General features: G+C 46.8%; 44 protein-coding genes, 1 pseudogene and 1 riboswitch (1 of these 46 running past the window's edge). Of the genes and pseudogenes, 34 read left to right on the top strand and 11 right to left on the bottom strand.

The window, feature by feature from the left end:
- From HMPREF9448_RS12665 to queG, 3 genes are all read left to right on the top strand, one after another.
- Nucleotides 1-2,659 carry the 3' portion of a protein O-mannosyl-transferase family gene (locus HMPREF9448_RS12665; RefSeq protein ID WP_008862973.1) on the top strand. It extends 596 nt beyond the left edge of the window, so only the last 2,659 of its 3,255 coding nucleotides appear in the window; its start codon lies beyond the left edge, outside the window; the stop codon is at nt 2,657-2,659.
- Between the two features lie 79 nt (nt 2,660-2,738).
- Nucleotides 2,739-3,347 carry a polysaccharide deacetylase family protein gene (locus HMPREF9448_RS12660; RefSeq protein ID WP_008862972.1) on the top strand — a complete coding sequence of 203 codons (609 nt, stop codon included), beginning with the start codon at nt 2,739-2,741 and terminating at the stop codon, nt 3,345-3,347.
- Nucleotides 3,322-4,275, top strand: a complete 954-nt coding sequence (queG, locus tag HMPREF9448_RS12655; protein ID WP_008862971.1) for a tRNA epoxyqueuosine(34) reductase QueG — start codon at nt 3,322-3,324, stop codon at nt 4,273-4,275. Before HMPREF9448_RS12660 ends, queG begins: the two co-directional genes overlap by 26 nt.
- Nucleotides 4,276-4,343: 68 nt before the next feature.
- On the opposite strand, the gene nagB is transcribed toward queG, so the two are convergent.
- Nucleotides 4,344-5,153, bottom strand: coding sequence for a glucosamine-6-phosphate deaminase (gene nagB, locus HMPREF9448_RS12650; protein WP_008862970.1), 810 nt, complete (start codon nt 5,151-5,153; stop codon nt 4,344-4,346).
- 179 nt (nt 5,154-5,332) lie between these two features.
- Here nagB and HMPREF9448_RS12645 point away from each other — a divergent pair, with 179 nt between their 5' ends.
- Nucleotides 5,333-7,315, top strand: coding sequence for a glucosamine-6-phosphate deaminase (locus HMPREF9448_RS12645; protein ID WP_008862969.1), 1,983 nt, complete (start codon nt 5,333-5,335; stop codon nt 7,313-7,315).
- 1,128 nt (nt 7,316-8,443) lie between these two features.
- On the opposite strand, the gene HMPREF9448_RS12640 is transcribed toward HMPREF9448_RS12645, so the two are convergent.
- Entirely contained in the window at nt 8,444-9,934 is a 1,491-nt protein-coding gene (locus HMPREF9448_RS12640; protein WP_008862968.1) for an acetyl-CoA hydrolase/transferase family protein, read from the bottom strand.
- Between the two features lie 57 nt (nt 9,935-9,991).
- The gene (locus HMPREF9448_RS12635; protein WP_008862967.1) at nt 9,992-10,477 is read right to left on the bottom strand and encodes a hypothetical protein; all 486 of its coding nucleotides are present in this window, start codon (nt 10,475-10,477) and stop codon (nt 9,992-9,994) included.
- A 259-nt stretch (nt 10,478-10,736) separates the two neighbouring features.
- Between HMPREF9448_RS12635 and miaB the strand changes: the two genes are divergently transcribed.
- The 10 genes from miaB to HMPREF9448_RS12585 all read left to right on the top strand — a co-directional run bounded on the left by miaB (nt 10,737) and on the right by HMPREF9448_RS12585 (nt 22,793).
- Nucleotides 10,737-12,101 carry a tRNA (N6-isopentenyl adenosine(37)-C2)-methylthiotransferase MiaB gene (gene miaB / locus HMPREF9448_RS12630; RefSeq protein ID WP_008862966.1) on the top strand — a complete coding sequence of 455 codons (1,365 nt, stop codon included), beginning with the start codon at nt 10,737-10,739 and terminating at the stop codon, nt 12,099-12,101.
- A gap of 14 nt (nt 12,102-12,115) precedes the next feature.
- Complete coding sequence (locus HMPREF9448_RS12625; protein ID WP_008862965.1) at nt 12,116-13,306, top strand: MFS transporter; 1,191 nt, start codon at nt 12,116-12,118, stop codon at nt 13,304-13,306.
- A gap of 192 nt (nt 13,307-13,498) precedes the next feature.
- On the top strand, nt 13,499-14,380 hold the full coding sequence (locus HMPREF9448_RS12620) for a cell division protein FtsX (protein WP_021891771.1): 882 nt from the start codon (nt 13,499-13,501) through the stop codon (nt 14,378-14,380).
- Between the two features lie 14 nt (nt 14,381-14,394).
- Complete coding sequence (locus tag HMPREF9448_RS12615; protein WP_008862963.1) at nt 14,395-14,661, top strand: DUF3098 domain-containing protein; 267 nt, start codon at nt 14,395-14,397, stop codon at nt 14,659-14,661.
- 26 nt (nt 14,662-14,687) lie between these two features.
- Nucleotides 14,688-15,485, top strand: a complete 798-nt coding sequence (locus HMPREF9448_RS12610; RefSeq protein ID WP_008862962.1) for an undecaprenyl-diphosphate phosphatase — start codon at nt 14,688-14,690, stop codon at nt 15,483-15,485.
- Between the two features lie 10 nt (nt 15,486-15,495).
- Nucleotides 15,496-16,215: a tRNA pseudouridine(55) synthase TruB gene (gene truB, locus HMPREF9448_RS12605; protein WP_008862961.1), complete on the top strand. Its 720-nt coding sequence runs from the start codon at nt 15,496-15,498 to the stop codon at nt 16,213-16,215.
- A gap of 11 nt (nt 16,216-16,226) precedes the next feature.
- A complete protein-coding gene (gene queA / locus HMPREF9448_RS12600) occupies nt 16,227-17,276 on the top strand; it encodes a tRNA preQ1(34) S-adenosylmethionine ribosyltransferase-isomerase QueA (protein ID WP_008862960.1) in 1,050 nt (349 codons plus the stop codon).
- 817 nt (nt 17,277-18,093) lie between these two features.
- A riboswitch (cobalamin riboswitch) is annotated at nt 18,094-18,301 on the top strand.
- A gap of 51 nt (nt 18,302-18,352) precedes the next feature.
- Nucleotides 18,353-20,734: an anaerobic ribonucleoside triphosphate reductase gene (locus HMPREF9448_RS12595; protein ID WP_008862959.1), complete on the top strand. Its 2,382-nt coding sequence runs from the start codon at nt 18,353-18,355 to the stop codon at nt 20,732-20,734.
- Nucleotides 20,734-21,210 (top strand): anaerobic ribonucleoside-triphosphate reductase activating protein, encoded by a 477-nt coding sequence (nrdG, locus tag HMPREF9448_RS12590; RefSeq protein WP_008862958.1) that lies wholly within the window; start codon nt 20,734-20,736, stop codon nt 21,208-21,210. The genes HMPREF9448_RS12595 and nrdG overlap by 1 nt, the downstream gene beginning before the upstream one ends.
- Before the next feature lie 77 nt (nt 21,211-21,287).
- Nucleotides 21,288-22,793 carry an arylsulfatase gene (locus HMPREF9448_RS12585; protein WP_008862957.1) on the top strand — a complete coding sequence of 502 codons (1,506 nt, stop codon included), beginning with the start codon at nt 21,288-21,290 and terminating at the stop codon, nt 22,791-22,793.
- 546 nt (nt 22,794-23,339) lie between these two features.
- Here the strand turns inward: HMPREF9448_RS12585 and HMPREF9448_RS12580 are convergent.
- On the bottom strand, nt 23,340-24,503 hold the full coding sequence (locus tag HMPREF9448_RS12580; protein WP_008862956.1) for an acyltransferase family protein: 1,164 nt from the start codon (nt 24,501-24,503) through the stop codon (nt 23,340-23,342).
- Between the two features lie 112 nt (nt 24,504-24,615).
- On the opposite strand from HMPREF9448_RS12580, the gene HMPREF9448_RS12575 reads away from it, so the two are divergent.
- Nucleotides 24,616-25,485 carry an AraC family transcriptional regulator gene (locus tag HMPREF9448_RS12575; protein WP_008862955.1) on the top strand — a complete coding sequence of 290 codons (870 nt, stop codon included), beginning with the start codon at nt 24,616-24,618 and terminating at the stop codon, nt 25,483-25,485.
- Nucleotides 25,486-25,569: 84 nt separating this feature from the next.
- Here the strand turns inward: HMPREF9448_RS12575 and HMPREF9448_RS12570 are convergent, their stop codons facing one another.
- Nucleotides 25,570-25,860, bottom strand: coding sequence for a hypothetical protein (locus HMPREF9448_RS12570; RefSeq protein WP_008862954.1), 291 nt, complete (start codon nt 25,858-25,860; stop codon nt 25,570-25,572).
- A 397-nt stretch (nt 25,861-26,257) separates the two neighbouring features.
- Here HMPREF9448_RS12570 and HMPREF9448_RS12560 point away from each other — a divergent pair, with 397 nt between their 5' ends.
- The 11 genes from HMPREF9448_RS12560 to cysS all read left to right on the top strand — a co-directional run bounded on the left by HMPREF9448_RS12560 (nt 26,258) and on the right by cysS (nt 37,204).
- Nucleotides 26,258-26,977 (top strand): tRNA threonylcarbamoyladenosine dehydratase, encoded by a 720-nt coding sequence (locus HMPREF9448_RS12560; RefSeq protein WP_008862952.1) that lies wholly within the window; start codon nt 26,258-26,260, stop codon nt 26,975-26,977.
- Nucleotides 26,974-27,645 (top strand): ABC transporter ATP-binding protein, encoded by a 672-nt coding sequence (locus tag HMPREF9448_RS12555; RefSeq protein WP_008862951.1) that lies wholly within the window; start codon nt 26,974-26,976, stop codon nt 27,643-27,645. The genes HMPREF9448_RS12560 and HMPREF9448_RS12555 overlap by 4 nt, the downstream gene beginning before the upstream one ends.
- A 14-nt stretch (nt 27,646-27,659) precedes the next feature.
- Complete coding sequence (locus HMPREF9448_RS12550) at nt 27,660-28,322, top strand: NigD1/NigD2 family lipoprotein (protein WP_008862950.1); 663 nt, start codon at nt 27,660-27,662, stop codon at nt 28,320-28,322.
- A 2-nt stretch (nt 28,323-28,324) separates the two neighbouring features.
- Nucleotides 28,325-28,630 (top strand): DUF3467 domain-containing protein, encoded by a 306-nt coding sequence (locus HMPREF9448_RS12545; protein WP_008862949.1) that lies wholly within the window; start codon nt 28,325-28,327, stop codon nt 28,628-28,630.
- An 85-nt stretch (nt 28,631-28,715) separates the two neighbouring features.
- On the top strand, nt 28,716-29,915 hold the full coding sequence (locus tag HMPREF9448_RS12540) for a DUF3843 family protein (RefSeq protein WP_008862948.1): 1,200 nt from the start codon (nt 28,716-28,718) through the stop codon (nt 29,913-29,915).
- An 818-nt stretch (nt 29,916-30,733) separates the two neighbouring features.
- Nucleotides 30,734-31,012 (top strand): LysO family transporter, encoded by a 279-nt coding sequence (locus HMPREF9448_RS12535; RefSeq protein ID WP_008862947.1) that lies wholly within the window; start codon nt 30,734-30,736, stop codon nt 31,010-31,012.
- Entirely contained in the window at nt 31,009-31,635 is a 627-nt protein-coding gene (locus HMPREF9448_RS12530) for a LysO family transporter (protein ID WP_008862946.1), read from the top strand. Before HMPREF9448_RS12535 ends, HMPREF9448_RS12530 begins: the two co-directional genes overlap by 4 nt.
- A gap of 76 nt (nt 31,636-31,711) precedes the next feature.
- Entirely contained in the window at nt 31,712-32,326 is a 615-nt protein-coding gene (locus tag HMPREF9448_RS12525; protein ID WP_008862945.1) for a hypothetical protein, read from the top strand.
- 847 nt (nt 32,327-33,173) lie between these two features.
- Nucleotides 33,174-34,967: an arginine--tRNA ligase gene (gene argS, locus HMPREF9448_RS12520; RefSeq protein ID WP_008862944.1), complete on the top strand. Its 1,794-nt coding sequence runs from the start codon at nt 33,174-33,176 to the stop codon at nt 34,965-34,967.
- 25 nt (nt 34,968-34,992) lie between these two features.
- Entirely contained in the window at nt 34,993-35,697 is a 705-nt protein-coding gene (locus HMPREF9448_RS12515) for a Bax inhibitor-1/YccA family protein (protein ID WP_008862943.1), read from the top strand.
- Between the two features lie 34 nt (nt 35,698-35,731).
- Nucleotides 35,732-37,204: a cysteine--tRNA ligase gene (gene cysS / locus HMPREF9448_RS12510; protein WP_008862942.1), complete on the top strand. Its 1,473-nt coding sequence runs from the start codon at nt 35,732-35,734 to the stop codon at nt 37,202-37,204.
- Between the two features lie 87 nt (nt 37,205-37,291).
- On the opposite strand, the gene HMPREF9448_RS12505 is transcribed toward cysS, so the two are convergent.
- From HMPREF9448_RS12505 to upp, 4 genes are all read right to left on the bottom strand, one after another.
- Entirely contained in the window at nt 37,292-38,977 is a 1,686-nt protein-coding gene (locus tag HMPREF9448_RS12505; RefSeq protein WP_008862941.1) for a SulP family inorganic anion transporter, read from the bottom strand.
- Nucleotides 38,978-39,214: 237 nt separating this feature from the next.
- On the bottom strand, nt 39,215-41,587 hold the full coding sequence (locus tag HMPREF9448_RS14290) for a GDSL-type esterase/lipase family protein (protein ID WP_008862940.1): 2,373 nt from the start codon (nt 41,585-41,587) through the stop codon (nt 39,215-39,217).
- A gap of 296 nt (nt 41,588-41,883) precedes the next feature.
- Complete coding sequence (locus HMPREF9448_RS12495) at nt 41,884-43,014, bottom strand: hypothetical protein (protein WP_008862938.1); 1,131 nt, start codon at nt 43,012-43,014, stop codon at nt 41,884-41,886.
- 34 nt (nt 43,015-43,048) lie between these two features.
- Entirely contained in the window at nt 43,049-43,699 is a 651-nt protein-coding gene (gene upp / locus HMPREF9448_RS12490) for a uracil phosphoribosyltransferase (RefSeq protein WP_008862937.1), read from the bottom strand.
- 281 nt (nt 43,700-43,980) lie between these two features.
- Between upp and pckA the strand changes: the two genes are divergently transcribed.
- Nucleotides 43,981-45,588, top strand: coding sequence for a phosphoenolpyruvate carboxykinase (ATP) (gene pckA / locus HMPREF9448_RS12485; protein WP_008862936.1), 1,608 nt, complete (start codon nt 43,981-43,983; stop codon nt 45,586-45,588).
- A gap of 933 nt (nt 45,589-46,521) precedes the next feature.
- On the opposite strand, the gene HMPREF9448_RS12480 is transcribed toward pckA, so the two are convergent.
- Entirely contained in the window at nt 46,522-48,018 is a 1,497-nt protein-coding gene (locus HMPREF9448_RS12480) for a glycoside hydrolase family 10 protein (protein ID WP_008862935.1), read from the bottom strand.
- Between the two features lie 348 nt (nt 48,019-48,366).
- On the opposite strand from HMPREF9448_RS12480, the gene HMPREF9448_RS12475 reads away from it, so the two are divergent.
- From HMPREF9448_RS12475 to HMPREF9448_RS12460, 4 genes are all read left to right on the top strand, one after another.
- Entirely contained in the window at nt 48,367-48,843 is a 477-nt protein-coding gene (locus HMPREF9448_RS12475; protein WP_008862934.1) for a DUF456 domain-containing protein, read from the top strand.
- A gap of 428 nt (nt 48,844-49,271) precedes the next feature.
- Nucleotides 49,272-49,751, top strand: a complete 480-nt coding sequence (gene folK / locus HMPREF9448_RS12470) for a 2-amino-4-hydroxy-6-hydroxymethyldihydropteridine diphosphokinase (protein WP_008862933.1) — start codon at nt 49,272-49,274, stop codon at nt 49,749-49,751.
- A gap of 328 nt (nt 49,752-50,079) precedes the next feature.
- Nucleotides 50,080-51,402 (top strand): methionine adenosyltransferase, encoded by a 1,323-nt coding sequence (gene metK / locus HMPREF9448_RS12465; RefSeq protein ID WP_008862932.1) that lies wholly within the window; start codon nt 50,080-50,082, stop codon nt 51,400-51,402.
- Between the two features lie 88 nt (nt 51,403-51,490).
- Entirely contained in the window at nt 51,491-52,018 is a 528-nt protein-coding gene (locus HMPREF9448_RS12460; protein WP_008862931.1) for a GNAT family N-acetyltransferase, read from the top strand.
- Nucleotides 52,019-52,466: 448 nt separating this feature from the next.
- Here the strand turns inward: HMPREF9448_RS12460 and HMPREF9448_RS12455 are convergent, their stop codons facing one another.
- A complete protein-coding gene (locus tag HMPREF9448_RS12455; RefSeq protein WP_040296304.1) occupies nt 52,467-53,297 on the bottom strand; it encodes a phospholipase A in 831 nt (276 codons plus the stop codon).
- Between the two features lie 262 nt (nt 53,298-53,559).
- On the opposite strand from HMPREF9448_RS12455, the gene HMPREF9448_RS12450 reads away from it, so the two are divergent.
- The 3 genes and pseudogenes from HMPREF9448_RS12450 to HMPREF9448_RS12440 form a co-directional block, all read left to right on the top strand.
- Nucleotides 53,560-54,630, top strand: coding sequence for a DUF4369 domain-containing protein (locus HMPREF9448_RS12450; RefSeq protein WP_040296283.1), 1,071 nt, complete (start codon nt 53,560-53,562; stop codon nt 54,628-54,630).
- Nucleotides 54,631-54,654: 24 nt separating this feature from the next.
- Nucleotides 54,655-56,196, top strand: a complete 1,542-nt coding sequence (locus tag HMPREF9448_RS12445; protein WP_008862928.1) for a YifB family Mg chelatase-like AAA ATPase — start codon at nt 54,655-54,657, stop codon at nt 56,194-56,196.
- 56 nt (nt 56,197-56,252) lie between these two features.
- A pseudogene (locus tag HMPREF9448_RS12440) lies at nt 56,253-57,671 on the top strand (hypothetical protein); the annotation flags it as partial.

The following is a 57,671-nucleotide window of genomic DNA, read 5'->3' as shown; positions in this document are numbered from 1 at the left end:
GTGTATCCCGGCCATCGTATTGGTTTATTATTACCGTAAGTATAAAAATACCGATTTAAAGGGTTCTTTAATTGCCCTGTTGGTATCGTTCGTGTTGATCGTGCTTCTGCTTTACGGTCTGGTTCCGGGTTTTGTCGAGGTTGCCAGTTGGGTCGAATTGTTGTTCGTCAATGTTTTCCATTTACCGTTCAACAGCGGAGTGGTTTTTTATTTCTTCCTCATTGTCGGGGTTATCGCTTGGGCCATTTATGAGACGTATGCTCAACGCAGCGATAAGCTCATCAAGATTTCGTTTTTGATAAGTATCGTATTGGTGGGTATTCCTTTTATCGGCGACGGGTATATTATCGGTATTGTCCTTACGGCTGCGTTGGCTTATTATTTGTTTACTCGTAAAAAGCTGGCGGTAGTCGCCATGAATACGATATTGTTGTCGTTGTTCGTTATTTTTATCGGTTATTCTTCGTATGCGCTGATTGTGATTCGTTCGACGGCCAATACCCCGATGGATCAAAATTCGCCCGAAGATATATTTAGTTTGGGCGGTTATCTCAACCGCGAACAGTATGGCGACAGGCCTTTGTTCTATGGACAGACTTTCCCGGCCGAAATCGCTCGTGATGCCAACGGGACTGCCATATCGACAAAGGGCAAAGCCATTTGGAAGAAAAAACTGAAAACATCGGAGGACGAGGCAGACCGTTATATAGTCACCGGATATAACGAACATTACGAGTATCAACCCGAGTTGAACATGCTGTTCCCGCGTATGTATAGCGATAAATCGGAACATATATCGGCATATAAAGAGTGGACTAATTTTAAAGGTCGTCCGGTACAGGTGAGAACTTCCGAAGGAACTAAAACGGTCATGAAACCCACTTTTGCCGAGAATCTCGCTTTCTTCCTCGATTATCAGTTGAACTACATGTATTGGCGTTATTTCATGTGGAACTTCGCCGGACGACAAAACGATATACAGGGACATGGAGAGGTGCAAAACGGAAATTGGATCAGTGGCTTCAATTTTATCGACAAGCATATTGCGGGAGACCAGACCAATCTGCCCGACGATTTGAAGAATAATGCAGGGCGTAACGTCTTTTATATGCTGCCCCTTTTGTTGGGTCTGATCGGGTTGTTCTATCAGGCATTTTCCGGTAAGAAAGGTATCGAAAGTTTTTGGGTGACATTCTTCCTGTTCTTCATGACCGGTATAGCGATTGTGATTTATTTGAATCAAACCCCCTATCAGCCTCGTGAACGGGATTATGCCTACGCCGGTTCGTTCTACGCATTCGCTATCTGGATAGGATTGGGTGTTGCGGCCGTGTGGAGAGGATTGAATTATCTGTTGAAAACGACCGACGAAAAACCCGTGAGTACGATTACCGCTGCTGTGGCTGCGCTGCTATGTTTGTGTGTGCCCTTGCAGATGGTAAGCCAGACGTGGGACGACCACGACCGTTCGGGACGATATGTTTGTCGCGATTTCGGTATGAACTATCTGTCGAGTGTCGATGAAAACGGTATCATCTTTACCAATGGCGATAACGATACTTTCCCCTTGTGGTACGTGCAGGAGGTGGAAGGGTATCGCACCGATGTAAGGGTTTGCAATTTGTCTTATTTACAGACCGACTGGTATATCGACCAGATGAAACGTCCGGCCTACGAATCGGCGCCGCTGCCCATTTCGGCCGATGAGTCGAAATACGCCTATGACGTTCGTTCCTATAATTATGTAATCAATCGGTTGGCCGATTCTATTACGGTAAGCGATGGATTGGACTATTTGTATAGCGATGAGGATTGGACGAAAGATGTTCCCGGATACGGAAAGTTGAACCATTTACCCACGAACAAGCTCTATATCCCGGTAAACGCCGATGCGGCCGTCGCTTCGGGTACGGTAGCGCCTGAGTTGAAAGATAGTATCGTTTCTCGCATTGTTCCCGATTTTGCCGATAAGCGAGGTTTTACGATGAGTGAAATAGCTTCGTTGGACATTATCAACACCAATGCCATGCAAGGTTGGAAACGTCCGGTTTATTTTGCCGTGACGGTGGGTAGTAGTTACTATCTGGGCTTGGAAGATTATTTCTCCCGTACCGGACTGGCTTATCAGGTCGTTCCTTTGAAAGGTGTTTCCAACAACATCGATACGGATAAGATGTATGACAATATGGTCAATAAATTCCGTTGGGGAGGAATCGATAAAGCAACTCCCGAGCACCCGTTATATCTCGACGAAAATGTACGTCGCATGTGCAACACGCATCGCATGATGTTCGGCGATTTGGTCGTTCAACTCATTGCCGAAGGGAAAAACGATAAGGCATTGACCGCACTGGATTTGATTATGGAGAAGATTCCGGGTTGGCAAGTGACTCACGACCTTACCTCCATTTCGCTGGCGCAGTCCTATCTCGATTTGGGAGAGAAAACGAAAGGCGAGGCTTTGTTGACCGAGATACTCGACAATTCGGCCGGATACCTGAATTGGTATAAAGACTTGACTTCCGGTCAGCTTCGTTCCGTAGGAAGCGATTATCAGAAACATCTGTATATCATTCAGGCGATACATGAAATGAGTACATCTTATGAGCTTCCCGAATTACAGAAAAGAATAGAAGAAAAATTTGCTATTCGAGAATAAATAAAAGACATTCTTTTCGGGAGAGGTGTCGGAAAAATACTTTTCCGGATCTCTCCCGTTTTTCAGTTATATACTTGTTATGTTTATAGAGCAACCCCCGTTTTTTTATCGCATGTTGTTTCCCGAAACGATTTGGCGTATACCGGGAGATAAAAAGACCGTATATCTCACTTTCGATGACGGTCCCATTCCGCAAGTTACTCCGTGGGTTCTCGATGTACTCGATTACTACGAAGTGAAAGCTACGTTTTTTTGTGTCGGTGACAATGTCGCGCGTAATCCCAATCTGTTTCAGGTGATCAGGGACAGAGGGCATCAAGTGGGGAATCATACGATGAATCACGTGAAGGGAATGTCGATGTCTCCCGAAAAATACGTGCGGAATGTCATGAATGCTCACGACCTTATTCAAAGTCGGTTGTTTCGCCCCCCTCATGGTCACATGTTACCCGGACAAGCCAAATTGTTGAAGAAAGATTTCAGCATTATCATGTGGGACGTCGTGACGCGCGATTATAGTAATAAATTGTCGGGTGAGCAGGTGTTCGGCAATGTGAAACGTTATGCCCGCAACGGTTCCATCATCGTGTTTCACGATTCGATTAAGGCAGAGCGAAACTTGCACTATGCGTTGCCGAGGACGATAAATTGGCTTAGAGAGAATGGCTTCTTGTTCAAAACCCTCTGAATGGCGTGAGATCATACGAAACGAAGCTTTGCGTATCGGTTTCGATGCCTGTGGCTTCGCAAGGGTGGAAGAGGTCGATGTCGATATGCGCGATAGCTACCGGCAGTGGCTCGCTTCCGGGAAACAGGCGCAAATGGGTTATTTGGACAATTATGTGGAGTTGAGGGATAATCCGGCGTTGTTATATCCCGGAGCCCGCACGATGATTTGTGTGGCACTCAACTACTATCCGGTTCGCTTTCAGTCTGGTGAAAGTCCCCGGTTCGCTTATTATGCCTATGGTTGGGATTATCACGATGTGATGCGGGATAAGCTGAGGCAGTTGGCCGTTTTTGTTTCGTCCTATTCTGGGGATACGGGGAGGGTCTGTTGCGATACGGCTCCGGTGCGGGAACGTTATTGGGCGGTTCGTGCAGGTCTCGGCTTTATCGGGAAAAATGCCCAGTTGATTATTCCCGGTAAAGGCTCTTTCTTCTTCTTGGGAGAATTGATAACTTCTTTGGATCTTCCTCCCGATAGTCCGGTCGTTGCTCGATGTGGCGATTGTTCTCGTTGTATGGACAGTTGTCCCACCGGGGCGTTGTACGCTCCGGGGAGTGTGGATGCCCGCCTGTGTATCTCTTGTCAAACCATCGAGAACAAGGGGGATATAGCTCCTTTCGTAGCCGATAGAATGGGCGATCGGGTATATGGATGCGATACCTGTCAGCAATGTTGCCCGTGGAATAAATCGGCTCGACCTTCTGTGCATCACGAATTTGCACCCAGCGAAGAATTTCTTGCTCTCGATGCTTCCCGATTCGAAACGATGACACCCGATGATTTCAATCGGATATTTCGCCATTCGGCTGTCAAAAGAGCTAAGTATGCCGGACTGAAACGAAATTTCGAGATTTGGAAGAAAAACAGAAAGTCCCCCATAGAATGATGTTATGTATAAATTAAGAGAGGCTTCGCCACGGCGAAGCCTCTCTTATTATGTGATTAAGACAAGTCCTATAATAAGCTGTCAGGGTCGAGGTTGTTTTTCTCGATGTCGAGGAAATACTTGTAAGTACCCACCTTCAATTCGGCCGTTGCGGCGTCGTCGCAGACAATGATGCTTTTGGGGTGCATTTGCAGAGCCGTGATCGTCCACATTTGGGAAATGCCGCCTTCTACGCCTTGTTGCAAGGCTTTGGCTTTGTTGTGCCCGTTAACGATGATAAGGACATTCCGGGCCGACATGATAGTACCGACACCTACGGTGAGAGCCGTTTTGGGAACAAGATGGGTATCGCCTCCGAAGAAACGGGAGTTGGCGATAATTGTGTCTTGGGTCAGTGTTTTTACGCGGGTGCGTGACGTTAACGAAGACCCCGGTTCGTTAAAAGCGATATGGCCGTCGGGACCTACACCGCCGAGGAACAGTTCGATACCCCCGTAAGATGCTATTTTGGCTTCATAGCGGGCGCATTCTTCTTTGGGGTCGGCAGCGTTGCCGTTGAGTATATTCACGTTTTCCGGGCGAATATCGATGTGGGAGAAGAAATTGCTCCACATGAACGTATGGTAACTTTGTTCGTGGTCTTCGGGCAGATTGCAATATTCGTCCATGTTGAAAGTCACGACATTACGGAACGAAACGACACCTTTACGGTTCAATTCTATCAAATGTTTATACATGCCCAGAGGCGACGACCCTGTGGGAAGACCCAGTACGAAAGGTTTATCCTCTGTCGGCTTGAACTTATTGATGCACGATACCACATAATTAGCGGCCCAACGAGAAACTGCATCATAGGTTGGTTCGATAATCAGTCTCATGATTTGTATATAATTTTAGCTTTCCCCAAAAGTAATCATTTTTTGGGAAGTACAGATGTGTATGTGAAAATTTTGTGTATTTTTCTAAAAATCGAAAGTGATTCCGTGATTTTTTACCTTTTTTGTGTGGAAAAAGTGTAAAGGAATCATTAAGTTTGTAACTTAAAAAAACTATCGCGATGAAAACAAATCTAAGTTCTCAGATTAAACTGGATCGGATACCCAAAAGGTATTATGCTCCTGATGGTGAGTTGGAACTTGCGGCTCTTACACGAGACGAGAAAGTTTACACCAAAATCTTCGAAGGCTCTGAGGAAGGGTCGGTGTATGTAGCTCATGACGTAGCGGAATTGATACAGAAATGCAAGGCAGAGCATCGTCATTGTGTGCTCGCTTTGGGTTCGGGTGTCGGTACTCACGCCGTTTATGCCGAATTGGTACGCATGTATCAGGCCGGCGAAGTCAGTTTCTCGAATGTCATAGTATTCAATATCGGGGAATATTATCCTTTGGCAGAAGGAGCTCCCGGGACGATGAGCCTGTTGAAAGAGCTGTTGCTCGACAAGGTGAATATCGATCCCGAGAATATTCATTCGCCCGGTAAGTTGGTATCGAAAGAAGATGTGTACCAGTATTGTAAAAATTACGAAGAAGAAATAGAGGCTTGCGGTGGTATCGATTTAGCTTTGTGCGAGATCGGTGCGGTCGGAAATCTGGCATTTAACGAACCGGGTTCGCAGCTCAACTCTTCCTGCCGTCTGATGCTGCTCGGTAGCGATGCTCGCCACATGGCATCGTCGCAGTTCAATTCGAGCGAGAATGTTCCCCGCAGCGCCGTTACGTTGGGTATATCCAATTTGATGTCGGCTCGTCGTATCGTTTGTGTCGCTTGGGGTGAAAATAAGGCCAACATCGTGAAACGTACGATCGAAGGTGACATTACCGATTTGATACCCTCTTCGTTCCTGCAAACCCACCGTCGGGCGAAAATCGTGCTCGATTTGTCGGCTGCCGAGGCTTTGACGCGTATCAGTCGTCCGTGGCTGGTAACGTCGTGCGAATGGGACGAGAAGCTCATTCGTCGGGCTATCGTTTGGTTATGCAAGGTGACGGGAAAACCCATCTTGAAATTAACCGACAAGGATTACAACGACAATGGATTGAGCGAATTGGTAGCCCTTTTCGGATCGGCCTATAATGTCAATATCCGCATCTTCAATTCGTTACAACACACGATTACCGGTTGGCCCGGAGGAAAACCCAACGCCGACGATACATTCCGTCCGGAGCGTGCCAAACCTTATCCCAAACGAGTGATCGTATTCAGCCCGCACCCCGATGACGATGTGATTTCGATGGGCGGCACACTCAAACGATTGGCCGACCAGAAACACGATGTACACGTAGCATACGAAACTTCGGGTAATATCGCCGTGGGTGACGAAGATATGATGCGTTACATCATGCTGATCGACAACATTGCCAAGAAATTCAAATTCGATACTCCCGAGCTTTTGAAGAAAAGCAACGAGATACATAAATTCATCGGTAAGAAGAAAGACGGGGAATCCGATACGCCCGATATTCGTTTCATCAAGACGATGATTCGTCAGGGCGAGGCACGTACGGCATGTAACTATATCGGTATTAAACCGCAGAACGTACACTTCCTCAACCTGCCGTTCTATGAGACCGGAACCATTAAAAAAGGCGATCTCTCCGAAGCCGATATACAAATTGTAAAAGATTTGATCGAATCGGTGAAACCCCATCAGATTTTCGTTGCCGGCGATTTGGCCGACCCGCACGGAACTCACAAAGTTTGTCTCGATGCCGTTCTCGCCGCTATCGACGAAATCAAGGACGAAGATTGGATGAAAGATTGTCGCATCTGGATGTACCGTGGTGCATGGGCCGAATGGGAAATCGACCATATCGAAATGGCCGTTCCTCTTAGCCCCGAGGAATTGCGTCAGAAACGTAACTCTATCCTCAAACACCAGTCGCAGATGGAGAGTGCTCCTTTCTTGGGAGATGACGAACGTCTGTTCTGGCAACGTGCCGAAGACCGCAACAAAGCTACGGCCGATCTTTATGCCAGCTTAGGGTTGGCTTCGTACGAGGCCATAGAGGCTTTTGTGGAATATCACCCCATTCGATAGTTTAACGGTTATCTTGGTATAGAAGAAGGAGGAAGCGGACAGCTTCCTCCTTCTTATTTGATGGGTGTTTTGGTTTCGTTCAATTCCAAGTTTCTATCCGGTACGACTGACAATATGGGTAATCAGTAGGGTTTGTCCTTTAAATCTTCTCCTTGTTGTGTTTTACGGCATTGCTGGATTTCACACTCCTTTTAGAATGGCGGGAGTGTGACACCATTGGTGTGGTTTTTCAAACCTCTTCTTTTATGTTTTGCGGCAAAACTCAGGACACTTTCGATAATAGGAGCGTGGTGTATCTCCCTCTCCCCCTGCCGTGTCCCGTAGTATTGCGGGGTGTTCCTGCAAGGAATATAGGGGGAGTGCCCACAGGGTGAGGGGGTTAAAATCTGATACAAACAGCCTGACGAAATAGTGTTTTTCAACCCCTCCGTCACTTTTTGGCTAATGCAATAGGGTACGAAGGGTAAACGCAATCTATCTTATTCGCTAAGACAATGCGGTGAGAGGGAGTTAAAATTCCTCCCCCTGTGTTTTGTTGGCAAACAAAATATAGGGGAGGTGTCACGTAGTGACGGAGGGGTTAATTCTACAAAAATACTATATGCCATCTTTCCAACCCCTCTCCTCGTCGCTACCGCTCCTCTGTCTCTCCCCTATATTTTGCTGGGCAAAACACAGGGGAGAAGGGTGAATGCCTTCAACAGCAGGAACAGGGTAGTATATATATCTCTTCCCCTGTCCGTGTCCCGTAGTATTGTGGGACACGGCAATGGAGGAGGTTTAATTAAGCAAGAATCAATCTCTCCCAAAAGTCTGGAATGTGGTTATCGACAAGAATTTTAGCGATAAAAATCGTGGCTGCTCACACTGACTTACTATTGTGCCGTTGTCAGACTCTGTGGCTTCCGGTTGATTTGCTGTGGTAATGTCGGTTTTCTGCTTTTTCCATTGCAGACAAGCCGTTAGGAGTATTGAAAGTAATAAAACGAGGATAATATGCTTTGTTTGTATCGTGGTCGTTTAATACGAGAGTCGTGTTTTCATGTATTTGTACAGAGGTGGTCGAATAGAAAAAACGTAAGTGGAAGCAAGCGTTATGCTGCTTCCACTTACGGGTCCTAAATAGATTTATTCGTAATCGGCCCAGTTGGTAAGAGCCATGTCGCCCGATTTCAAAAATTCGTTGTGGAATGCGAATGCGGCGTTCAGGCGGTGAGGCGTGTGCCCTTTACCCAGTTTAAGGTAATCCCATAACAGTTCTTTGTACATGGGGTGAGCGCAGTTTTCGATAATGGCGTGAGCCCGTTGAATGGGCGATTTCCCTCTCAAATCGGCGACACCTTGTTCGGTAATGAGTACCTGTACCGAGTGTTCGCTGTGGTCGAGGTGCGATACCATAGGGACGATGGCGCTTATCTTTCCGCCTTTGGCTGTCGAAGGGCAAGTAAATATCGACAGATAAGCGTTGCGTGTGAAGTCGCCCGAGCCGCCTATGCCGTTCATCATCTTGGTTCCTGTGACGTGCGTGGAGTTTACGTTACCGAAGATATCTGCTTCGAGAGCTGTATTCATTGTAATCAGTCCCAGACGGCGTACGACTTCGGGGTTGTTGGTGATTTCTCCCGGACGAAGTATGATTTTGTCGTGGAAGAATCCGATATTTTGGAATACCTCGTTTAACTTGTCGTCGCTCACGGTGAGGGAGCAGCTGCTGGCGAATTTACATTTTCCCTCTTTCATCAAATCGATAACGGCATCCTGTACGACTTCGGTGTACATTTCGAAGGCTGGAATGTCGGGATTCGAACCTAAGCAGGCCAAAACAGCGTTGGCGATGTTTCCTACACCCGACTGCAAAGGCAGGAACTGGGGAGGAATCAAGCCCGATTTTAATTGTTGTGCGAGGAAGTTGCAGACATTGTTTCCTATCTTCATGGTAACCTCGTCTACCGGAGCGAATGGTTTCACGCCGTCGCGTTTGTCGCTTTCGACGATACCGATGATTTTTTTCGGGTCTACTTTGACAACAGGTACACCGATACGGTCGCTCGGTTTATAGATGGGAATTTCCCGACGATAGGGCGGGTCCAATGGTTGATATATATCGTGCATGCCACGCAGCTCTTTGGGATCATGGTGGTTCAACTCGATAATTATTTTTTCGGCAAGAGAGCAGAAAGTCGGTGTGGCGCCTACACCGGGCCCTAATAAAATTTCGCCGTCGGGGGTCACATCGGTCGCTTCTATGACGGCGACATCTACTTTACCGAGAAATCCGTAACGAAGGGTTTGAGCAAGGTGAGACAAGTGTAAATCGAAATAGGCGATTTCGTTGTTGTTGATCGCTTCGCGTGAGTCCTTGTGTGATTGATAAGGCGTACGGCTTTTGATTGCTTTTGCCCGACTTAAAGCACCGTCAATGTAATCACTGGTCGATGCTCCTGTATAAACTCCGATTTGGAAAGGGCGACCTGCGGCATGCTCTGCTTCTGCTTTTTTTGCAAGAGCGACGGAAACTACTTTGGGAGTTCCTGCTGCGGTAAATCCGCTGAATCCGACATTGTCGTTGTGATGAATGAATTCAGCCGCTTCTTCTGCGGTGATAAATTTAAATGCCATATCTACGAAAAATTTTGTTGTTTTTGAGAAATTTCAAGGTTAAGGTTTTTATCTGGTTCAATATTTTCGATTTAGAATTTCCGATGCGATAACGGCTTTACGCCAATCTATGTCCTTTACATCGATAGGGTTCTCTCCGGCAGTATCGTAATCGGTGTGTAACGATGTTATAGGCGGCACGGTATGAGTAAAAACCGCTACACCTTCTTTCTCCGGCATTGTGGAGGGGATTATCGGTTCCGGCGTTTTTTCTGCCGGTCTTTCGAGTATTTGTGTCTGTGGCTTTTTCTTGGCTTTTGGGATATAGTCGTCTTCCTGCTCTGCTTCCTCTTTCGCTTTCCGCAGCTCTTTGAATATATCGTCTATGGTTAAAGTCCGAGTTTCGCCCCACGGTTCATCGGTCGTCTCATGGGATTCGGTATCTTGTAGAGGTCGTTCTCCCTGCTGGTTTTTAACCTCTTGTTTCTTTTTTGATCCCAGGGCGTTAATAGCGATAATGACCAAACTGATGATTATGGTGACGATTATCTCTGAAAAATCCATCTCTTTTTTGTAATTTTGTCCTCAAATATAGAGTTTTATTGAGAATCTTCCAAATTTTAGGACTCTATAAATAACTAAGAGCTGTTTCTCAACAACTCTTAGCCGATTTAACCTAAACCTTAACTATGAAAAAATTTCATGTAATGTGTATGCAAAGAAAAACAATATTTTTTAAAAAACAAATTTTAATGATAAAAATATTACTTTTCTGAATGAATTTTTTATAAATTAAAATTAAACGAAAGAAAAAACAGATAGAATGAAAAATATATCGGATAAAGATACTTTTGAAAAAAGAGAGGAGAAGAAACTGTTTATAGAGACTTATGGCTGTCAGATGAATGTGGCCGACAGCGAAGTGGTCGCTTCGATTATGCAGATGGCAGGCTATACGCTTTGCGATACGATCGAAGACTCCGATGCCATATTTGTCAATACCTGTTCCATTCGGGATAACGCCGAGCAAAAGGTCCTTTCGAGATTGTCCTATTTTCAATCGTTGCGTAAACATAAGAAATCTTTGGTGATAGGGGTTTTGGGTTGTATGGCCGAAAGGGTTCGCGAACAGTTGATTACCGAAAACGGCGTAGATCTCGTGGTCGGTCCCGATTCGTATCTCGATTTACCTAACTTGGTCGGAGCTGCCGAACGGGGAGAAAAAGCCGTGAATGTGGAGCTTTCCACGACCGAGACCTATCGGGAAGTCATACCTTCTCGTATCGGTCATAACCGTATTTCGGGATTCATTTCGATTATGCGAGGGTGCAATAATTTTTGCTCCTATTGTATAGTCCCGTACACACGTGGTCGTGAGCGTAGCCGCGAGCCCGAGAGCATTCTCGGCGAGTTGGCCGACTTGAAAATCAAGGGTTTTAAAGAGGTGACTTTGTTGGGACAAAACGTAAATTCCTATCGATATGAACGTCCCGATGGGACTGTTGTCGATTTTCCGGCACTGTTGGCGTTGGTGGCGCAGTCGGCAGAAGGTATGAGGGTGCGTTTCACGACCTCCCACCCTAAGGATATGAGCGACGAGACTCTGAGAATTATCGCTGCTTACCCCAATGTGTGCCGTCACATACACCTTCCGGTGCAGTCGGGGAGCAATCGCATTTTGAAGTTGATGAACCGGAAATATACGAGGGAATGGTATCTCGACCGTATTGCCGCTATTCGCCATATTTTACCCGATTGCGGCATTACGACCGACATGTTCAGCGGATTTCACTCCGAAACCGATGCCGATTTTGAAGAGACTCTCGATTTGATGCGAGAGGTGGGATTCGATTCCTCGTTTCTTTTCAAATACTCCGAACGCCCCGGAACGTATGCCTCCAAACACTTGCCCGACGATATTCCCGAGGAAATGAAAATTGCTCGTTTGCAACGTATGATCGATTTGCAGAACGAGCTTTCTCTCGAAAGCAATCGCAAGGATATCGGCAAAGAGTTCGAAGTTTTGGTAGAAGGTTTTTCAAAACGTTCGCGCGAACAGTTGTTCGGTCGCACATCGCAGAATAAGGTTGTTGTTTTCGATAAAGGTAGTCATCGCATAGGAGAGTTTGTCCGGGTAAAAGTGAACGATGCATCGTCGGCCACTCTGTTGGGCGAGGCGCTTGAATAAAATGAAAAAAGTCGATGGAAAAGGTCGTTCGTGAGAAATTGTGGACACATAGCTTCTGTGCGGTGGCTGCCGGGAATTTCCTGCTTTTTTTTGCTTTTTATTTGTTGTTGCCTGTTTTGCCCATGTATTTGAGCGAAGCGTTCGCAGCAAGCCGTTCGACGGCAGGATTCATATTGTCTTCCTATACCATCACGGCGCTGATGATACGTCCGTTCGCCGGGTATATGGTCGATACCTTTCCCCGTAAAAAACTGCTGCTTATCTGCTATTTCACTTTTCTCCTTTTTTTCGGGGGATATCTGTTGGCCGGTACGCTCTTGTTATTCGCCATTATTCGTGCCGGGCACGGGATAGCGTTCGGGCTTCTTACCGTATCCAATAGCACGGTGGCTATCGATGTCATGCCGTCGTCCCGTAGGGGCGAAGGCATAGGATATTACGGAGTAAGCAACAATTTGGCTATGGCTGTCGGGCCTACGTTGTCGCTTTATATTCACGATTCTTTTGCCAATTTCGATTATATATTTTTGCTTTCGATGGTTTCTGCCACGATCGGGCTGATATGCGTTTCGACTATTCGAATGCCCTATCGCCGCGAGCCGATACTTGAAAAGCCGCCGGTTTCGCTCGACCGTTTCCTGCTTTTGAAGGGAATGCCCGAGGCTTTGACGCTTATATTTTTCTCGTTCAGTTACGGTGTGCTTTCCACCTATCTTGCTGTCTATGGTAAAGAAGAGTTGGGTATCGATTCGGGAGCTGGTTTTTTCTTTGTTTTGTTGGCCGTAGGGTTGATTTTGTCGAGGCTCACTTCGGGCTGTTGGCTTAACCGGGGATATGTCACCCGTAATATCCTTGTCGGCATGTTGCTCTCTTTGCTGGGCTATCTGATTTTTGTAGCCGTGCGTAATGAATGGGGGTACTATGGGGCGGCTGTTATTTTGGGGTTGGGCTATGGCTGTATTTGTCCGGCCTATCAGACCATGTTTATCAATCTGGCTCCCAATAATCAACGGGGAACAGCCAATTCCACCTATCTTACCGCTTGGGATTTAGGGGTTGGGCTGGGTGTTCTCATCGGTGGACAGATAGCCGAAGTATCGAATTATGCAACGGTCTATGCGACGGCTTGTGTGTTGTGTGCCATAGGGTATGTACTCTTTAAAATGAAAACGGCGGCGCATTTCGAAAATCATAAGTTGAGATAGAATTTATTAAAATATGTGAATAAAAGAAGCGAATTCAACGATATAGACTTTATTTTGCATAAAATTTGGGCTAAAACTATCCTTTTGCTTTCCGATATGAAAAAAAGAGAGGGGATAATGATGTCGAAATAGTTATTAACAGAGGTTCTTTCCCTCATAAAAAGGTGCATCGATTTGGTAAAAAAGAGAGATATGAACAATAAGGCTTCTTTCAGCAAACGGATTTCTTTTCTGAATGCCCGAATGACTTCGACATTGAGCGTTTCATTGGTTCTTTTTATCTTGGGGATTATGGTTTTGATGGGATTTTTAGCGACTAATCTATCCCGTCATGTCAAAGAAAACATAGGTTTCTCCATTGTCTTGAACGAATCGGCCGGCGAGCGTCAGGTGCATCAACTGCAAAGAATGCTCGAACGTTCCAAATATGTGAAGGCGGCGCAGTATATATCGAAGGAAGATGCCTTGAAAGAGGTGATGATCGAGTTGGGAGAAAATCCCGAGGACGTGTTGGGAGTCAATCCGCTTCAATCGTCTATTGAGGTTAAATTGAAAGCCGATTATGCCAATACCGACAGTTTGGCCGTCATTGAAAAAAATCTCCGTGGGCAAGTGATCGTCAGCGATATTCTTTATCAGAAAGACCTTATCCAGTCGGTCAATGACAATATGAGTCGTATAGGACTGGTGTTATTGGCATTGGCGATAGTTCTCATGCTCATTTCGTTTGCGTTGATAAGCAATACGATTCGATTAGGAGCTTACTCCAAGCGTTTTCTTATCCACACGATGAAACTGGTGGGGGCTACACCGGCATTCATTCGTCGGCCCTTTATCGTTTCCAATGTGATTAACGGTATCGTTGCATCGGTAATAGCTATGTTGTTGCTTTCGGGTTGCATATATTATCTGATGTCCGAGATGGAGAACTTCACGACCCTGCTGTCTGTTCCCATGATGGTATTGGTCTTTTTGTCGGTTTTGATTTTAGGGATTATCTTAACGGCGGTTTCGGCTTATTGGGCTGTTAATCGTTATATTCGTATGGATAGAGATGACCTGTATTATATTTGAAAAAACTTTTATGTATGGAATCTAAGAAAATGAAATCTGAGTCCGTTGTTCCGGGAGAGCAAAAGAAAACGGAGTTTGCCCTCGGCAAGACTAATATTATACTTATAGCTGTGGCGTTCGTTGTGATCGTCGTCGGTTTCCTGCTTATGCTGGGGCCCGGTACTACACCGGAGGCCTATAACCCCGATATATTTAGTTTCCGTCGTATCGTGTTGGCGCCCGGTATAGCTTTTGCTGGTTTCGTTTTCATGGTCTATGCGATCATGCGTAATTCGAAATAATATCGTTAATTTTCATTGATCACATTATGACTTGGTTAGAATCTCTTATATTGGGCCTCGTGCAAGGGCTCACCGAATATCTGCCGGTAAGTAGCAGCGGACACCTCGAAATCGCGAATGCATTGTTCGGTATACAAGGTGAAGAGAACCTCACTTTTGCCGTGTTGGTGCATACGGCGACAGTATGTAGTACGATTGTTGTACTATGGAAGGAAGTGGAGATTTTGTTTCGTGGACTTTTCCGTTTTACGTGGAATAGCGAAACGAAATATCTGGCAAAAATAGCTTTGTCCATGATACCGGTAGGTATCGTAGGGCTGTTTCTGAAAGACTATGTAGAATCGTTTTTTGGCAACGGTTTGTTATTAGTCGGCATCATGTTGCTGGTAACTGCGGCGTTGTTGACATTCGCTTATTATGCCCGGCCTCGGGTGAAAGAAGATATATCTTATCGAGATGCATTTATCATCGGTCTCTCGCAGGCGGTAGCCGTTTTACCCGGACTTTCGCGTTCCGGTACGACTATTGCTACCGGACTCATGCTGGGAAACAAAAAAGAACAGGTGGCCCGATTCTCGTTTCTTATGGTGATTATTCCTATTTTGGGCGAGGCTCTTCTTGATTTGATGAAAGGAGGGTTTTCTCCTGCGGAGTCGGGATTGTCCATACCGGTGATGATTATCGGATTTCTTGCCGCATTCGTGTCGGGGTGTTTGGCGTGTAAGTGGATGCTCCGTTTAGTCAATAATGGCAAATTAGTGTATTTTGCTATCTATTGTGTGGCGATGGGAGCTTGTGCTATAATTTATTCGCTTGTTCACTAATATCGCCGATATGGACTTTAACGAAGGCGAAATCATATATATCGACAAACCGCTTCATTGGACTTCGTTCGATGTGGTCAAGCGCATACGGTTGCGTATACTCCGCCGCATCAAACAAAAAAAATTGAAGGTGGGGCATGCGGGAACTCTCGATCCGTTGGCTACGGGCGTGATGATTATATGCACGGGACGAGCGACGAAACGGATAGAAGAATTTCAATATCAGACCAAAGAATATATAGCGACTTTGCGTCTGGGAGCGACGACACCGTCGTTCGATTTGGAAACTGAGATAGATGGTGTTTATCCCCATGAACATATCACCCGTGAAAGTGTAGAGCGAACTTTACCTCGATTTGTCGGTTCGATTATGCAGATACCGCCCTCTTATTCGGCTTGTAAAGTCGATGGCCGCCGGGCGTACGATATGGCCCGTAAAGGGCAGGCGGTCGACTTGAAGCCCAAAGAATTGGTTATTGACGAAATAGAGTTGCTTTCTTGCGAATTGCCCGAAATCAAAATCAGGGTCGTGTGCAGCAAGGGAACTTATATTCGGGCTTTGGCTCGTGACATCGGAGAGGCGCTCGGTAGTGGAGCCCACCTTGTGGGATTGATCCGTACACGAGTGGGCGACGTGACTCTTGCCGATTGCCTTTCGGTCGAACAGGTCGCCGACATGATAGACCATATAGACGTTGAACCCGTTTTGGAAGAAGAGAAAAAAGAATAATAATTAAAGATATGAAACTGTCCCAATTTAAATTCAAACTACCCGAAGAGCAAATCGCTCAATATCCGGCTAAAAACCGTGATGAATCCCGGTTGATGGTAATCGACCGGAAGACGGGGAAAATAGAACATCGCATTTTTAAGGAAATTATCGAGTATTTCGACGAGAAAGACGTGTTCGTGTTTAACGACACCAAAGTTTTTCCGGCTCGTCTTTACGGTAATAAGGAAAAAACAGGAGCTAAGATAGAGGTTTTTCTGTTACGGGAATTGAACGAAGAGAATCGGTTGTGGGACGTTTTGGTAGAGCCGGCTCGTAAGATTCGTATCGGAAATAAACTCTATTTCGGCGACGACGATTCTATGGTGGCCGAAGTAATCGACAATACGACTTCGCGAGGGCGCACGTTACGATTCCTTTACGACGGTTCCCACGATGAGTTTAAGGAAGCTCTTTACAAGTTGGGAGAAATGCCGTTGCCCTCCTATATCGCCCGTCCGGTAGAAGAGATGGATGCCGATCGGTATCAGAATATTTTTGCTCGTAACGAAGGTGCCGTTGTCACTCCGGCCGCTGGTCTGCATTTCAGCCGTGAGCTGTTGAAACGAATGGAAATTAAAGGAATCGATTACGGGTTCCTTACCCTTCATTCCGGCTTGGGTAATTTCCGTGAAATCGATGTCGAGGACCTCACGAAACACAAGATGGATTCCGAGCAGATGAGAGTGACTCCCGAATTGGTGGAACTCGTGAACCATGCTAAGGACGAAGGTCGTAAAGTGTGTGCCGTGGGTACATCGGTGATGCGAGGGATAGAAAGTGCTGTAAGTACGGGGGGACACATGAAAACGTATGACGGTTGGACCAATAAGTTTATTTTCCCTCCTTACGATTTCACGGTGGCAACCAATTTGGTGACGAACTTTCACATGCCCCTTTCCACTATGCTTATGATGGTAGCTGCGTTCGGTGGTTATGACATCGTTTTGGAGGCATACGAATCGGCATTGAAAGAAGGTTATCGTTTCGGGGCTTATGGCGATGCCATGCTCATTTTGTAAAATCGATTGGGTACTTTTATAATAGGGAGGAATAGCGTTTTCTACGTATTCCTCCTTTTGTTTTCGATGAACGATCCTTTGATTCCGATAGTATCTACTGAACTGCCTTTTACGGTTCAGCCGAAAATCCGTGGGGTAGATATGGATTTTAGCGATGAGTCTCTTGTCGACAAACACAATCCGGACTTTTCGGTGAAAGGTTGATTCTTGTTTAAATTTCTATACAAAGTGTACTCCTCCTCTGTGTTTTGCACAGCAAAATATAGGGGAGGTGTCCGAAGGACGGAGGGGTTGAAAAAACGCAGCAAGGGGAACGGATTGGGCTGCAATCTCCTCCCCTGCCGTGTCCCGTAGTATTACGGGGTACTATGTTATCCATATAGAGGAGACACCGAAGAAACTATCGTTTCTAAGGAGAGGGGTTGGAAAGATGGCATATAGTATTTTTGTAGTATTACTCCCTCTGTCACTACGTGCCACTTTGCCTATATTTTACATGGCAAAACGCAGGGGGAGAAGGGCGGGCTTTTCACTTTATGGTTGTGCAAAAGGGCAATTCCCTTAGATTTCCTACTGAGCCGATATTCTCACTGATTATCGACCTCGCTTGTAATAGTAAGAAAACCGACAAGTAAAGTTGAGAGACTCTATGAAAACACTATCTTTTCGGGCAGTTTCAGAAAAAATAAAAGTGCTATATTAATGGGCAATAATTCCCCGTTTTAGGAAACTTTCTTGATAAAATAATTCTAAAAGTTTTCCAAAACAGGAAACTTTTGTGTGTAGATTTGTTGTTTTCTTGGAAAGAATTTATGTACCTTTACACTCGCATTTCGGTTCGGTTGTCGCTGTGAGGCACAATCGATAAAAAGGGAATCGGGTGAGAATCCCGGACAGTCCCGCTGCTGTAATTCCTGCGAAAGTCCGTTGACACAGGCCACTGATAAAGAATCTGTTTCTGAATATCGGGAAGGCGTTTTCGGATTGGGAAAAGTCAGAAGACCTGCCGAAGTGGGAGAGAAGCAAATGAACGTTCGAGGAGGCGTTCGCAGTATCGAATCTTTAATAACATCAGCATGGACTATGCATGTATTACCATTACGAAACGTGATGGATCCAAAGAGAACTTCTCGATTGAGAAAATCGAGCGGGCTATCGCTAAGGCTTATCGTGCCGACGGTATGAACGACGACGAGACCTCTATTAAACAAGTTACGGCCGAGGTTGCCGCTGCCATCGATAGGGAGAATATCTCGGTAGAAGAGATTCAGGATTTGGTAGAGCGCAAATTGATGATGCGCAATCCCTCGGTAGCGAAGAAATTTATCATTTATCGGGAGTGGCGTACCAAAGAACGTGAAAAGCGCACATCGATGAAGCAGGTGATGGACGGTATCGTGGCAGTCGAGAAGAACGACGTAAACCTGAGCAATGCCAATATGTCGTCTCATACACCGGCAGGGCAAATGATGACATTCGCCTCGGAGGTCACGAAAGATTATGCCTATAAATATTTGGTCGGGGTTCGTTATGGACGGGCACACCGGGAAGGCGACATACACATTCACGACCTCGATTACTATCCCACCAAGACGACCACTTGCGTACAATATGATTTGGAGGACATCTTCAACCGGGGATTCCATACCAAAAACGGTACGGTGCGTACGCCACAGTCCATACAGAGTTATGCCACGTTGGCCACCATCGTTTTCCAGACCAACCAAAATGAGCAACACGGCGGGCAATCCATTCCGGCTTTCGACCATTTTATGGCGCCGGGCGTCTTGAAGAGTTTCCGCAAGCACCTCGAAAACGGGGTAGGCTTCATTTGTCGTTTGCACGGAATGGAAGATATGCCGGCGTTGAAAGATTTGTTTCGGGAAGAAATCATTTCGATCGATATGACCGAAGAACAGAAGGCCGCTTTGGGCGAGCGTTTGAAAGAGATAGGGGTGAACGTTTCTGTTGCCGAACTCGATACCGCTTGGCGACAAAGTTACGAGATGACTCGTAAAGATACGCATCAAGCTATGGAGGGGTTGGTTCACAATCTCAATACCATGCACTCTCGTGGAGGTAATCAAGTGGTGTTCAGTTCAATAAATTATGGGACGGACACTTCGGCCGAAGGCCGTATGGTCATGCGGGAGTTGCTTTCGGCGACTGTCGAGGGGCTTGGTAGCGGTGAAGTCCCGGTATTCCCCATACAGATATTTAAGGTAAAAGATAGTGTCTCTTACACCGATGAGGATTACGATGCCGCGATGGACGATTTCGAGGGAGCGATGGCGGGAAAAATCAAATTCAAGGCGCCTAATTTCGACCTGTTGCTCGAAGCCTGTCGCACGACTTCTACTTCGCTCTTCCCCAATTTCCTCTTTTTAGATACCGAATACAACAAAAACGACCTTTGGAAAGCCGATGATCCCGACCGTTTCCGTTACGAAGTGGCGACGATGGGATGCCGTACAAGGGTCTTCGAGAATTTACACGGCGTTAAAAGTTCGTGGGGGAGGGGTAATCTCTCCTTTACTTCGATGAATATGCCCCGGTTGGCTATCGAGGCCCGGCGGGAGGCCGAAGAGCTGCATCCCGACGGCGACAAGCATGCTATTCGTCGGGAAGCCCGTATTCTATTTTTGGAGAAAGTGCGCAGTGTGGCATCGATGATTGCCGAGCAACTCTACGAGCGTTATGAATACCAGCGCAAAGCGCTTGCCCGTCAGTTCCCGTTTATGATGGGCAACGACGTTTGGAAAGGTGGTGGTAAGCTACAACCCAACGACGAGGTGGGCGATGTCATCGATAGCGGGACATTGGGTATCGGGTTCATTGGCGGGCACAATGCGATGTGTGCTATTTACGGCGAAGGCCATGCTCATAACCAAGAGGCATGGAACACACTCTATGATGCCATACGGGTGATGAACAATGTTGTCGAGGAGTACAAGACCCGCTACAATCTCAATTACTCGGTTTTGGCTACTCCGGCCGAAGGGCTTTCGGGACGTTTCACTCGTATGGACCGCAAACGTTACGGTGTTATTCCGGGCGTGACCGATCGGGACTACTACGTAAATTCGTTCCATATCGATGTGAAAGAACCGGTGGGTATTGTCGAGAAAATCAAGAAAGAAGCTCCTTTCCATGCTATCACGAAAGGTGGGCACATTACCTATGTCGAGCTCGACGGTGAAGCGAAAAAGAATGTCTCTGTCATTCTCAAAATCGTGAAAGTGATGCACGACGAAGGAATCGGTTACGGGTCGATCAATCACCCGGTAGATACCTGTCGTTCGTGCGGTTATCGAGGTGTCATCTATACGCAATGTCCGGTTTGCAAGAGCGAGAATATATCGCGCATGCGACGGATTACGGGTTACCTCACCGGAAGCCTCGAATCGTGGAATTCCGCTAAGCAGGCCGAAGAGCGCGACCGTGTGAAACACAAATAATGGAACCGCTTCACATCATCAATGTTTACCCCGAGACTATCTCCGACGGTTTCGGGGTACGCTATGCCATCTATCTGGCCGGTTGTACCCATCATTGCCGGGGATGCCACAATCCCGGCAGTTGGAGTCCGGTGGCCGGCGAGCCGCTCACGGAGCTTATTCTCTCCCGTATCGTCGCCGAGATAAACGACAATCCCATTCTCGATGGAATCACCATTTCGGGCGGCGACCCTTTCTACAACCCTTTTGCGTTGTTGGCTCTGCTCCGTCGCCTCAAAGAGGAAACTCACAAAAACGTCTGGTGTTACACCGGCTATACCTACGAGTCCCTGTTAAAAGACGAGACCCGCCGTCCCTGTCTCGACTATATCGACACCCTTGTCGATGGTCCGTTCGTCCAATCGCTCTTTGATCCGGCTCTCTCTTTCCGGGGCAGCAGTAATCAACGGATATTGCATTTGTCGGAATGCCGGTAGAGTTTTCCGAGGTTTTATTGTTTTTGACTTGTGGAAATCATATTTTTGTATCGTTTGTGTGATAATAAACGATAATTATGAATGCCTTGACTAACCTGAAATGCACATTGGCTCTCTCTGCCGGATTTTGCTCCTCATTTGCGAATGCACAAAAACAGCCCCATATTATATTGATTATGACCGACCAACAGCGGGGCGATGCTGTGGGGTGTATGGGAAATGAGTTTGTCATTACCCCTCATTTGGACAAACTTGCCAACGAAGGAACTTTGTTCATGAATGCCTATTCGTCCTGTCCCAGCAGCACACCTGCCCGTGCCGGATTGTTGACCGGAATGTCGCCGTGGCATCACGGAATGTTAGGATATGGACGGGTAGCGCCGAAGTATGAGTACGAGATGCCTCAAATGTTGAAAGACGCCGGTTATTACACCTTTGGTATCGGGAAAATGCATTGGTATCCCCAGCGGGTGAAACACGGATTTGACGGAACGTTGTTAGATGAGAGCGGCCGCAGGCAAGACCCCCATTTTACCAGTGATTATCGACAGTGGTTTCAAGTGCAAGCTCCCGGGAAGAACCCCGATGCAACAGGTATTTGGTGGAATGATCACGGTGCTGGGGTTTACAAATTAGATGAAAAACTACATCCCACGTACTGGACCGGCGAAATGGCTTGCAATCTCATCAGCCATTATGACCCCGAGAGCCGTCCTTTGTTCCTCAAAGTGTCTTTTGCCCGTCCTCACAGTCCGTATGATCCGCCGCAACGTTTTCTGGATATGTATGATAACGTCGATGTTCCCGACCCGGCGATAGGGGATTGGTGCGGTAGATATGCAAAGCGGTTGAATCCCGAAGAGGCTGCCTCGGATGCCCCTTATGGAAATTTCGGTAATGAATATGTCCGTAATTCCAAGCGACACTATTATGCCAATATTACTTTTATCGACGAACAAATAGGACGTATCGTTCAAGCGTTGAAAGACAAAGGTATGTATGACAATGCTCTCATCTTTTTCGTATCGGATCACGGCGATATGATGGGCGACCACTATCATTGGAGAAAGACTTATCCCTATGAGGGCTCGGTTCATGTTCCCTGTATCGCGAAGTGGCCGGCAAATGTCGGTGGGGTTGCTGAGAAAATAGATAATCCGGTGGAATTGCGCGATGTTTTACCTACCTTCTTGGATATAGCCGGGGCAACCGTCCCTGCCGATATGGACGGACGCCCTCTTTTACCGCTGGCCAAAGGAACCGATACCGGGTGGCGAGAATACATCGATTTGGAACATGCCACTTGTTATAGTCGTGACAACTACTGGTGTGCGTTGACCGATGGGAAAATAAAGTATGTATGGCGTTTTTACACGGGACAGGAAGAATTGTTTGACCTTGTCGCAGATCCGCAGGAACTCCACAATGCCGTTAACGATAAAGAGTACAAGGGACGGTTGGAAAAGCTGCGTGCTCGAATGATACGTCACCTCGGTGAACGAGGAGAAGAGTTCGTGAAAGACGGGCGGTTGGTCGTTCGCAAAAAGAAAATGCTATACAGTCCTCATTATCCGAAAGAATGATTTTCAATTCCCCCTCGGTGCTTTGCAATAGCGAAATATAGGGTGAGAGGTTTAATACATTTTCAAACTCCTCCCCCTGCCGTGTCCCGTAGTATTACGGGGTACTATGTTAGCCATATAGAGGAGACACCGAAGAAACAATAGTTTCTAAGGAGAAGGGTTGAAAAAGATCATTTGGTTGTAGAGTTCAACCCCTTCGCCCTGCGGGAACTCCCCCTATCTCATCTACGATGAGTAGAGGGAGAGGATTGAAAGTATCACATTAACAGTTTTTACTCCTTCGGAGCTTTATGGGGATTCACCTCCTCCCCTGTGTTTTGCACAGTAAAATATAGGGGAGGTGTCCGAAGGACAGAGGGGTTGAAAACGCCATCTCATTAGTCGGGTTATGGGATATTTATCCTCCACCCCTTGCCTTGTGGGTATTCTCCTTATATCGCCATATTGCGATGCAGAGTAAAGTGTAGGTATTACTACCGGTAATCCGATGCTAATGAAAATGCAGAATATTTCGATTTACATGTTGCCGTTCCAAATAGACTGGCCTTACTTATTTACAAGAAACCTGTTTTTCAGCCAATTGCGAACAGGCAAATCATAGAGTTTCAAACAAGCGTGTGCCACACCGACAGACAAGATAAACGTCGATACGGAGACAAATACGTGCGCTCCCATAGATGCATCAGGATTGTGTGTCACCCACGCCATCTGCATATAGGCAAAGGGATAATGGGTAATATAGAGCGGATAGGAGATTTCGCCCAGATAATTGCATACGGCCACACTGTGTTTCCCCTTTACCTCGCTGCCGGCTCCCATCGCCACGATAACGGGGAACAAAAGGAGTATACATGCCGCATCATAGATACCGTTTTGCCAAGCATCGGTTTCGCCTCCGATACGAGGCATTACCAAAGCTGCAACGACGAGTAACGAACACCACCAGAAGCCGGCCTTTACCCGAATAAGTTTTCCTATACGAAACAGTAATAATCCTCCGAAGAACGGATAAAGCACCCGAACGATACCGATATAGACCTGTTCGGGGGTAATGCTCCAACCTCCGATAACGGTATAAGCCGTAATGTCTCGATGGGCAAGTAACCCGAACACATCGAGATTAAGTGTCAAATCGAGTGTCAAAAACGCCGCAAAGGAAACAAAACAAACCAATGCGATTTTGGAGAACCTACGGACGACCAAAGCATAAAGAATATTCGCCAGATATTCCCACAGGAGCGACCAAGTAGGCCCATTGAGCGGATTGGTCTCTTGCCAGCCTCGTATATCCCAACTGGTAAGCGCCGGTATCATCGTACAGGCAAGCAGAAACATGAGCAGTACCTGCCACCATGCAGTTTGGTCTATAAGAGGGAAACGTTCGCAATTACCGAAATAGAACAACAATGCGCCTATTGCCGACCCCATGATTACCATAGGGTGCAACCGGATTAAACGGCGTTTGAAAAAAGCCAGAGTGGACATCTTTCCCCATCGATTGTCATAAGCATATCCGATCACGAAACCAGAAAGTACAAAGAAGAAATCGACGGCAAGATAGCCGTGGTTCAATATTTGATAAGCGGGACCTTTGGAATAAGTTTCAAACAAATGAAAGGCGACGACAATCACGGCAGCCACTCCTCGCAATCCGTCGAGAATAGCATAACGTGGTTTTTCGGACATAACCGCATCGGTGATTTTCTCCATGATATTATGCTGTTTTTTACGGGTACAAAAGTAGGACTCTTATTTTGATTGATATTTGCATATAGTTCGAAACTTTTGATTTATATTTACATTTTATATAAAACAGTCCCAGATGGAATCCAAATATTATCACTTGACAGGAGGTACGCATTCTTTTCTCGTATTACACGATTTGCTAAACCCGTCCGAGGAGTTTCCCATTCATACACAATCGGACTGGGAACTTATCTACATTATCAGAGGTTGCGGCACATTCGTTATCGGCGACCAATCGCAACCTTTCACGAAAGATGAAATCTTTTTAATACCGCCCGACATGTTGCACGGTTGGATATTCGACAACAATCCCGGCAATGTGGTAGAGGATATTTGTCTGCTTTTCAGGAAAAATCTGTTTAAAGAACTCTCGGTTACGTTACCCGAAATAGGGCCGCTCGGACATCTCGACAGCCGGCAACACACGGCCTTTCAGTTACGAGGCGATTTATTGAAAAATGTGAGGCATGAAATGCAGGAAATAATAAAAACCGACTCGCTCGGACAATTATCGGGAGTGATACGGATACTCGGACATCTGGCTCTTTCCGACGAGATGAATCCGACAGGAATCAATCGCCCGTTAAAGAAACGAGACAAGAAGATACAACAGATAGAGATTTATGTTTCCTTGCATTATAATCACGATATTCCTATCGACGAAATCGCCACCCTCGTACATATGAACCGTTCTTCGTTCTGCGTCTTTTTCAAACGAATGAAAGGGGTATCGTTTACGAGTTATCTCAATACCTACCGTATGGATATAGCCTGCCGCCTGTTGTCGACGACGGACAAATCGGTCTCCGAGATAGCGTACGGCGTAGGATTTAATAATCTATCTCATTTTTGCCGGACATTTCTGAAATACAAAGAAGTCTCGCCTACGAAATACAGGAACCGCATGGGGCATGGCCACACGGACATAACCACGACTCCGGCATAATATTCCAAAGAAAACTACGGGTCATCAAATAAAAGGCGACCGCAATTTTGCGGTCGCCCCGAATTCATCTTTCAACAACAAAATTTACTTTTTTACATTCTTCTTTTCGCAGCAAGGAGCCTTAGCCTTATCACATTTGGTTTGTTTGCAGCAATCGGCCTTGTCGTTGCATTTTGCCTTAGAGTCGCAACAAGGAGCCGTCGCTTTACAATCTTTGCATTTGCAATCGGTGCAATTACACTCTTTCTTACAATCGGCTTTGCCTTTTTTACAGCATTCCGTTTGGGTCTTACTACCGGTAGTCGTTTGAGCCACAGCCGGCAAGGCTATCATCGAAGCAGCGGCGATACACGCCATAACAAGAAACTTCTTCATAATTACTTTATTTTTAATAGGTGACTACTTTACAAAATAGAAAGCCAGCAAGGTTGCCTTAGTATCTCGGCATAGTCTATTTCGTATTATTTTACAACGCAAATATACAATGAGGAGATTACCGAAAAACCCAATGAATCTTATTTTTACCAAAAATCCTGTGAATAAAATCTATAAATAGAATAAAAATCATATCGATTACTATCGTCCTGCCTATCCGTGTGCCACGGAAGTCGTGAGTAAAAGACAAATCGCATTTCTGAATCGACGAAAAACCGTTATCCATATTACTATCGCCAATGCGTTCGACTTTAATTTGCCTCGGCCATTTCCGATTTTCGGTAAAAAAGAGTATCTTCGTCATTCAATTATATACAGACAAACCGCATAAGAAAAGATGGACGAATGGTTGTCACGTACCCGGCTGCTGTTTGGCGATGAACCGATAAAGCGATTGCAAAATGCCCACGTCCTTGTCGTGGGGGTGGGTGGTGTAGGGGCTTATGCCGCCGAAATGATCGTGCGAGCCGGTATAGGAGCTTTGACGATTATCGACGGAGACACCGTGTCAGAGAGCAACCTGAACCGACAATTGGTCGCTTTGCACAGTACCTTGGGAAAACCCAAAGTAGAGGTGTTGAAAGAACGGTTTCTCGATATAAACCCCGATTTGAAGTTGACGGCACAACACCGTTTCATCGAAGAGGAAGATATACCTGTTTTGTTGGAGGGCGGCGAAATAGATTTTGTCATCGATGCCATCGACACGCTGGCGCCGAAGGTAGCTTTGATCGCCTATTGCCTGCGGCATAAAATCAAAATCGTTTCATCGATGGGTGCAGGCGGACGCAAAGACCCGTCGGCCATACGGATAGCCGACATAGCCGATACCTACCATTGCGCTTTGGCAAAAGCGGTGAGATTGCGATTGCGGAAAGAGGGTATCTCCAAAGGTCTGAAAACGGTATTCTCCACCGAGCAGGCCGATCGTAACGCCGTCGTGGTCGTGGAAGGAGAACGTAACAAAAAATCGACCGTCGGGACAATTTCTTATCTGCCGGCAATCTTCGGGTGTTATCTGGCGGGGCATGTCATTAGAAAACTAACAGAAGTATGATAGAGATAAAAAACATACACAAGAGCTATGGTTCTTTGGAGGTACTGAAAGGTATCGACGCCGTGATCGAACAGGGCGAAATCGTCTCCATCGTGGGGGCGAGCGGAGCCGGCAAAACAACCTTGTTGCAGATCGTGGGAACGCTCGACAAGCCCGATTGCGGGGAAATCTTATACGACGGCAGGCGGGTGGATAACCTCCCCGATAGGGAAATGGCGCGTTTCAGAAACGGTAACATCGGATTCGTATTCCAGTTCCACCAGTTGCTGCCCGAATTTACGGCTCTCGAAAATGTGATGATTCCGGCTCTCATCGGGGGGAAAAAACAATCGGATGCAGAACAGGAAGCCAAGCGGATACTCGATTTCCTGAGCCTGAGCGACCGACTGGGACACAAACCGGCTCAACTGTCGGGCGGTGAAAAACAGCGAGTAGCCGTCGCCCGAGCATTGATAAACCGCCCCTCTGTTATACTTGCCGATGAGCCGTCGGGAAGTCTCGATTCGAAAAACAAAATCGAATTGCACAAACTGTTTTTCGACCTGCGTGACGAGTTCAAACAGACGTTCGTCATCGTCACGCACGACGAGACGTTGGCTCGAATGACCGATCGTACCCTCTTCATGAAAGACGGTTCCATCGTTTCTCCCGCTTCTGTCGAAGAATAAAACAAGGCATACAAATGAAAAAGAGTTGGTTATATGGTTGCTCCTTTATCCTTTTATCTATCTTCGCAACGGCTTGCGGAGACGATGAAAAAGATATTTACGGCATCTTCTATGCCGACATCGTCACTTGCCATACGAATAAAGGCAATCCTTATTTCACCTACCAGACAACCGATTCCGCTCCGGTCGATACGCTTTATCCCGTTTCGGAAGTAAACAGCGATGACATGGGCGAGGGAGTGCGCGTATTGCTGCAATACCGCCCGATAGAAACGTTGTCGGAACACAAAAAGCAGGTAGAAATACAAGCGCTTTCGGCTATTCATTTCGACACGCTTCGAATAGTACCCCATGACAAAATCGACCAGTTGCCCGACGACACTCTTTATTTGCAAAGCGTATGGAAAACCGGCGACTTCCTTAATCTGAGGTATCGTATCGACTATCACAGCCGGCCGCACAGCATCCTGCTTGTCGCCGACGAAGCCGAGCTTTCCGGTGATACTTTGAAAGTACAGTTGCGACACAGTCGCAACGACGACCCCGAGGGACATTGGAGCAATCTATACTCGTCGTTCAATATCTCGGCTTATCGAAGCCGTCCTTATACGACGCTGCAACTTTATGTAAATCAAGTAAATTTCAACTATAAATACTATTACTTTAAACTGAACTGATTATGGAAGAAAAAAAGGAAATCCAGATAGAATTGTCTGCCGAAGTAGCCGAAGGCATTTACTCCAATCTCGCTATTATTTCTCATGCTCCGTCGGAGTTCGTTATCGACTTTATCCGCATGACTCCGGGTGCTCCCAAAGCTCCGGTGAAATCGCGTATCATTCTCACGGCCGAGCATGCCAAACGATTGTTATTCGCCTTGCAGGACAACATACGCAAATACGAAGCTCAATTCGGGCCTATACAAATGAACGATCCTCAACGGGGCGGTATGCCTCCTTTCATGGCTCCCGGCGGGGAAGCCTGACAACCGACAGGAGACGAATTCTCTCTAACTCGTTATCTTTTCGGGTGTGACTCGGAATAACTAATCTCGTAAAAAAGGAAAGACAATGAACATCACTTTGCAACAATGGCTTTCTCGACAGCCTTATACGCAAACGACCGACAGCGATCGTTATTATACGCAGCTGGCCAACCGAGTATACGACCTCGTAAACATATCTCCGTTGAAAGAAAGATTAACCGAGGAGGCCACCAAAAGTCTTTGTTGCGATGTCGTAGGTTATTTTGCCGATATTCTGTCGGGTACGGGATTGTGGGCAACGTTTCTCTCCCATCACCGCTCGCTCTACGGTCGTATCCTGCCATTCTTTCCCGCCGAGAATTACTACGACGGGGAAGTAAACCGGGAAGACCTGCGAGTGCTACTCTGGTATCTGCTTTGTACGCACGACTCCTTGCACGAGATTCTTTCCCCGCTCGACAACCGTCTCGTCGCAACGGCCGATACGATTTACGATCTGTTAGAGTCGGAATACGAAACAGCTCCCGACTCACCCTTGTTACAAGAATTTTGTCTTCCCGAGCTGAACGATACCGACGACCCCGAAGCCCGTTACCGGTTCGCCGAATGGCTCTTTTGGGATTCGTTTCTGTTGGGTCCTTCCAATCGTTCGCTCGCCCGGCAGCTTTCACACGAAGCACAGAGTAAATCGCATGGAGACAAAGAAAGAATCGCCAAGCTCGGCGAACTGCGTCGGGAATCGCTATATACTCTGCCGGCCGGACCTTTGGCGCTCTTTGCTCACGAATGGGTCTCTTTGCTTTGGCAACACACCTTCCCCGAAGAAGCGGAAGAGAAAAAGGAACTGCACCCCTATTACCGGCAATTCACCCGAGAAACCGGAGGCATGCCTGTCAAATACATAGACTCTTACTCGGAGTTGGACAAATTTCTTACCGAAGGGATGCAATGGGGAGAAACAGAAGGCGGACATCTCTCGCACCTCGCCGGGAAAAAGAATTTTATTCTCTATGTCACGCCTTACAAAGGCATGCTCATCGCTTCGGATATAGCCCAATGCGTATGCGACCCTGCCAATCCTTGTTACGACCCGCAGGTAGCCCGAAGGGATGCATTGTCGCTCCTTACCGTACCCGGGCGATGCCCCATAGACCTACTCATCTATTTGTGCGAAAACCGACTGCTTCCCGATGCCCGCTTCGCCGACGGAGACTCCGCATTTGTAGCCGAAAACTGGGACTTCATCGCCCGCTGTCTTTTGCAGGATTATTACCGGGCAGTATAAATACCGCTGAGTTTTTTTAATCCCTATCTCCCCAGCCGTGTCCCGTAGTATCATGCGATAGGGGAGAAGGGTACAAAGCTATCTTTGTGCCGAAACGAGAAATACCATTTTCAATCCTCTCCCTCTGCTCATCGTAGAATGAGATAGGGGGAGTGCCCGTAGGGCGAGGGGGTTAAATATCTGATATAAACCGACTGATGAGATAGCGCATTTCAACCCCTCCGTCACTACGTGCCACCTCCCCTATATGGCTAACGCCACACCCCGCAATGCTACGGGGCACGGCAAGGGGAGGAGTTTAAAGGTGAACTGCCCCAAAAAGCTGGACAAGCTCCACCTAACCGAAAGCGTTTCATCTTATAGTTAGTATCGGATTACTTTGCCCGTTACCCGCCGTTTTCCTTTTGGCTTCACCGCCCGATAAAGGCGGAAAGAAATACATGGGAAAGTTGAGATGTATTCTTTCTTCTCCCCTCGGTAGCGAAAACAAAATGGTGTGCCTGATTTGGAGAATTCGGAGAAGAGTATTACCTTTGCATTCGAATTTTTATTCAGTTATTCGTATGATTCAACAGGGCAAGCATATTTGTTTCGGTGTAAGGCGCAGGGGAGTACGTGCGCTTTCGATCGTGCATGTCCATTGGTTCAGCGGCTTTATTTGACTGCCAATCGATTTTTAGGGGGATAATCTGTAAAATCTCGTTTTCTTTTCCCCTTTTGCGGGCGGAAGCCCTATCCGGTTATTTTCATTCGTATAAACGTAGCTCGGATACGACGACGGAGTCGTTGTAGTCTGTGGCATAAAAGACAGTCAAATTATGTTTCGTATTTTGATCCTTTTGGTTTTGGGTGTTGGCGTAGGATATATGTTGCGCGGACGTTCTTTCGTCGGCGTGACGAAATGGAGTATACAGATTACCGTTTGTGTCCTGTTATTTGTGTTCGGGGTGTCGATAGGGTCCGATCGTAATCTCGTAGATAATTTTTACAATTTCGGTTGGCAAGCGGCTGTAATTGCCTGCCTCGGAGTGCTTGGGAGTATTGTGGCCGCTCGTGTAGCTCAACGTTTGTTTTTTAAGAAAGGAGGTGAATCATGAAAGGGAATTTGATGATTTTGGTTTGTTTCCTTGCCGGGGTATTTGTAGGGTTGGGCGATTTCGCTCCGGAGTGGTTGCTCGGTCATGATTTGCCTATAATTATTCTTTCGCTGTTGATTGTACAAGTGGGAATTAGTTTAGGTTCGAACAACGATTTACGCGGATTATTCCATTCGCTTAATCCCCGCATGTCTCTTTTGCCTGTTTTTACTATCGGTGGTACGCTTTTATTTTCGGCCATAGGTGTTTTTTTGCTGCATGGGCGTGATTTGAACGATTGTTTGACGATCGGCAGCGGTTTCGGGTATTACTCGTTATCGTCGGTGTTGATAGCCGACATTAAAAGTGCCACTCTCGGTCCGCAAGGAGCTGCCGAATTGGCGACTATCGCTTTGCTCGCCAATGTCATACGCGAGATGATCGCTTTGTTCGGTACACCCGTTCTCGCTCGTTGGGGTGGGAGGTTGGTTCCTATTTCGGTAGCGGGTATCAATTCGATGGACGTGTGCCTTCCCATGATCGTGCGAAGTTCGTATAAGGGAGAAGAACTCATACCGATAGCTATTTTACATGGCATAGCACTCGAAGTAAGCGTGCCGTTTCTTATTAATGTATTCTGTTGAGCGGCCTGTTTAAAGTTCGGTTATGCCATAAAAAAGAACGTATCTCGATCATACATTTGTCGAAAAATACGCGACGATGGTAGAAGAACCTTTTGTAAACTTGCGCACGGCGATAGAATCGACCCGCCAAGCCGTACTGCTCAAATACTATAACGAGCTGTTGGAGCTCGATCCCAAGACTCAACCGAAACAGATCACGGCGGTAACCCGCTGTGTCGATACGCTCGAACGGCACAGCCGGGAACAGGAAGAGCAACAAACCGACAACGACATCGACAAAATGATAGCCGAGGGACGTTTGCCGGGGGAATATGTGCAGCGTTACCGATGGTGTAAACGCGCGGCATATTATTTTTCGTCTATTGTCAGTGCCATCGACGAGACCGATGCGTATGATTTGCCCGAGGGTGAAAAGCATCCTTATGAAGAATTTGCCAGTCGTTTTTGGGAAGAGGTCGCTTGTCGTTATTGGGCTGCCAAAGATGAGGTGAAAAAGGATATGGAGGAAAAACGCAAACAATGGAAGCGGGGGCGATTGGCGAAATGCAGCCGTCGCAAGAAGACCGGCAAATCGCTCCGGTTGCCCAAAGTCCTTCCTGCGCCGCCTACACCTCCGCCTCCCTCTCCCAAAGGATATTTCCCGCATCTGCCCGTTTCGCCGCAGCCCGCAGCGGCATGGTGCATGGGATAGGAAAGAGGTTCTCCTAAACCCTTTAAAAATTTCTAAGCGATTCTTCTTAACCCCTTTCCTCAGAAACTGTCGTTTCTTCGGTGTCTCTCCTATTGTACTGCTTTGCGGCACAGGGGAGAAGGAGAAATACCCGCAAAGCAAAGAAAAATTAAAACAGCGGCAGAGCGATGTTGTCGAAAGATTTCCACCCTCCTCTCCTGCTGTGCCCTGTAATGCTACGGAGCACGGTAAGAGGGAGATACACTACCCTATTCCTGTTGTTGAAGGCATTAATACTTCTCCCCTGTGTTTTGCAGCGCAAAATATAGGGGAGAGACAGAGGAGCGATAGCGACGAAGAGAGGGGTTGGAAAATAGCATGTTATATTTTGAAGGTTTAACCCCCTCGCCCTGCGGGCACTCCCCCTATCTCATCTACGATGAGCAGAGGGAGAGTGTTGAAAGTATCCTCTTGAACAGCTTTTATCCGCTCCGATGCTTTGTGGGTATTTTCCCTCCTCCCTGCCGTATCCCGTAGCCTTACGGGGTGTTTTGCCCAGTAAAATATAGGGTAGGTGGCACGAAGTGACGGAGGGGTTGAATATCATCAAAAATCTATTTGGCTGCTTTTCTTAACCACTTACCGAGGAGATCGGAATGTGGTTGCCGACAAAGGATTCATTGTTAACATTCAAGTCTGCCCTCATGAGTTTTCTACTGAATCCGTTTGTTCTTTTTGCTCTGCATTCGCCTTGTACTATCTTTGACAAAAGTCCGATATAGGCTGCGATTCGGCAAAAAAACAAATGGATTTGTTCTTTTTGCTCTCATCTTGCACTATCTTTGTACCCATTAAACGAGTATAGTACATGAAAATAGAACAGATTATATCCGATGCTGCGGTCAAAGCGGTGAAAGCTTTGTATGGAATCGAGGCAGCTCCCGGGACGACAGTTCCTCAAAAGACGAAGAAAGAGTTCGAAGGAAATCTCACGTTGGTGGTGTTCCCTTTTTTGAAAGCCTCTCATAAGGCTCCCGAAGCTACGGCTCAGGAGATAGGCGAGTATCTTCTCGCCAATGAGCCGGCAGTCGCTTCGTTCAATGTAATCAAGGGCTTTCTCAATTTGGTGATCGTTCCTTCGTTTTGGAGCCAGATGTTGCATCACATCGACGAGGAGGCCGATTTCGGGACGCATAAAGCTGCCGCCGATGCTCCTTTGGTCATGGTCGAATATTCCTCGCCCAATACCAACAAACCGTTACATTTGGGACATGTGCGCAACAACTTGTTGGGATATAGTCTTTCCGAGATTTTGAAAGCCAATGGTAATCGGGTGGTGAAGACCAATATCGTCAATGACCGGGGTATTCATATCTGTAAATCGATGCTGGCTTGGCAAAAATGGGGCGACGGTGTTACTCCCGAAAAGGCCGGAAAAAAAGGCGACCACCTTATCGGTGATTTCTATGTGTTGTTCGACAAACATTACAAACAAGAACTGAAAGAGCTGGAAGCCAAAGGCATGACCCCCGAAGAGGCCGAGGCCGCCTCGCCGCTCATGCAGGAAGCCCGCGCCATGTTGCGCAAATGGGAGGCCGGTGATCCCGAGGTTCGTTCGGTTTGGGAGATGATGAACAACTGGGTTTATGCCGGATTCGACGAGACGTATCGTCGCTTGGGCGTGGACTTCGATAAGATATATTACGAGTCGCAGACCTATCTCGAAGGGAAAGAGAAAGTGCTCGAAGGATTGGAAAAGGGTATCATGTATCGGAAAGAGGACGGCTCGGTATGGGCCGACTTGACGGCAGAGGGGCTCGACCACAAATTGTTATTGCGCAGCGACGGAACATCGGTGTACATGACGCAGGACATCGGTACGGCCAAGTTGCGTTTCAAAGATTTCCCCATCGATAAGATGATTTATGTGGTGGGCAACGAACAAAATTACCATTTTCAGGTTCTTTCTATATTGCTCGACAAACTCGGGTTCAAATGGGGCAAAGATCTCGTGCACTTCTCCTACGGTATGGTGGAGTTGCCCGAAGGAAAAATGAAATCGCGCGAAGGTACGGTAGTGGATGCCGACGACTTGATGGACGAGATGATCGCCACCGCTCGCGAGACATCGGCCGAATTGGGTAAACTCGACGGCTGTACTGCCGAGGAAGCAGAAGAAATTTCTCGTATCGTGGGTTTAGGTGCATTGAAATACTTTATCTTGAAAGTCGATCCCCGCAAGAACATGACTTTCAATCCCAAAGAGTCGATCGACTTCAACGGGAACACGGGACCCTTCATTCAGTACACCCACGCCCGCATCTGTTCGGTCATGCGCAAGGCTGCCGAAGCCGGTATCGATTATCGCCAAGTGGACACCGCTAAGGTAGAACCCTCTGAAAAAGAGATTTCGCTCATTCAGCATTTGGCCGATTTCCCTGCTGTGGTTGCCGAAGCCGGTCGCATATACAGTCCTTCGCTTATCGCCAACTATGTGTATGATTTGGTGAAAGAATATAATCAGTTCTACCACGATTATTCGATTCTGCGCGAAGAAAACGCCGAAGTACGGGCATTCCGCCTAATGCTTTCGGCCAACGTCGCCAAAGTGATAAAAACCGGTATGGGATTGCTCGGTATCGAAGTGCCCGACCGTATGTAAAAAATAACTGTTAAAATAGAAAGAAATGGAAAATTTGTATGATTCTTCTTATAAATCGACTACCGGGACATCGGTTTTGTCGATGGTGATGCGTAAGGTGTACGGGCGTATGTTCCTCGCCCTTGTTGTAACGGCTCTTACATCGTTGTATGTGGCTTCTTCTCCGGCCATATTATCGGTTGTGTTGGGAAATCGGGCTGTCTTTTTCGGCTTGATGATTGCCGAACTTGCCGTTGTTTTCGTTGTTTCGGGCATGTTGAATAAACTGAGCACGACGACCGCCACGCTGTTGTTCTATCTGTATGCTGTTCTTAACGGAGTGGTATTTTCGTCCATTTTCGTCGTGTACGATTTGGGCTCTATCGCCTATACATTCTTCATCACAGCCGGCGTGTTCGGGGCGATGAGCGTGTATGGCATGGTTACCAAGAACGATATGACCAAGTTCGGGAGCTATTGTATCATGGGATTGTTCGGGTTGATCATCGCATCTATTGTCAATATATTCGTGGCAAGCAGTACTCTCGACTGGATTATCAGTTTGTTCGGCGTGGCTTTGTTTATCGGATTGACGGCATGGGACACCCAAAAGATCAAGAATGCGGCCTATGTGACCGATCCTTCCCAGACCGGGAAGTTGGCGACGATAGGCGCTCTGTCGCTTTATCTCGACTTTATCAACTTGTTCCTTTATCTGCTTCGTATTTTCGGAGGTCGTAGCAACGATTAAGCGTTACGGGAACTGAATCCATAATATACTCGATATGACACAACCGTTTTATATCTATAATACACTTACCCGAAAAAAAGAGGAGTTCAAACCGTTGAACCCTCCCTACGTGGGTATGTATGTATGCGGTCCCACGGTTTACGGGGATGCTCATTTGGGACATGCCCGTCCCGCTATCACGTTCGACGTATTGTTCCGTTATTTACGGCATTTGGGATATAAAGTGCGCTATGTGCGCAATATTACCGATGTAGGGCATTTGGAAAACGATGCCGACGAAGGGGAGGATAAGGTCGCCAAAAAAGCACGGCTCGAATCGCTCGAACCGATGGAGGTGGTACAATATTATCTGAATCGTTATCACAAGGCGATGGAAGCTCTTAACGTGTTGCCGCCGAGTATCGAGCCGCATGCGTCGGGGCATATTATCGAACAGATCGAATATATCAAAAAGATTATAGAGGCCGGATATGCTTATGTAAGTAACGGGTCGGTTTACTTCGATGTAGTGAAGTATAATAAAGACCACCATTACGGCAAGCTGTCGGGACGCAATATCGACGACCTGCTCAACACGACGCGGGAGCTCGACGGACAGAGCGAGAAGCACAATAGTTTCGATTTCGCTCTTTGGAAAAAGGCTTCTCCCGAACATATCATGCGGTGGCCCTCGCCGTGGAGCGACGGTTTTCCCGGTTGGCATCTCGAATGTTCGACCATGAGCACCAAGTACTTGGGCGAGGAATTCGACATTCACGGCGGAGGCATGGATTTGCTTTTCCCCCACCACGAATGCGAGATAGCCCAATCGGTGGCTGCGCAGGGGCACGAGACGGTGCACTATTGGATGCATAACAACATGATTACCATCAACGGGCAGAAGATGGGCAAATCGTTGGGTAACTTCATTACGCTCGACGAGTTCTTCTCCGGTAATCACAAATTGTTGCAACAGCCTTATTCGCCCATGACGATACGCTTCTTTATCTTGCAAGCGCATTATCGCAGCACGGTCGATTTTAGCAACGAGGCCTTGCAGGCATCGGAAAAGGCCCTGCAACGTATGCTCGAAGGGTGGGACAACCTCTCGAAGATCGAGCCTGCCGAAGTTTCCACGGTCGATGTGAAAACCATTCGCGAACGTTGTTACGAGGCGATGAACGATGATTTGAGTACGCCTATCGTTATCTCCCATTTGTTCGAAGCCGTGAAGATTATCAATACGGTATTGGCGGGAGGAGCTACTTTGTCGGCCGAGGATTCGGCTCATTTGAAGGAAACTTTCCGTATATTCCTTTTCGATATCATGGGCATTCGCGAAGAGGCCGGTGTCTCGGAAGAAGGGAACGAGGCCTATCATAAAGCCGTGGATTTATTGCTCGATGTGCGTAAGGAGGCTAAGGCTCGTAAGGATTGGACGACATCGGATTACATTCGCGACAGGTTGTCCGAGATAGGTTTTGAAATCAAAGACACCAAAGAGGGTGTAGAGTGGAAGTTGAAATAAACAGACTTTCGATGAAATGATACGACAAACCCCGTGTCCTGCTCAGAACACGGGGTTTGTCGTATGTATGAATGTTTGGAGCCTCTTTTATTTCTTCATTTCTGCGACGAACTCGTTGGCTTTTGCCACGGCTTTGGTGATGTGGTCGCAGATATGGTCGTCGCCTATAAGCCGGTCTATATTCGCCTTTTTGAGAGTGGCGTGTACCGTGGGATTGACCCCCGACAGAATGACATGTATCTTCTCTTTCTGTGACGAGGTAATTAGGATTTCGAGGTTATGGATAGCCGTAGAATCGATAAAGGGGACTTTCCGCATGCGGATAATGCGCACCAGCGGACGATCGGCCATACTACGCATCAGTTCGTCGAACTTGGTGGCTACCCCGAAGAAGAACGGGCCTTCTATCTCGTAAACTTCCACGCCTTTGGCTACTTTCAAGACTTCGTGGGTAGTCGATTCGGTTCCGGTCGCAATATCGAGCTCGTCGTGGAGTACCGATATTTGCGTGGTCTCTGTCATGCGGCGCAAGAAGAGGACAACGGCCAACAACAGCCCGATTTCGATGGCGATCGTAAGATTGAATATAACGGTCAGCAGGAAGGTGATGATAAGTACCGACACGTCCGATTTCGGATTTTTCAGCAAGGAACGTACCGTGCGCCAACCGCTCATGTTATAGGAAACGACGATCAATACACCGGCGAGGCACGACATGGGCACGAGCTTGATAAGCGGCATAAGGAACAGGAATATCAACAAAAGGACGATAGCGTGTATTATACCGGCAATGGGAGTGCGCCCGCCGTTGTTGATATTGGTCATGGTACGGGCAATGGCTCCGGTGACAGGGATTCCCCCGAAGAAAGGAACCACGATATTGGAGGCTCCCTGTGCGATAAGCTCGGTATTGGAGTTGGTCTTGTCGCCGGTTACACCGTCGGCGACGGTGGCCGATAGCAGGGACTCTATGGCTCCCAATACGGCGATGGTAAATGCCGGAGAGAGTAATTGGTTTATCGTCTCCATATTGATATTCAGAGCTTGCGGCTCGGGAACTTCATTGCTGATGTTAAAACGGTCTCCAATGGTCTCTATTCCTTCGATTCCCCAAAGACGTTCGAGCACATAGACCAGCACGGTCATGAGAATAATCGCCATGAGGGAGCCCGGTATTTTGTTGGAGATGCGGGGAGTGTAGGCAATGATGAGAATACTGAGTATTCCTATGCCCAGCGACCAGAAATTGGTGGTCTCGATGTGCTGAAAGTAAGCGACCCACTTGGATATGAAATCGGCGGGGACGCTGTCCATCGATAATCCGAGCAGGTCTTTTATCTGTGTGGCGAAAATGGTAAGCGCGATACCGCTGGTAAATCCCACGACAATGGGGTAGGGAATGAACTTAATGATGGTTCCCAAGCGGAAGCAGCCCATCAAGACCAATATCAAACCGGCCATGAAAGTGGCTATCGCCAGTCCTTCCAATCCGTAGGCTTGTATAATGCCGTACACGATAACGATAAATGCTCCGGTAGGTCCGCCTATTTGCACGCTGTTCCCGCCTAAGAAAGAGACGATGAATCCGCCGATAATGGCGGTGATGAGACCTTTTTCGGGAGATACGCCCGAGGCGATACCGAAAGCGATAGCCAAAGGCAGAGCGACGATACCGACGATGATACCGGCCATGAGGTCTTTCGTAAATTTTTCTTTGGAATAGCTTGCCAGCGAAGCGAGAAACTTCGGGTGAAAATCTAATGTACTTTTCATCTTTTTACCTATTTTATACCTATTATTCGAAGAGCCCGATTTCGACATCGGGATTCGACAAATTAATTACCTCTCTAATCGGTCGGGTGACCAATTTGAAAAAACGCAACAAAATTAACTATTTTTTATGATTAAAGCCAGTATTTGCCGAAAAAATAAAAAAAATAATAAAGAGAAAATACCACCCGGATATTGGGTAATGGTATTTTCTCTTTATCGAATAGTGCGGTGGTACGCTTAATAGATAACCAACAATCCTATTTTTCCCGTATCGTTCGAATGGATTACATAAGTGCCGGCTGTCAGGGCGTCGGTAGAAATCGTTTCGCTTTCATTTCGGAGGGTTTGCCTGTCGAGCAACATACCGTTCACAGAATAGATTTCGAATATTCCCGAACAACCGGCGTTTACACGTTCTCCCTGTTTTACGGGATTAGGCGAGAACAACATACAACGTTCTTTAAGGGAAGCGATTCCCGATGTCGTGTTTTCTACCAATGCGAGTGTGTTTGTGCTTTGTGCCAGATTGAGCAGCGGACTTTCGTTGCTTAAAGGAGCATAGATTTCCAAACTCGACCGTAACATTTTGCCTTCGGCCACGGCGGCGATTTCTTTATCGTTCATACCCGAACGCCAGAAGAAAAGTTGGCGATAGTCTGCCTTATCGGGCGCGTTACTCCCGCCTAAGGCAAATTTCGTTGCTACGAGCTTTTCGGAAAGCTCTCCGCATTTTACGCCGTTCACATACAGTTGGGTCATTCCCCACGCATAATAGTGTGTCAAGGATATACATAACCATTCGTCATTGGCCGAGGTGGTCGATGTGATTTGTCCGTCCGATGGCGATTCGTAAACGATATTTCCGTTTTCGTCGATTTTAATATTACCCGTGCCGTTTTCGGTCTCGAACGAGGCGAGAGTTCCGGCAGAAGAGGCTTTCACTTCGAATGAAAGGGTGAAGGGGTGAACGATATTTTCCGGTACGAATTCGATGTGTTGCGTAGCGGACGCTTTGCCCAAAGCATAGGCGGTGCTTTCTTGTCGTTGCGGAATGGTTTTCCCGGCATCCAAAGCATCGAAGAGTGATGGTACTATGGCGTAGGACATTTCCCGATGTCCGTCCGAATTGGGGTGTGCTCCATCGCTTTCAATCGCTTTGACCCAGCGTCCTGCTCCGTCGTCGACAGCTCCCAGCATATTTACCGAAGGTACTTCCCATTGCTGTATGGTCAGGTTCAGGTTTTTCAAAATCTCATAATCGGATTCGTTGAATCCTCCGTTGGCATAGTTGCTTGCCATGACCGGCACGATACCTACGGAGTCGGCTTGGCGAATCAATTGTTTCATGCCTTTCTCGTAATTTTTCGCGGCTTGGTCGGTTTGAGTGCCGTTGTTCCGTTCATTGCCGAGCGACAACCCGTAGAATACGTAGCGTCCGCAATCCCGCAATAGGTCTCGTTCCCAACGGTCGAGTACCATTTGGGTCGTATTCCCACCGATGGAGATGTTCGAGGTGGTCCAGTCTTTGCCGATGTTTTCTTGTTTACGTTGTTTCAGTAGGTCGGTATATATGTAGGCGTATCCGTAATCGTTTGTCGCTCCTGTTCCATAGCAGACAGAGGATCCCATGAATGATATTTTGTATTCGTCGATTTCCTTACACGATTCGGGATAGGGTTTTTCGATGTCGGGTTTTTCCATAGTCTGGTCGGTTTCATGTATTTCTATCTTATCGATGTTGGGCCCGTCGTACCGGCATGATTCGGTGAACGAAATCGTGTTCAGCCCTTTGTCCAACCAAATCAATACCGATGTCTCTGCCGTGGGCAGTTGATCCCATTTGCCTTCGGACTTGTTCACATTGATATAGGTTTTTGCATAGTTGTTGATTTGAATATCCAAAGGACGTCCTGTGGGGTCGTTTGTAAAGATTTTCAATTCATACGGCCCTTCCTCGGGTATATCGACACACGTGAATTGCAAGTAGGAATTATTCTTGTTGTTGAAGTCTCCCACGTAGCGACCATTGGACATGCCTTCCAGATTTTTCACTTTCAGGTCTCCGTATAAATGGGCGTATTCGGCTTCCAATGTTATAGGGAAACCTTCTTGGGGTACGGGCAGGGGTGATTCCGAGGTTTCCAGTATTTCGAATTTATCCAAATTCGGACCTCCTGATGTCGTGGGATAGGGCGTTATTTTTATGGTATTCGTCCCGGCAGCCAAGTAAATCAGCACCTTGGCCGTTTCGGCAGGGGGAGTATCCCATTTCGCCGTTCCGTTAACGGTACATTCTACCTCTGGATAATTATTTACTTTTACAGTGAATCGACGTACACCATTGCAGTTGAAATAAGTTTTGAATTCATAGGTTCCGGCTTTTTCCATCTTCACATTGTGGAAGAAGAGGTAACTACCCCGGTCGTTTCCGCCCACGTATTTCCCGTTGGAGAAACCGTCGCCCGATTTAACTCTCGCCGGTGAATGAATGGAGTCGGCGTTTTCGGCTTCTAAAACCAAAATAGGACTTTGAGCACATAGCCCGAATACCGATAATAAAAAGAATAGTGAGAATTTGACTTTTTTCATGGAGTTAAAATAGTTTCTCATGTCGATAATATTTTTAAGGATTCACATATTATGACACCAAAAACGTCGTGTACCCTTATACCGAATCGGGAATTTTTTATTGTTGTCCGTCGAGACTCGATGATGGCGAAAGTGTATTTTCTTCTTTCCGGGTTTCGATTCCTCCTTTGTCTCTTTCTCTGTTTTTATGGTTGTCGTGGTTTGGTCGTCGCTTGTTTACCGGAAAAGTCACGGGTAATTATAAATGGAACACCCCCTTTGTGGTTCATTTATTGAACGCAAAGGGGGTGGGTATGGGTGATTCGCTCACTGGCGTGTTATATCTTTTTTGTATAGGCTCGGCGGCGTTTGTGTTGTTGCCGTTCGAAATATTGCCATTGGGATTGTACTTTCTCGTTCATTTCGAGTTCGGGATTGCTCTCGGCATATTTGTAACCGTTTTGAATGAATACCGGGATAAGGTCGGAGAATAGCAACGCATTGACTCCTTTGCTTTGGTAGTCGGGACGGACAGCTACCAACAAGAGGTCAACCCCGTCGTTTTTTCCTTTGAGGGCTTTGAGCAGATGGATAAAACCGAAAGGAAACAGCCGGCCTCTCGATTTCTGTAAGGCTTTCGACAAAGAAGGAATGGCAATACCCACGGCGATCAAATCGTCTTGCTCGTCGACAATGGCTGTTACGTTTTCGAGCCGTAATAACGGAATGTACATTTTTACATAATAGTCGATTTGTCGTTGAGACAGTGTCGAATATCCATATAAATCGGCATAGGCGTTGTTGATTAGGTCGAAAATTTTTTGACCGTAATTGCCTTTGTATACGTCGGATGCGCTTTTGAATTTCAGAATTCGCAGATTGTACTTTCGTTGTACGATGTCGCTAATGCGTTGATGTTTTTCGGGTACGCATTCGGGTACTTTTATTTTGTATTCCACCCAATCTATCGCTTTTTCGTAGCCCATGCTTTCGATGTGTTGCGGGTAGTATGGATAGTTGTAGATGGCAGACATCGTGCTTAGTTGGTCGAATCCTTCGACGAGTGTTCCTTCGGGATCCATGTCGGTAAAACCGAGCGGCCCGTGTATTTCGGTCATGCCTTTTGATTTTGCCCACTTTTCGACGGCATTGAAAAGCGCTTTGCTGACTTCTTTGTCGTCGATGAAATCGACAAATCCGAAGCGTCCGGCTTTTTCCCCGGACTTTTCATTCGCTTTGTGGTTGATGATTCCGGCAATTCGGCCGACGGGTTCCCCGTCTTTATAGGCCATGTAGTAAACCGATTCGCAGAAGTCGAACGCCGGATTGTTTTTCGAATTCAAGGTTCCTACTTCGTCCAGAACCAGAGCCGGTACATAGTATTCGTTTCCTTTGTATAAATTTATCGGGAACTTTGCGAACTTTTTCAAACCGCGAGTTCCTGATATTTCCTGAATAGTGATTGACATGATGTTTATAATTTCAGCAATTTGTTCTCGGTTGTTATTCCTTTATTCCGTATGCCAAATCTCCGGCATCGCCAAGTCCCGGAACGATGTAGGAGTGTTCGTCTAATTTATCGTCGATCGCTCCTACCCATATTGTCGTGTTTTCGGGGAAGTGGTCTTTCACGTAATCGATCGCTTGCCGGCTTGCGATTACCGATGCGATGTGTATGTCTTTGGGTGTGCCTTTGGTGAGCAGAGCTTTGTAGGATAGCTCCATAGATCCGCCTGTCGCCAGCATGGGATCTGTGAGTACCAATACTTTACCATCGATTCGCGGTGAAGCGATATACTCGATAAAGATGTCGAAATTCAGCTTGTCTTTATATTTCCGGTAAGCCGAGACAAATGCATTTTCGGCATCGTCGAGGCAACTGAGGAATCCCTGATGAAAAGGCAGACCTGCCCGAAGAATAGTGGCCAACACGACTGTATCGTCGGGAAGATTGACATGGGCCGTTCCCAGCGGTGTTTTTACTTTTTTCTCGGAGTAATGGAGCCGGTGACTTATTTCGTAAGCCATTATTTCGCCTATTCTTTCGAGGTTTCGCCGGAATCTGATTCGGTCGGTTTGAATATTTACATCTCTTAATTCGGCCATAAATCGGTTTATTACCGAGTTTTTTTCCGCAAAATTGATTACTTCCATATTTTGTGTTTTTTGCCGAAGAGCAAAAGTACGTATAAATTTTGTTTTGGAAAATTATAGATTGTTTTTTCTTTTGTTTTGTTCTTTAAAAAGGAAAGAAACAGACCTTTTTGCTATCTTGGCATAGCGATTGAGGGTGTGTTTGTAATAAATACAAACAATTAGCGAAAATTTTCTTTAATTAAATCGTTACTTGTAGAATTTGTTTTTAATTTTGCAGTCGGTTTTCATGGATTAAGAAAAAAGAGAAATATTTTATAAACCATTAAATTTCAAAAACAATGGCAACATTAGATTTAAGCAAGTATGGTATTAAGGATGTAAAAGAGATTTTACACAATCCTTCTTACGAAGTTCTGTTTGAGGAAGAAACCAAAGCAGGATTGGAAGGTTATGAAAGAGGTCAGGTGACTGAACTCGGTGCTGTGAATGTAATGACAGGTATTTATACCGGTCGTTCTCCTAAGGATAAATTCTTTGTGATGAATGAAGCCAGCAAAGATACTATCTGGTGGACTACCGATGAATATAAAAACGACAACAAACCTTGCTCGGAAGCAGCTTGGGCCGATTTGAAAGCCAAAGCCGTTAAAGAGCTTTCGGGAAAGAGATTGTTCGTAATGGATACTTTCTGCGGCGCTAACCCCGCTACTCGTTTGAAAGTTCGTTTCATCATGGAGGTTGCATGGCAAGCTCACTTCGTGAAGAACATGTTTATCCGTCCTACCGATGAAGAATTGGCTAACTACGGTGAACCCGATTTCGTGTCGTTCAACGCAGCCAAAGCGAAAGTAGACAACTACAAAGAGCTGGGTCTGAACTCTGAAACCGCTACCGTTTTCAACTTGAAGACTAACGAACAAGTTATCTTGAATACTTGGTACGGCGGTGAGATGAAGAAAGGTATCTTCTCAATCATGAACTATCTGAATCCTTTGAAAGGTATGGCTTCGATGCACTGCTCGGCCAACACCGATAAAGAAGGTAAGAGCACAGCTATCTTCTTCGGTCTTTCCGGAACGGGAAAAACTACTTTGTCTACCGACCCGAAACGTTTGCTTATCGGTGACGACGAACACGGTTGGGACAACGACGGTGTGTTCAACTACGAAGGCGGTTGCTATGCCAAAGTTATCAACTTGGATAAAGAAAGCGAACCCGATATTTACAATGCCATTACACGTGACGCTCTTCTCGAAAACGTTACGGTTGATGCCAACGGAAAGATCGATTTCGCAGATAAGAGCGTAACGGAAAATACTCGTGTATCTTATCCTATTTATCATATCAAGAATATCGTAGAACCGGTATCGAAAGGTCCTCACGCTAAACAAGTAATCTTCTTGTCGGCCGATGCATTCGGTGTTCTTCCTCCGGTTTCTATCTTGAACGCAGAACAAACCAAATACTATTTCTTGTCTGGTTTCACCGCTAAATTGGCCGGAACAGAACGCGGTATTACCGAACCGACTCCTACTTTCTCGGCTTGCTTCGGAGCTGCATTCTTGTCGTTGCATCCGACCAAATATGCCGAAGAGCTGGTTAAGAAAATGGAAATGGTAGGCGCTAAGGCTTATTTGGTGAACACCGGTTGGAACGGTACGGGCAAACGTATCTCTATCCGCGATACTCGTGGTATTATCGATGCTATTCTCGATGGCTCTATCGACAAAGCTCCGACAAAGGTTATTCCTTATTTCGACTTCGTTGTTCCTACTGAGTTGCCGGGTGTGGACAAAAATATCCTCGATCCTCGCGATACTTATGCTAATGCTGCCGATTGGGAAGTTAAAGCTAAGGATTTGGCCGCTCGTTTCATCAAGAACTTCTCTAAATTCGAAGGTAATGCCGCCGGTAAGGCTTTGGTTGCTGCCGGTCCGAAATTGTAATCGTACACGATTTGACTCTATACGCAACAGGCCGCTTCGTCGAAGCGGCCTGTTGTTTTTTTGTGATGGTCCGGTGGATTTTCAATAACGATGAAAGTATTGTCTTCTGCTGTGTCTCGTGGTGTTACAAGGTGGGTATAATAGTGTATAAAACTTTTTTTGGAAAATCGACGGGGCTGTTTCGATGAATTCCTTACTTCTCTATATTTTCCATGTGGAAAACAGACCATAGTGCTATGGGATATGGCAAGGGAAAGGTTGAGATGCTTATACTTATTTTGTTGAGGGCTATTTTGTTAGTCGGTTGGTAGTTTCCAACTTCTCCCCTGCTTCGATTTTCAATCGGAGATAGGGGACGCCGCAGGAGTGAATCCTACGGAGAGGGGTTAAATCTAAGAAGCTGTTTTAAATTTATAGAGAAATAATATTATCATTGCAAGCAGGTATGTTCCGGCCATATTGAGCCCCTGTCTCGCATCTTGAACCCCTTGATTTTTGTCAATAGCCCGCTATTGACTGCCTATCTCGGACTCCAATCAGCTTCAACATAGGTCTCAATCTGTCTTGGAATAAATTTAAAACAGCTTCTTAGATTTTGAGATTTTTTTTACAGGGAATTTAACCCCCTCGCCCTGCGGGCACTCCCCCTATATCGCTGCGCGACACAGAGGGAGAGGTTGCTGCTCCCTGTTATTTTTGTTGTTGCCGGTATTTTCTAACCCCTCCGTCCTACGGACACCTTTCCTATATGGCTGACGCCACACCCCGCAATGCTACGGGACACGGCAAGGGAGGAGGTTAAGAGTGTACAGGGGAGAGAAAAGGGAAAGAATACACACAAAGCACCGAAGGAGTAAAAACAGAGGAGGTTAAATATAGCTTGACTTTTCCATGTACTTCTTTCTGCTTTTATCGGTCGATGAAGATGCCGGTTTACAACTTCACTTTCTTTATCTTACCCTTACTTTCGTTGTGCATACGGTCTACTGCCGTCACTACATATACATACTGACGGGTTCCGTGTTTATAAGGGAGCAAAAATTTCGTGTCCCGAGTAATGGCTACGAGATGGGATGCATCACATAAACAAATGTCTTCGCTGGGTGCAAAACGATAGACACAGAAATAAATTTGCTTCTGCATCTCATCGTTGGTTTTCTTTCTTTTCCACTGCAATTCGTATCCCTCGGGAGTCCATTTTGCCTTCAAACCCTTCACCTCGTCGGGAGCCTTGCTGTCGATAAACGTATAGGCCGGGATAAGGGAGGGAACCGCATGGTAATACCCCTTCAAGTCGTCGGCTATGCCTTTATAATTTTCCAACAAGGAATAGCCCGGCCAGAAACAGTTTCCACCTACATGGTCGAGATAACGGCTCAACTGCATTTTATGGTTCAGTTGCGTGTATATGGGATTCACGTCGGTAGCATTCATCGTACGTGCCACGTCTTGACCGATGTAGAGATGACGTCCGTTGGCATGATTGTTCCACCAATAAATCAGTGTCTCGACACATGCGGCCTGATGACCTATCTCCCAATAAAGTTGCGGTAACATGTAATCGACCCAACCGTTGCGTGTCCACAGCAACACATCGGCATAGAGCTGGTCGTAGTTTTGCAACCCGTTCGTCGCACTGCCGTCCGGGTCGCTCTTTTGATTCCGGTAAATACCGAACGGGCTGATACCGAATCGCACCCACGGTTTACGCGATTTTATAATCTTGTGCAGTTCCTTAATCAATGCATTGACATTCTCCCGACGCCAATCGCCACGATCCATACCGTTACCGTACCGGGCATAACTGTTTTCATCGGGGAACTCGCTGCCTGCTATCGGATAAGGATAAAAATAGTCGTCCATGTGAATGGCATCTACATCGTATCGCGATACAATATCGTCGACTACCCGGCCGATGAAGCGGCGGCACTCCGGTAACCCCGGATCGAAATAGAGCTGTCGGCCATACCGAACGAACCATTCGGGGTGTTTATGATAGATGTGCGATGCGGCGAGCGGCTCATCGGCATTAGTTCCCACCCGATAAGGGTTGAGCCACGCATGCAACTCCATGTTGCGGGCATGACATTGCTCGATCATATACTGCAACGGGTCCCACAACGGTTCGGGAGCCACGCCTTGCTTCCCGGTCAGATACTTGCTCCACGGTTCAAGTTCCGAACGATAAAAGGCATCGGCCGTCGGGCGTACTTGGAAAATAACCGCATTGATACCGATATGCTGCAAACTATCCAACATTTGGTCGAAATAGTCTTGCATCGCATCCCGATTCATCTCCATGTAGCGACTCTGACCTACCGTGTGAATCCATGCGCCGCGAAATTCTCGTTTCGGGTGTTCTGCGCCCTGCGACACCATTCCGCTTAAAAAGGAAAACAATAATAGTGATAAATAAATTTTAAGTTTCATTGTATTGATTTTTGTTTTGTGAGACAAAAATAGTGCAAGGCAAGGAGATAACCAAATTTATTTGTTTCTGTGTTCGTTCATATTATCTTTGTCACTACGAATATAGGAAGCAAATCGAAAATGCAATTTCCGTTTGCCTCTGCACTTACCTTTCACTATATTTGTAGAATATAGGATACGGCTCGGCATAGTCAAAACTGAAATGAGATTTCCGTTTGCCTCTGCGCTCACCTTTCACTATCTTTGCAATATGCGAGAATAAGTCGGGCTGGGCACGAAAAAATGAGGTTGGTTTTATCCGACTCGCTTTTTACTCTGCATGCACAACGTGCAAAATATAGATATGATATGGATATTATATGGATTATTGTAGGAGCGATATGCTTGCTCGTCGGGTTAGCGGGTTGCTTTCTTCCGGCACTTCCGGGTCCTCCGCTCTCTTATGTGGGCATGATACTTCTTCATCTCACCGACAAGGTGCAGTTTACTGCGACACAGCTCATCGTCTGGGCCATATTGGTCATTATTGTACAGGTGCTCGATTACCTCACACCTCTCATCGGCACGAAATACAGCGGAGGTAGCAAATGGGGGAACCGGGGCTGTATAGCGGGAACCGTCATCGGCATATTCCTCTTCCCTCCATGGGGCATTATTTTCGGTCCTCTCGTGGGAGCCGTCATTGGTGAACTGTTGGGTGGCAAACTCACACACGAAGCTCTCAAAGCCGGGCTGGGCGCTTTTGTAGGATTTCTCTTAGGAGTAATTTTAAAGGTATCGCTCTGCGGTTATTTCGTGGTTGTCTTCATCTCTGCTCTATTCTGATTTCTTTTCTCTCTTTCCTGAGAAGAAAGACGAAAAAATTTTTTTTTCGAGCGGTATGATGATGGTTCGGTCGATAGTTCGTGGGGATTGTCCTTGTATATTTCAACCCCTCTCCTCAGAAACGGTTGTTTCTTCGGTTTCTCCCCTATTGCTTCGCTACACCCCGCAATGCTACGGGGCACGGCAAGGGAGAGGTTGATGTCCGGTTTGCTACTGTCGCTGTTTTTTCAACCCCTCCTTCACTACGTGCCACCTCCCCTATTGCTAACGCTACACCCCGTAATACTACGGGGCACGGCAAGGGAGAAGTTTAAAAGTAACCCTCTATTCATATAGACTGAGTCATAATAATGGGGAGAGAAGGGGAAAATTTTTTGCGAAAAACGTCTTTTTTGCTATCTTAGTAGCGCAAAAAGGAGGTAAAAACTATGGGGAAACGAGTATATTTAGGCTTGGGCTCGAATTTGGGGAATAAGGAGCGAATCGTGAGAAAAGCCATCGACAAGATTGGCGAACGGGTGGGAGCTGTCGTTGCCATGTCGTCGTTTTATAAGACGGCTCCGTGGGGCTATCAATCGGTGCATACGTTCTGTAACGCTGCTATCTCAGTAGATACCGATTTATCTCCCGAAGAGGTATTATTCACCGTACAGGAAATCGAGCGGGAATTGGGTAGTAAAAAGCATCGGGAAAGAGATGGCAGTTATGTCGACCGGCTTATCGATATAGATTTACTCGACTATGACGGTTTGGTGTTGGATACTCACTCGCTGGTGTTGCCTCACCCGTATATGCACAAGCGGACTTTCGTGATGACCCCGCTTGTCGAAATAGCTCCGCAATGGGTGCACCCGGTATTGGGAAAGACGGCAACGGAGCTATTGGAAGGTTTACGGAACGAAAAGTGATTTAGCCCCCAGAGTTTTATTTATATGATACGATCGGGGAAAGGCCTACAACATAGAGAGACTTTGCGTTTGTCGGTACATCTCTATTCTATGTACATTGTTTTTCGGCAAAATTGCAAATAAATTTGCTTTTGCTTTGGACTTGTACTATCTTTGTAGCCGAAAATGTGGAAGGATTTGGCTGCTTGCAACCACGGAAAAAAATGCTAAAACTGCGTTACGGGGCTTTTCGAAGCCCGTCCGGCTTTATCAAATCACCTTTGTTTTCGTGGGAATTGCGGTCTTTCTTCCTCCAATAATGTATCACTATTATTCAGGAGAGAAACCAATGAATTATTTGTTTACCTCGGAATCGGTGTCGGAAGGACACCCCGATAAAGTGGCCGACCAGATATCGGACGCTTTGCTCGACGAGTTTCTGGCGTATGACCCGAACTCGAAAGTTGCATGCGAGACCCTTGTAACGACCGGTCAGGTCGTATTGGCAGGCGAGGTTAAATCGAATGCTTATGTCGATTTGATGGAGGTTGCCCGCAGAGTGATTCACCGTATCGGATATAATAAAAGTTCGTATAAGTTCGATGCCGACTCGTGCGGTATTTTTTCGGCCATACACGAGCAGTCGGCCGATATCAATCGGGGCGTGGAGCGCGCCGAAGCGATGAGTCAGGGGGCGGGAGATCAAGGTATGATGTTCGGGTATGCTTGCAATGAGACGGATAATTATATGCCGTTGTCGCTCGATTTGTCTCACTTGTTGCTTACCGAGCTGGCCGTTATCCGCCGGGAGGCTTCGGCAATGACCTATCTGCGCAAGGGGAAGGTGACTTCGTATTTGCGTCCCGACTCCAAATCGCAAGTAACCATCGAATATAATGAACGGAACGAACCTGTGCGGGTGCATACGATCGTATTGTCGACCCAGCACGACGAATTCGTGACTCCGGCCGACGACTCGAAAGAGGCTCAGGAAGCGGCCGACCGGGAGATGTTGCAGACGATTTACAACGATGTGAAACAGGTGTTGTTACCTCGTGTTATCGCACAACTGCCCGAACGGGTACGAACCTTGTTCGACGACCAGTTGATTTTATTAGTGAATCCTACCGGCAAATTCGTTATCGGCGGGCCTCACGGGGATACGGGATTGACGGGTCGCAAGATTATCGTCGACACGTATGGCGGCAAAGGTGGTCACGGAGGTGGCGCATTTTCGGGAAAAGATCCCTCGAAGGTAGACCGTTCGGCCGCATACGCCGCTCGTCATATTGCCAAGAATTTGGTAGCGGCAGGGGTGTCGGACGAGATTCTGGTGCAGGTGTCGTACGCCATAGGAGTCGCCGAACCGGTGAGTGTTTATGTGAATACTTACGGTAAATCGCACGTGTCGATGAGCGATGCCGAGATAGCCCGACGGGTGTGCGAGATTTTCGACATGCGTCCGAAAGCTATCGAGGAACGTTTGAAGTTACGTAATCCTATTTATGAGGAGACGGCGGCTTACGGTCACATGGGAAGAAAACCGCAAACTGTCGTGAAGACATTCAAATCGCATTATAACCCCGAACCGATCGTTCGTGAGGTAGAGCTGTTCACTTGGGAGAAACTTGATTATGTCGAAGTCGTGAAAAAGGCTTTCGGAATGGCATGATGAGGATTCGAGCGATCGTATGTGCCGGTTTTGCCACGGTGATATGATTCCTTGATAATGGGATATTCATGGGAAATATTATATGACTATGAATTATATAGATATAGATAGTTCGCAGCATGAGCTTTACGACTCGTGGCGGAAATTGTATACTGTCAGTTTCCCTATCTTCGAGCAGCGGACGCAAGAGCAGCAGGAAAAAGCGTTCTCGTGTGCCGATTATCATTTGGTAGGGTATAGCGAAGGGGATATGTTTGTCGGATTTATCTCCTATTGGGAGTTTAGCAGTTATAGGTATATAGAGCATTTCGCAGTGCATCAAGGATTACGAGGACGGGGGTATGGAAGCGAAATTTTGAATGCGTTTCTCCGCTCGACCTCTAAAATTGTTTTGCTGGAAATCGATCCTGTCGTTGATTCTGTTTCGAGAGCTCGTTTGAGATTTTACCGAAAGTGCGGCTTCCATGAGAACCCTTTTGCCCATACGCATCCTCCCTATCGGGAGGGTTATCCGCCTCATTCGTTGGTTGTGCTTACATCTCCCCGGTCTATAACAGAAAATGAGTACCGGATTTTTAGCACGGACTTGACTGAGGTCGTGATGCAACAAGGATAAAATTTCGAGTCCTTTTGTTCGGAGGAGTATAAAAAAGGTGTATTCAAAGAGCGGGGCTTGTAAATCGTACAAGCCCCGCTCTTTGAATATATTGTGTTTCGATTAGGAATGATGTGTTGCCCTATTGCACGGAGGCTATAAGGAGGATCTGTCGATTAGTGGGGATATCGGTTCAATCGGAAATCAGAGGGGATTGTCTTTTTATATTTCTACCCCTATATAATCTTTTTAACCTCCTCGCCCTGCGGGTACTCCCCCTATATTCCCTAACGGAAACACCCCGCAATACTACGGGACACGGCAGGGGAGGAGTAGTACGCTTTGTACAGAAATTTAAGCAAGAATCAACCTTTCACCGAAAAGTCCGGAGTGTGTTTGTCGACAAGTGATTCATCGATAAAATTTATGCCTGCCCCACGGATTGAAAAAGCTATGTGTGAAGGAGGAATCAGTAATTGCTGAAATTCTGGGGTTTGATGACGAACCCTACTCTCAGGCGAGAATGGAATTTGTTATAGTCGAGCAGTCCTTCGCCGTAACCGTTGTAATATTGTATAAAGAAATATTGGTTTTCGTTGGGGAATAAGCGGGCATTCAGTTCGATAACGGTGTTGAAATTGAAATTCCAGCCGCTCCGCTTGGTGAGAATAACGGTAGCCCCGAACCGACGATTGTCGCTTATGTAACTACCTGCTAATTGAAAAATACCGCAGTATTTGAGGATATCCCGGTTGTTCCCGCTGTCGATGATAGGTATCCATGTTTTGAATTGAAGCTCTACATTGCGATCGACGGCGAGCGCACCCATAAACGAGATTTTATTCCAACTGCGAGACCAAATGCTGTCTTTCCCGTTCGATTCATGTTCGATCAGGAGCGAGACTTGTCCGATAAGTCTATTTCGATGTATGACCAGATGCGATAGCCCTATGCCGGGATTGAAGTTGAGATCGTACATCGGGAGAGATTCTTGAAAGACATTCCAAAATGCTTTTTGCGTATAGGTTATAAAGAGGTAGGTGTCGAATGGAAGTTTACTTTTTGTAAGTCTCTGGCTGATGCTTAGTTGGAATTTTACATCGGAATTTTTATTGGTCGGTTTGCTCCCGATGGTCGTACCCCCGATGAAGTAGTTGTCTTTGTATAGTGAAAAATAAGGTCTTTTGTCCAGCTCTTTGCGCACGCTGTCGGGATTGTATCGGGGGACATCGTTTCGGATTTGGGTAAAACCCGGAATGCAGAGCAGAACTATCAGCAGTAAGATAAACAATCGTTTCATATACAAATATAACAAATGGTGGGAGAAATGAAAAATGAACTTGTTCATTTTTTTATTTCGAACCGCATCTATATCCGATACATTCCGATATAGATAATTGTGCAAATATATGCTATATCGGCTTTATTTTATAGGTAAAAAGGTCGTTCTTTTTCGCCGGTTTTTCCATTGTTGTCGGGTTTTATACTTTGTTTTGCCCGGATATTGTTTTGCTCCTCCCGTAAAATCCAGTACATTTGCAAGAAATGAAAATGTTTTTTGCATGAATAAAATAGGTGCGGTACTGTGTATTTGTGTCCTTTTGCTGTCGGGTTGCGGCGGCAAGGATAACGAGTTTGTCGTGGAGGGAACTATCAATAATTTAGGAGGACGCCCTATTTATGCCGTTTATAGTCTTGAAAACGGCATTGTCGTAGATACTCTCCGTCCGCAGAATGGTTTTATCACATTCAAAAACTCGGCTTCGGCAGTTATTCCCATACAGTTTTATTATTTCGATAAAACGCCCCTGACCAAGATATATGTGCAGAACGGCGACCGGATAGAATTGTCGGGCGACGGGCAGGATCCTTTCGGGTTGAGAGTGAAAGGAAGTTCTCTAAATAAGGATTTGTTTAAGTTCAATCAAGAGAATAAAGAGTTGTTGCAGTCTTGGTCGGCAGAAAGGAACATTTCGGCATCGGGAATGAGAACCCGACGATACGAGCAGTTGAGCAAGGAGTTGCAAGGTGTTGTGGCAAAGTATGTAGGCGAACATAAAGATTCGCCCGTGAGCGCTATTTTGTTAGATGATTATGTGTTGGGAAGGGCGAGCGATGCGTTTTGCGATTCGTTGATCGGTTTGTTGGACGACCGTGTACTGTCGGCTCCGCCGGCCACGGCATTGGAAATGTATCGACAATTTGAAACCATACAGAAGAGTGACACCGTATTACCTTATTTATCATTGACTACGGTGGCCGATACGACCGAACTGCTGAATCCCCGAGAAGCCCAAGCGACTCTGCTTTGTTTTTGGGCTGCCGAGACACCCGGAACACAGAGGTACAGCGGCTTTTTAAGGGAGATAGCAGAACGATACGATTCGTTGGTGCAGGTCGTGGAAATTTCGCTGGATAGGGACAGCGCCGTGTGGAAGGAGCGAATCGAGTCCGATTCGGCCGTATGGACCCGGCGGTGGGCGAAAGGCGGTTATCTTTATCCGGGGGTGAAAGAGCTTCATATCCAAAGCATACCTTATCTGTTGGTCGCCGACTCTTTGGGACGGATTGTCGCCCGAGGGCTTTCGCCCGACTCTTCGAGGGTTTATATCGAACGTTTAGTAACACCATAACCTATTATTGCAAAATCTATTACTATGTTGGTGAAAGTTTTTGGCGCAGCCGTGCAGGGTATCGATGCTCTTGTAGTGACTATCGAGGTGAACTGTTCGCAGGGTATCCGTTTCTTTATGGTGGGATTGCCCGATGCAGCCGTGAAAGAGAGCCACGAGCGGATTGTCTCGGCCGTGGAACATAACGGTTACAGATTTCCGAGGAAACAGGTAATCGTGAACATGTCGCCTGCCGATATACGCAAGGAAGGGGCGGCGTATGATTTGCCTTTGGCCGTGGGGATTTTGGCGAGCGACGAGAAGATAGAAACAGGTAAATTGAGCGAGTATATGTTGATGGGGGAGTTGTCTCTCGATGGCTCCATTCTTCCTATCAAGGGGGCGTTGCCCATAGCTATCAAGGCAAGGGAGGAGGGCTTTAAGGGGTTGATTATTCCCAAAGCCAATGTTCGCGAGGCTGCGGTAGTCAATCATCTCGATGTGTATGGCGTAGAGAATATCACCGAGGTGATTCGTTTCCTGAACGGGGAGATCGAGCTGGAACCGACGGTAATCGATACTCGTGCGGAATTTTTCAGGGAATATACCCATTTCGATTTGGATTTCAGCGATGTCAAAGGTCAGGAGAGTGTCAAGAGGGCTTTCGAAGTAGCGGCGGCCGGCGGACATAACATCATACTCATAGGGCCTCCGGGCGCCGGAAAATCGATGATGGCGAAGCGGTTGCCTTCTATACTACCGCCTCTCACATTGCAGGAAGCACTCGAAACGACCAAGATACATTCGGTCGCCGGACGCATGGAGAGGGGTAGTTCGCTGTTGTCGCAACGGCCGTTCCGGTCGCCGCATCATACCATATCGCCGGTAGCGTTGGTGGGCGGCGGGACTTTTCCCCAGCCGGGTGAAATTTCATTGGCACACAACGGGGTGCTTTTTCTCGACGAGTTGCCCGAGTTTTCACGTCAAGTCCTCGAAGTGATGCGTCAACCGCTCGAAGACCGCAAGATAACGATAGCACGTGCAAAATACTCGATAGAATATCCCGCCGGGGTGATGTTGGTCGCTTCGATGAATCCTTGTCCTTGCGGATATTATAACCACCCGGAGAAAGAGTGTATATGCAGCCCGGGAACGATACAACGTTATTTGGGAAAAATTTCGGGCCCTCTGCTCGACCGCATAGACATACAAGTGGAGATCGTTCCCGTCCCGTTCGAGAAAATCTCCGACACCCGTCCGGCGGAGTCGAGCGAGTCGATTCGTCGACGAGTCATTGCCGCAAGAGAAATTCAAGCCGCACGCTTTGCCGACTATCCCGGCATTCATTGCAATGCCCAAATGACTACCCGGCTGCTGAACCAATTCGCTGTCCCCGATGAGGCGGGATTGAAACGGCTGAAAGATGCGATGAACCGTTTCCACTTGTCGGCACGGGCCTACGACCGTATTTTGAAAGTGGCTCGTACCATCGCCGATTTGGAAGGTAGCGAAGGGGTACAGGTGCAACACATCAACGAAGCGGTGAATTACCGAAATCTCGACCGGGAGAATTGGGGAGATAGGTAGAAATTGTTTATCTTGCAGACCTATATTAAAGTATAGTGAAACTCAGATATAACGATATGAAGAACATAACCGTATTTTTGGCATCCAGCGACGAGTTGAAAAACGACCGTAACAGTTTCCATTCGTTGGTGGCTTCTTTGGACGAAATTTTCGAGCCTCGGGGATATCGCATAAGGTGCAGACGTTGGGAAGATTTTTCGGCATTTTGCACCGGAACCCGTACTCAGGACGATTACAACCGCATAGTACGTGCCAGCGATATTTGTATCTGTATGTTTCACCGCAAAGCGGGAGAATACACCATAGAGGAGTTCAATCAAGCCTTGGACGAATATGTGAAGAATCAGAGTCACCCTAAGACATTTGTCTATATTCGTGCCTTGATAGAAGGTGAAATGGAGGACGAGGCGTTGAAACGATTCAAGGAAGATTTGTTCGATCGGGTGGGGCATTATTGGTGCAACTATGCCACCGACGATGCCATGAAGTTGCATTTTGTCATGCAGTTGGAGCGGATCATTCCATCGGTATCGGGCAACGCTTCCGTAACCGAGGGTAACCACTTTAAGATAGAGAACGGAGTCGTTTCGCTTTACGGCCACAAGATAGCCGAACTGGACAATCTCTCTTTTGCCGCCGAAAATCCGGAATACCTTTCGTTGAAAGAGTCCATTGCCCGATTGAATACAGAGATCGCCCGACTGAGAGCGACCGGTGTCGCCGAGCTTCAACCGATGATTGATGAGAAACAAGCGGAACTATACAAGAAACGGGAAAGTCTCAACCGATTGGAGAGCCAGCTGTTCGATCTTGCTCTATCCATCAACAAGCTGATCGGGAGCGGAACTCCGGTGAGCGAGCGCAAACGGTTGGCGATAGAGATGTTCGAGCGAGGGAACAGCAAAGGGGTCGTGGAGATTTTGAATGAAAAAGATATCGCCGCCGATGTCGCTCAGGCCCGCAAGGAGATAGAGCAAGGAAAACTACTGGTCGATTCCGGTCGGTCGCTTATCGAGGCGGGACTTCAAAAGACACGATCGTTGGCCGAGGAGTATGTTTTGCGGGCAAAGGCTTTGATGACAGACTATGCAGAGCCTCGTCGCTTCGAATTGGCTTGCCATGCCTATGAGCAGGGTATCGAGCTAATCCGAGCCAACCTTTCGGAGGAAGAGTTGGCAAAAAGTTTGTTTGAGTATGGTTGTTTTTTACAGACAAACAAACGATACGATTTGGCGGAAGCTCGTTATCGAGAAAATTTAGACATTTGCCAGCGACTTGCGGCCATTAGTCCACAAGCCTATGAGCCGAGCTTGGCAATGGTTCAAAATAACTTAGGCCTTTTGTGCAGCGATACCCAACGTTATGAGGATAGCGAAGAGATGTATCTCTCTGCCGTGGAGATTTATCAACGGTTATCCGTAGTGAATCCACAGGTTTACGAGCCGGGCTTGGCAACGACACAAAATAATTTAGGC

The organism is Barnesiella intestinihominis YIT 11860 (assembly GCF_000296465.1).
Lineage (GTDB): Bacteria > Bacteroidota > Bacteroidia > Bacteroidales > Barnesiellaceae > Barnesiella > Barnesiella intestinihominis.
The sequence above is the reverse complement of the archived record's forward strand: the minus strand, read 5'-3'. Positions and strand labels throughout refer to the sequence as shown.

What these genes read in the sequence shown, in the direction of transcription:
- HMPREF9448_RS12575 (WP_008862955.1), top strand. Translation starts at nt 24,616, where the DNA reads ATGGAATCCAAATATTATCACTTGACAGGAGGTACGCATTCTTTTCTC.
- HMPREF9448_RS12450 (WP_040296283.1), top strand. Translation starts at nt 53,560, where the DNA reads ATGAATAAAATAGGTGCGGTACTGTGTATTTGTGTCCTTTTGCTGTCG.
- HMPREF9448_RS12480 (WP_008862935.1), bottom strand. Translation starts at nt 48,018, where the DNA reads ATGAAACTTAAAATTTATTTATCACTATTATTGTTTTCCTTTTTAAGC.
- metK (WP_008862932.1), top strand. Translation starts at nt 50,080, where the DNA reads ATGAATTATTTGTTTACCTCGGAATCGGTGTCGGAAGGACACCCCGAT.
- HMPREF9448_RS12475 (WP_008862934.1), top strand. Translation starts at nt 48,367, where the DNA reads ATGGATATTATATGGATTATTGTAGGAGCGATATGCTTGCTCGTCGGG.
- HMPREF9448_RS12610 (WP_008862962.1), top strand. Translation starts at nt 14,688, where the DNA reads ATGACTTGGTTAGAATCTCTTATATTGGGCCTCGTGCAAGGGCTCACC.
- cysS (WP_008862942.1), top strand. Translation starts at nt 35,732, where the DNA reads ATGACACAACCGTTTTATATCTATAATACACTTACCCGAAAAAAAGAG.
- HMPREF9448_RS12640 (WP_008862968.1), bottom strand. Translation starts at nt 9,934, where the DNA reads ATGGCATTTAAATTTATCACCGCAGAAGAAGCGGCTGAATTCATTCAT.
- HMPREF9448_RS12660 (WP_008862972.1), top strand. Translation starts at nt 2,739, where the DNA reads ATGTTTATAGAGCAACCCCCGTTTTTTTATCGCATGTTGTTTCCCGAA.
- nagB (WP_008862970.1), bottom strand. Translation starts at nt 5,153, where the DNA reads ATGAGACTGATTATCGAACCAACCTATGATGCAGTTTCTCGTTGGGCC.
- queG (WP_008862971.1), top strand. Translation starts at nt 3,322, where the DNA reads ATGGCTTCTTGTTCAAAACCCTCTGAATGGCGTGAGATCATACGAAAC.
- queA (WP_008862960.1), top strand. Translation starts at nt 16,227, where the DNA reads ATGAAACTGTCCCAATTTAAATTCAAACTACCCGAAGAGCAAATCGCT.
- HMPREF9448_RS12535 (WP_008862947.1), top strand. Translation starts at nt 30,734, where the DNA reads ATGTTTCGTATTTTGATCCTTTTGGTTTTGGGTGTTGGCGTAGGATAT.
- HMPREF9448_RS12495 (WP_008862938.1), bottom strand. Translation starts at nt 43,014, where the DNA reads ATGTCAATCACTATTCAGGAAATATCAGGAACTCGCGGTTTGAAAAAG.
- HMPREF9448_RS12555 (WP_008862951.1), top strand. Translation starts at nt 26,974, where the DNA reads ATGATAGAGATAAAAAACATACACAAGAGCTATGGTTCTTTGGAGGTA.
- upp (WP_008862937.1), bottom strand. Translation starts at nt 43,699, where the DNA reads ATGGAAGTAATCAATTTTGCGGAAAAAAACTCGGTAATAAACCGATTT.
- truB (WP_008862961.1), top strand. Translation starts at nt 15,496, where the DNA reads ATGGACTTTAACGAAGGCGAAATCATATATATCGACAAACCGCTTCAT.
- HMPREF9448_RS12560 (WP_008862952.1), top strand. Translation starts at nt 26,258, where the DNA reads ATGGACGAATGGTTGTCACGTACCCGGCTGCTGTTTGGCGATGAACCG.
- miaB (WP_008862966.1), top strand. Translation starts at nt 10,737, where the DNA reads ATGAAAAATATATCGGATAAAGATACTTTTGAAAAAAGAGAGGAGAAG.
- HMPREF9448_RS12620 (WP_021891771.1), top strand. Translation starts at nt 13,499, where the DNA reads ATGAACAATAAGGCTTCTTTCAGCAAACGGATTTCTTTTCTGAATGCC.
- HMPREF9448_RS12635 (WP_008862967.1), bottom strand. Translation starts at nt 10,477, where the DNA reads ATGGATTTTTCAGAGATAATCGTCACCATAATCATCAGTTTGGTCATT.
- folK (WP_008862933.1), top strand. Translation starts at nt 49,272, where the DNA reads ATGGGGAAACGAGTATATTTAGGCTTGGGCTCGAATTTGGGGAATAAG.
- HMPREF9448_RS12585 (WP_008862957.1), top strand. Translation starts at nt 21,288, where the DNA reads ATGAATGCCTTGACTAACCTGAAATGCACATTGGCTCTCTCTGCCGGA.
- HMPREF9448_RS12455 (WP_040296304.1), bottom strand. Translation starts at nt 53,297, where the DNA reads ATGAAACGATTGTTTATCTTACTGCTGATAGTTCTGCTCTGCATTCCG.
- nrdG (WP_008862958.1), top strand. Translation starts at nt 20,734, where the DNA reads ATGGAACCGCTTCACATCATCAATGTTTACCCCGAGACTATCTCCGAC.
- HMPREF9448_RS12615 (WP_008862963.1), top strand. Translation starts at nt 14,395, where the DNA reads ATGGAATCTAAGAAAATGAAATCTGAGTCCGTTGTTCCGGGAGAGCAA.
- HMPREF9448_RS12645 (WP_008862969.1), top strand. Translation starts at nt 5,333, where the DNA reads ATGAAAACAAATCTAAGTTCTCAGATTAAACTGGATCGGATACCCAAA.
- HMPREF9448_RS12445 (WP_008862928.1), top strand. Translation starts at nt 54,655, where the DNA reads ATGTTGGTGAAAGTTTTTGGCGCAGCCGTGCAGGGTATCGATGCTCTT.
- HMPREF9448_RS12545 (WP_008862949.1), top strand. Translation starts at nt 28,325, where the DNA reads ATGGAAGAAAAAAAGGAAATCCAGATAGAATTGTCTGCCGAAGTAGCC.
- HMPREF9448_RS12525 (WP_008862945.1), top strand. Translation starts at nt 31,712, where the DNA reads ATGGTAGAAGAACCTTTTGTAAACTTGCGCACGGCGATAGAATCGACC.
- HMPREF9448_RS12505 (WP_008862941.1), bottom strand. Translation starts at nt 38,977, where the DNA reads ATGAAAAGTACATTAGATTTTCACCCGAAGTTTCTCGCTTCGCTGGCA.
- HMPREF9448_RS12570 (WP_008862954.1), bottom strand. Translation starts at nt 25,860, where the DNA reads ATGAAGAAGTTTCTTGTTATGGCGTGTATCGCCGCTGCTTCGATGATA.
- HMPREF9448_RS12580 (WP_008862956.1), bottom strand. Translation starts at nt 24,503, where the DNA reads ATGGAGAAAATCACCGATGCGGTTATGTCCGAAAAACCACGTTATGCT.
- argS (WP_008862944.1), top strand. Translation starts at nt 33,174, where the DNA reads ATGAAAATAGAACAGATTATATCCGATGCTGCGGTCAAAGCGGTGAAA.
- HMPREF9448_RS12460 (WP_008862931.1), top strand. Translation starts at nt 51,491, where the DNA reads ATGAATTATATAGATATAGATAGTTCGCAGCATGAGCTTTACGACTCG.
- HMPREF9448_RS12530 (WP_008862946.1), top strand. Translation starts at nt 31,009, where the DNA reads ATGAAAGGGAATTTGATGATTTTGGTTTGTTTCCTTGCCGGGGTATTT.
- pckA (WP_008862936.1), top strand. Translation starts at nt 43,981, where the DNA reads ATGGCAACATTAGATTTAAGCAAGTATGGTATTAAGGATGTAAAAGAG.
- HMPREF9448_RS12595 (WP_008862959.1), top strand. Translation starts at nt 18,353, where the DNA reads ATGGACTATGCATGTATTACCATTACGAAACGTGATGGATCCAAAGAG.
- HMPREF9448_RS12550 (WP_008862950.1), top strand. Translation starts at nt 27,660, where the DNA reads ATGAAAAAGAGTTGGTTATATGGTTGCTCCTTTATCCTTTTATCTATC.
- HMPREF9448_RS12540 (WP_008862948.1), top strand. Translation starts at nt 28,716, where the DNA reads ATGAACATCACTTTGCAACAATGGCTTTCTCGACAGCCTTATACGCAA.
- HMPREF9448_RS14290 (WP_008862940.1), bottom strand. Translation starts at nt 41,587, where the DNA reads ATGAGAAACTATTTTAACTCCATGAAAAAAGTCAAATTCTCACTATTC.
- HMPREF9448_RS12515 (WP_008862943.1), top strand. Translation starts at nt 34,993, where the DNA reads ATGGAAAATTTGTATGATTCTTCTTATAAATCGACTACCGGGACATCG.
- HMPREF9448_RS12625 (WP_008862965.1), top strand. Translation starts at nt 12,116, where the DNA reads ATGGAAAAGGTCGTTCGTGAGAAATTGTGGACACATAGCTTCTGTGCG.